This is a genomic window from Vibrio sp. Vb2960, from assembly GCF_033337665.1.
GTDB lineage: Bacteria > Pseudomonadota > Gammaproteobacteria > Enterobacterales > Vibrionaceae > Vibrio > Vibrio alginolyticus.
Map to the genome: position 1 here is coordinate 1 of NZ_JAWORD010000019.1, position 57,671 is coordinate 57,671.

At 45.4% G+C, this 57,671-nt stretch carries 53 protein-coding genes and 2 pseudogenes (1 of these 55 running past the window's edge); 32 read left to right on the forward strand and 23 right to left on the reverse strand.

Annotated elements, in window-relative coordinates; all coding sequences use genetic code 11:
- Positions 1-149 precede the first annotated feature (149 nt).
- A complete protein-coding gene (locus R7O03_RS16430) occupies positions 150-560 on the forward strand; it encodes a hypothetical protein (RefSeq protein WP_033906420.1) in 411 nt (136 codons plus the stop codon).
- Positions 561-674: 114 nt separating this feature from the next.
- Here the strand turns inward: R7O03_RS16430 and R7O03_RS16435 are convergent, their stop codons facing one another.
- Complete coding sequence (locus tag R7O03_RS16435; RefSeq protein WP_318131874.1) at positions 675-1,811, reverse strand: multidrug effflux MFS transporter; 1,137 nt, start codon at positions 1,809-1,811, stop codon at positions 675-677.
- Positions 1,812-1,911: 100 nt separating this feature from the next.
- Between R7O03_RS16435 and R7O03_RS16440 the strand changes: the two genes are divergently transcribed.
- Entirely contained in the window at positions 1,912-2,685 is a 774-nt protein-coding gene (locus R7O03_RS16440; RefSeq protein WP_137282732.1) for an AraC family transcriptional regulator, read from the forward strand.
- A gap of 90 nt (positions 2,686-2,775) precedes the next feature.
- On the opposite strand, the gene R7O03_RS16445 is transcribed toward R7O03_RS16440, so the two are convergent.
- Complete coding sequence (locus R7O03_RS16445) at positions 2,776-3,684, reverse strand: LysR family transcriptional regulator (protein ID WP_225472995.1); 909 nt, start codon at positions 3,682-3,684, stop codon at positions 2,776-2,778.
- A gap of 135 nt (positions 3,685-3,819) precedes the next feature.
- On the opposite strand from R7O03_RS16445, the gene R7O03_RS16450 reads away from it, so the two are divergent.
- The 9 genes from R7O03_RS16450 to mnhG all read left to right on the forward strand — a co-directional run bounded on the left by R7O03_RS16450 (position 3,820) and on the right by mnhG (position 11,886).
- On the forward strand, positions 3,820-4,539 hold the full coding sequence (locus R7O03_RS16450; protein WP_318131875.1) for an SDR family oxidoreductase: 720 nt from the start codon (positions 3,820-3,822) through the stop codon (positions 4,537-4,539).
- 393 nt (positions 4,540-4,932) lie between these two features.
- Complete coding sequence (locus tag R7O03_RS16455) at positions 4,933-5,868, forward strand: universal stress protein (protein ID WP_005373330.1); 936 nt, start codon at positions 4,933-4,935, stop codon at positions 5,866-5,868.
- A 109-nt stretch (positions 5,869-5,977) separates the two neighbouring features.
- Positions 5,978-6,169, forward strand: a complete 192-nt coding sequence (locus R7O03_RS16460; RefSeq protein WP_005373328.1) for a hypothetical protein — start codon at positions 5,978-5,980, stop codon at positions 6,167-6,169.
- 164 nt (positions 6,170-6,333) lie between these two features.
- On the forward strand, positions 6,334-9,003 hold the full coding sequence (mbhE, locus tag R7O03_RS16465; protein WP_318131876.1) for a hydrogen gas-evolving membrane-bound hydrogenase subunit E: 2,670 nt from the start codon (positions 6,334-6,336) through the stop codon (positions 9,001-9,003).
- Entirely contained in the window at positions 9,003-9,356 is a 354-nt protein-coding gene (locus tag R7O03_RS16470) for a Na+/H+ antiporter subunit C (RefSeq protein ID WP_017633704.1), read from the forward strand. Before mbhE ends, R7O03_RS16470 begins: the two co-directional genes overlap by 1 nt.
- Positions 9,353-10,849, forward strand: a complete 1,497-nt coding sequence (locus tag R7O03_RS16475; protein ID WP_318131877.1) for a Na+/H+ antiporter subunit D — start codon at positions 9,353-9,355, stop codon at positions 10,847-10,849. Before R7O03_RS16470 ends, R7O03_RS16475 begins: the two co-directional genes overlap by 4 nt.
- On the forward strand, positions 10,846-11,322 hold the full coding sequence (locus R7O03_RS16480; RefSeq protein ID WP_104976188.1) for a Na+/H+ antiporter subunit E: 477 nt from the start codon (positions 10,846-10,848) through the stop codon (positions 11,320-11,322). The genes R7O03_RS16475 and R7O03_RS16480 overlap by 4 nt, the downstream gene beginning before the upstream one ends.
- Entirely contained in the window at positions 11,315-11,593 is a 279-nt protein-coding gene (locus tag R7O03_RS16485; RefSeq protein ID WP_005373317.1) for a cation:proton antiporter, read from the forward strand. Before R7O03_RS16480 ends, R7O03_RS16485 begins: the two co-directional genes overlap by 8 nt.
- Complete coding sequence (gene mnhG / locus R7O03_RS16490; protein WP_005373314.1) at positions 11,593-11,886, forward strand: monovalent cation/H(+) antiporter subunit G; 294 nt, start codon at positions 11,593-11,595, stop codon at positions 11,884-11,886. The genes R7O03_RS16485 and mnhG overlap by 1 nt, the downstream gene beginning before the upstream one ends.
- A gap of 19 nt (positions 11,887-11,905) precedes the next feature.
- On the opposite strand, the gene R7O03_RS16495 is transcribed toward mnhG, so the two are convergent.
- Positions 11,906-12,613 carry a GntR family transcriptional regulator gene (locus R7O03_RS16495; RefSeq protein ID WP_054730587.1) on the reverse strand — a complete coding sequence of 236 codons (708 nt, stop codon included), beginning with the start codon at positions 12,611-12,613 and terminating at the stop codon, positions 11,906-11,908.
- Positions 12,614-12,793: 180 nt separating this feature from the next.
- Here R7O03_RS16495 and R7O03_RS16500 point away from each other — a divergent pair, with 180 nt between their 5' ends.
- Positions 12,794-14,122: a 6-phospho-alpha-glucosidase gene (locus R7O03_RS16500; RefSeq protein ID WP_213867640.1), complete on the forward strand. Its 1,329-nt coding sequence runs from the start codon at positions 12,794-12,796 to the stop codon at positions 14,120-14,122.
- Positions 14,123-14,177: 55 nt separating this feature from the next.
- Positions 14,178-15,728 (forward strand): alpha-glucoside-specific PTS transporter subunit IIBC, encoded by a 1,551-nt coding sequence (locus tag R7O03_RS16505; protein WP_318131878.1) that lies wholly within the window; start codon positions 14,178-14,180, stop codon positions 15,726-15,728.
- Positions 15,729-15,904: 176 nt separating this feature from the next.
- Here the strand turns inward: R7O03_RS16505 and R7O03_RS16510 are convergent, their stop codons facing one another.
- The 3 genes from R7O03_RS16510 to R7O03_RS16520 all read right to left on the reverse strand — a co-directional run bounded on the left by R7O03_RS16510 (position 15,905) and on the right by R7O03_RS16520 (position 19,695).
- Positions 15,905-17,932, reverse strand: a complete 2,028-nt coding sequence (locus tag R7O03_RS16510) for an acetoacetate--CoA ligase (protein ID WP_318131879.1) — start codon at positions 17,930-17,932, stop codon at positions 15,905-15,907.
- A gap of 87 nt (positions 17,933-18,019) precedes the next feature.
- The gene (locus R7O03_RS16515; protein WP_017820355.1) at positions 18,020-18,946 is read right to left on the reverse strand and encodes an electron transfer flavoprotein subunit alpha/FixB family protein; all 927 of its coding nucleotides are present in this window, start codon (positions 18,944-18,946) and stop codon (positions 18,020-18,022) included.
- Positions 18,943-19,695 (reverse strand): electron transfer flavoprotein subunit beta/FixA family protein, encoded by a 753-nt coding sequence (locus R7O03_RS16520; RefSeq protein WP_042523555.1) that lies wholly within the window; start codon positions 19,693-19,695, stop codon positions 18,943-18,945. Before R7O03_RS16520 ends, R7O03_RS16515 begins: the two co-directional genes overlap by 4 nt.
- Before the next feature lie 155 nt (positions 19,696-19,850).
- Here R7O03_RS16520 and R7O03_RS16525 point away from each other — a divergent pair, with 155 nt between their 5' ends.
- The 9 genes from R7O03_RS16525 to R7O03_RS16565 all read left to right on the forward strand — a co-directional run bounded on the left by R7O03_RS16525 (position 19,851) and on the right by R7O03_RS16565 (position 30,592).
- Complete coding sequence (locus tag R7O03_RS16525) at positions 19,851-21,488, forward strand: electron transfer flavoprotein-ubiquinone oxidoreductase (protein WP_318131880.1); 1,638 nt, start codon at positions 19,851-19,853, stop codon at positions 21,486-21,488.
- Between the two features lie 242 nt (positions 21,489-21,730).
- Complete coding sequence (locus R7O03_RS16530) at positions 21,731-22,531, forward strand: ABC transporter ATP-binding protein (protein ID WP_005373297.1); 801 nt, start codon at positions 21,731-21,733, stop codon at positions 22,529-22,531.
- Complete coding sequence (locus tag R7O03_RS16535; protein WP_005373296.1) at positions 22,531-24,483, forward strand: long-chain fatty acid--CoA ligase; 1,953 nt, start codon at positions 22,531-22,533, stop codon at positions 24,481-24,483. The genes R7O03_RS16530 and R7O03_RS16535 overlap by 1 nt, the downstream gene beginning before the upstream one ends.
- Positions 24,483-25,376 (forward strand): branched-chain amino acid ABC transporter permease, encoded by an 894-nt coding sequence (locus R7O03_RS16540; protein ID WP_318131881.1) that lies wholly within the window; start codon positions 24,483-24,485, stop codon positions 25,374-25,376. Before R7O03_RS16535 ends, R7O03_RS16540 begins: the two co-directional genes overlap by 1 nt.
- A gap of 11 nt (positions 25,377-25,387) precedes the next feature.
- Positions 25,388-26,455, forward strand: a complete 1,068-nt coding sequence (locus R7O03_RS16545) for a branched-chain amino acid ABC transporter permease (RefSeq protein ID WP_005382737.1) — start codon at positions 25,388-25,390, stop codon at positions 26,453-26,455.
- A gap of 45 nt (positions 26,456-26,500) precedes the next feature.
- A complete protein-coding gene (locus R7O03_RS16550; RefSeq protein WP_005373285.1) occupies positions 26,501-27,745 on the forward strand; it encodes an ABC transporter substrate-binding protein in 1,245 nt (414 codons plus the stop codon).
- 80 nt (positions 27,746-27,825) lie between these two features.
- Positions 27,826-28,647 carry an ABC transporter ATP-binding protein gene (locus R7O03_RS16555; protein ID WP_017633695.1) on the forward strand — a complete coding sequence of 274 codons (822 nt, stop codon included), beginning with the start codon at positions 27,826-27,828 and terminating at the stop codon, positions 28,645-28,647.
- Between the two features lie 9 nt (positions 28,648-28,656).
- Entirely contained in the window at positions 28,657-29,859 is a 1,203-nt protein-coding gene (locus tag R7O03_RS16560; RefSeq protein ID WP_258481951.1) for a phenylacetate--CoA ligase family protein, read from the forward strand.
- Between the two features lie 136 nt (positions 29,860-29,995).
- Positions 29,996-30,592: a methyltransferase domain-containing protein gene (locus R7O03_RS16565; protein WP_213907003.1), complete on the forward strand. Its 597-nt coding sequence runs from the start codon at positions 29,996-29,998 to the stop codon at positions 30,590-30,592.
- 3 nt (positions 30,593-30,595) lie between these two features.
- On the opposite strand, the gene R7O03_RS16570 is transcribed toward R7O03_RS16565, so the two are convergent.
- The 3 genes and pseudogenes from R7O03_RS16570 to R7O03_RS16580 form a co-directional block, all read right to left on the reverse strand.
- Positions 30,596-31,087: a hypothetical protein gene (locus tag R7O03_RS16570; protein WP_213903272.1), complete on the reverse strand. Its 492-nt coding sequence runs from the start codon at positions 31,085-31,087 to the stop codon at positions 30,596-30,598.
- Positions 31,088-31,189: 102 nt separating this feature from the next.
- Positions 31,190-31,809 (reverse strand): annotated as a pseudogene (locus tag R7O03_RS16575) (c-type cytochrome).
- A 76-nt stretch (positions 31,810-31,885) separates the two neighbouring features.
- A pseudogene (locus R7O03_RS16580) lies at positions 31,886-32,110 on the reverse strand (molybdopterin containing oxidoreductase); the annotation flags it as partial.
- On the opposite strand from R7O03_RS16580, the gene R7O03_RS16585 reads away from it, so the two are divergent.
- Both R7O03_RS16585 and R7O03_RS16590 read left to right on the forward strand, forming a co-directional pair.
- Positions 32,095-32,403, forward strand: coding sequence for a TPMT family class I SAM-dependent methyltransferase (locus R7O03_RS16585; protein WP_226083206.1), 309 nt, complete (start codon positions 32,095-32,097; stop codon positions 32,401-32,403). The pseudogene R7O03_RS16580 and the gene R7O03_RS16585 sit on opposite strands and share 16 nt — an antisense overlap.
- A 131-nt stretch (positions 32,404-32,534) precedes the next feature.
- Complete coding sequence (locus R7O03_RS16590; RefSeq protein WP_318131882.1) at positions 32,535-34,448, forward strand: BCCT family transporter; 1,914 nt, start codon at positions 32,535-32,537, stop codon at positions 34,446-34,448.
- A gap of 90 nt (positions 34,449-34,538) precedes the next feature.
- Here the strand turns inward: R7O03_RS16590 and R7O03_RS16595 are convergent, their stop codons facing one another.
- Genes R7O03_RS16595 through budA form a run of 3 tightly spaced genes read right to left on the reverse strand, consistent with a single transcriptional unit; the run spans position 34,539 to position 37,812 of the window.
- Positions 34,539-35,297 carry an SDR family NAD(P)-dependent oxidoreductase gene (locus tag R7O03_RS16595; protein WP_258481953.1) on the reverse strand — a complete coding sequence of 253 codons (759 nt, stop codon included), beginning with the start codon at positions 35,295-35,297 and terminating at the stop codon, positions 34,539-34,541.
- Positions 35,294-36,997, reverse strand: coding sequence for an acetolactate synthase AlsS (gene alsS, locus R7O03_RS16600; RefSeq protein WP_158173444.1), 1,704 nt, complete (start codon positions 36,995-36,997; stop codon positions 35,294-35,296). Before alsS ends, R7O03_RS16595 begins: the two co-directional genes overlap by 4 nt.
- A 29-nt stretch (positions 36,998-37,026) precedes the next feature.
- A complete protein-coding gene (gene budA / locus R7O03_RS16605) occupies positions 37,027-37,812 on the reverse strand; it encodes an acetolactate decarboxylase (RefSeq protein ID WP_053304714.1) in 786 nt (261 codons plus the stop codon).
- A gap of 97 nt (positions 37,813-37,909) precedes the next feature.
- Between budA and R7O03_RS16610 the strand changes: the two genes are divergently transcribed.
- From R7O03_RS16610 to R7O03_RS16620, 3 genes are all read left to right on the forward strand, one after another.
- Positions 37,910-38,791 (forward strand): LysR family transcriptional regulator, encoded by an 882-nt coding sequence (locus tag R7O03_RS16610; RefSeq protein WP_318131883.1) that lies wholly within the window; start codon positions 37,910-37,912, stop codon positions 38,789-38,791.
- A 129-nt stretch (positions 38,792-38,920) separates the two neighbouring features.
- A complete protein-coding gene (gene hxpB / locus R7O03_RS16615) occupies positions 38,921-39,646 on the forward strand; it encodes a hexitol phosphatase HxpB (protein ID WP_318131884.1) in 726 nt (241 codons plus the stop codon).
- A complete protein-coding gene (locus R7O03_RS16620) occupies positions 39,639-40,145 on the forward strand; it encodes a hypothetical protein (protein ID WP_020480907.1) in 507 nt (168 codons plus the stop codon). The genes hxpB and R7O03_RS16620 overlap by 8 nt, the downstream gene beginning before the upstream one ends.
- Before the next feature lie 133 nt (positions 40,146-40,278).
- Here R7O03_RS16620 and R7O03_RS16625 read toward each other — a convergent pair whose 3' ends face one another.
- The 3 genes from R7O03_RS16625 to R7O03_RS16635 are packed head-to-tail and all read right to left on the reverse strand — an operon-like array spanning position 40,279 to position 42,828.
- Entirely contained in the window at positions 40,279-40,407 is a 129-nt protein-coding gene (locus R7O03_RS16625) for a DUF2474 domain-containing protein (RefSeq protein WP_005373267.1), read from the reverse strand.
- A gap of 20 nt (positions 40,408-40,427) precedes the next feature.
- Positions 40,428-41,435 carry a cytochrome d ubiquinol oxidase subunit II gene (gene cydB, locus R7O03_RS16630; protein WP_213967146.1) on the reverse strand — a complete coding sequence of 336 codons (1,008 nt, stop codon included), beginning with the start codon at positions 41,433-41,435 and terminating at the stop codon, positions 40,428-40,430.
- A gap of 28 nt (positions 41,436-41,463) precedes the next feature.
- Positions 41,464-42,828, reverse strand: coding sequence for a cytochrome ubiquinol oxidase subunit I (locus R7O03_RS16635; RefSeq protein ID WP_213869869.1), 1,365 nt, complete (start codon positions 42,826-42,828; stop codon positions 41,464-41,466).
- 136 nt (positions 42,829-42,964) lie between these two features.
- Here R7O03_RS16635 and R7O03_RS16640 point away from each other — a divergent pair, with 136 nt between their 5' ends.
- Entirely contained in the window at positions 42,965-44,398 is a 1,434-nt protein-coding gene (locus R7O03_RS16640) for a PLP-dependent aminotransferase family protein (RefSeq protein ID WP_005373261.1), read from the forward strand.
- Positions 44,399-44,407: 9 nt separating this feature from the next.
- Here R7O03_RS16640 and R7O03_RS16645 read toward each other — a convergent pair whose 3' ends face one another.
- Positions 44,408-44,956 (reverse strand): sugar O-acetyltransferase, encoded by a 549-nt coding sequence (locus R7O03_RS16645; RefSeq protein WP_151515667.1) that lies wholly within the window; start codon positions 44,954-44,956, stop codon positions 44,408-44,410.
- A 334-nt stretch (positions 44,957-45,290) separates the two neighbouring features.
- Here R7O03_RS16645 and R7O03_RS16650 point away from each other — a divergent pair, with 334 nt between their 5' ends.
- Positions 45,291-46,157: a mechanosensitive ion channel family protein gene (locus tag R7O03_RS16650; protein ID WP_213967144.1), complete on the forward strand. Its 867-nt coding sequence runs from the start codon at positions 45,291-45,293 to the stop codon at positions 46,155-46,157.
- Between the two features lie 98 nt (positions 46,158-46,255).
- Here the strand turns inward: R7O03_RS16650 and R7O03_RS16655 are convergent, their stop codons facing one another.
- The 7 genes from R7O03_RS16655 to R7O03_RS16685 form a co-directional block, all read right to left on the reverse strand.
- The gene (locus tag R7O03_RS16655) at positions 46,256-46,576 is read right to left on the reverse strand and encodes a DUF1840 domain-containing protein (protein ID WP_005373256.1); all 321 of its coding nucleotides are present in this window, start codon (positions 46,574-46,576) and stop codon (positions 46,256-46,258) included.
- A gap of 175 nt (positions 46,577-46,751) precedes the next feature.
- Complete coding sequence (locus tag R7O03_RS16660; protein ID WP_213967143.1) at positions 46,752-47,654, reverse strand: hydroxymethylglutaryl-CoA lyase; 903 nt, start codon at positions 47,652-47,654, stop codon at positions 46,752-46,754.
- Complete coding sequence (locus tag R7O03_RS16665) at positions 47,635-49,683, reverse strand: acetyl/propionyl/methylcrotonyl-CoA carboxylase subunit alpha (protein WP_318131885.1); 2,049 nt, start codon at positions 49,681-49,683, stop codon at positions 47,635-47,637. Before R7O03_RS16665 ends, R7O03_RS16660 begins: the two co-directional genes overlap by 20 nt.
- Positions 49,676-50,458: an enoyl-CoA hydratase-related protein gene (locus R7O03_RS16670; protein WP_182015886.1), complete on the reverse strand. Its 783-nt coding sequence runs from the start codon at positions 50,456-50,458 to the stop codon at positions 49,676-49,678. Before R7O03_RS16670 ends, R7O03_RS16665 begins: the two co-directional genes overlap by 8 nt.
- A gap of 105 nt (positions 50,459-50,563) precedes the next feature.
- Positions 50,564-52,171, reverse strand: a complete 1,608-nt coding sequence (locus tag R7O03_RS16675) for a carboxyl transferase domain-containing protein (protein WP_017820338.1) — start codon at positions 52,169-52,171, stop codon at positions 50,564-50,566.
- Between the two features lie 115 nt (positions 52,172-52,286).
- Positions 52,287-53,456 carry an isovaleryl-CoA dehydrogenase gene (locus R7O03_RS16680; RefSeq protein ID WP_140204323.1) on the reverse strand — a complete coding sequence of 390 codons (1,170 nt, stop codon included), beginning with the start codon at positions 53,454-53,456 and terminating at the stop codon, positions 52,287-52,289.
- A gap of 45 nt (positions 53,457-53,501) precedes the next feature.
- Complete coding sequence (locus R7O03_RS16685) at positions 53,502-53,888, reverse strand: MerR family transcriptional regulator (RefSeq protein ID WP_005373242.1); 387 nt, start codon at positions 53,886-53,888, stop codon at positions 53,502-53,504.
- 209 nt (positions 53,889-54,097) lie between these two features.
- On the opposite strand from R7O03_RS16685, the gene R7O03_RS16690 reads away from it, so the two are divergent.
- The 3 genes from R7O03_RS16690 to R7O03_RS16700 form a co-directional block, all read left to right on the forward strand.
- Complete coding sequence (locus R7O03_RS16690) at positions 54,098-55,276, forward strand: thiolase family protein (RefSeq protein WP_318131886.1); 1,179 nt, start codon at positions 54,098-54,100, stop codon at positions 55,274-55,276.
- A gap of 70 nt (positions 55,277-55,346) precedes the next feature.
- Positions 55,347-56,840: a CoA-acylating methylmalonate-semialdehyde dehydrogenase gene (locus tag R7O03_RS16695; protein ID WP_005382664.1), complete on the forward strand. Its 1,494-nt coding sequence runs from the start codon at positions 55,347-55,349 to the stop codon at positions 56,838-56,840.
- Positions 56,841-56,933: 93 nt separating this feature from the next.
- Positions 56,934-57,671: the 5' portion of an acyl-CoA dehydrogenase family protein gene (locus R7O03_RS16700; protein WP_318131887.1), read on the forward strand. It continues 417 nt past the right edge of the window; the window shows 738 of its 1,155 coding nt (coding positions 1-738); its start codon is at positions 56,934-56,936; its stop codon lies off the right edge, out of view.

Below are 57,671 nucleotides of genomic sequence, written 5' to 3' on the forward strand. Positions count from 1 at the left end.
TGGCGCTGGACTAAACAAAGGCCCCCTTTTAGGGGGCTCACACAAAGCCACCTTCTTTAGAAGGTGGTAATTTACTTTATTTAAAATAAAGTATGGTCTCCCTCCTTTTAAAGTGGTAAGTGTTGAATAATTCAACAGTGGTTAGGTAAATGAATAAAATAACTAAACTCGCTTTGGCTTTGTCCGTATTGACATCTATTGTTGGGTGTCAACTGGTGTCAAATACGCCGATGCAATCGACAGCAACGAAGGAAATAATTGAAAAAGCAAAGGCAGAGTTTGATGGACAACGTTTTTATAAGTTGAATGAATATGATGAAGAAATCAACGTTTCAGATGACGGGGTCATTACCTTCAAGTCTTACTTACCACGCAGCGGCGGCTATGAATGGGTACCAATTGTGATACGCGATACTAGTTTTCGTGTTTCTTGCGATTATTTCAGTGAATATGTTGAAGCTGGAATGGTTGTTCAGGTTCAGTTTGTAGGTAAACGCGGGCGCATTGAAAATTACGACAAGCAACGTTGTGAAGAGTTTGGCGAGCCAACATGGCAATAAGATCTATGGATAATTAAAGCGCCGACAGGCGCTTTTTATTTACGTTTTAGTTAACCGTTAGAAAAGATGTAGACCAATCTTCGGAAGATTAGGCAAGCAATGCGTAGTATCTGGTCACAAGTTGGTATGAACTTGCCTTTTAGAAAACGCTAATAAAATCGCTAAACAGCTACATGATAATAGAACGACACCTAAGTTTTGTACTGTTCCAGCCATCGCTAATCCCGTCCCGATCATGATGTAGTACATGAGCCCAAATAAAGCGCCTGCGCTGCCAACCTGTTGTTTATAATTAACGAGTGCATCACTGAGTATGTTGGGTATCGCAATCCCATAAGACATGACGACTAACACCATTGGAGCAACAAACCAGATTGATTGGTTCAGAATCAACACACCGACTGATCCAACGCTAATCAATATTGCTGAGAACCAAAGTAGCTGGCTTTTTCGAACATTTTTGGACACTAGGGATTTGTTTAAATAACTTCCAAGCAGAGTGCCTAACCCTAGTACCATGCCACTGTATCCAAATTGTTCGGAGTTATACCCAAGTGCTGAGAAAGTAAATGCGCCAAGCTGGTAATAAGAAAATAGAGCAATGTTATACAAAGCAACCAGTAATCCTGAGCGCCAAATTCGAGTGTCTCTTACCATTTTCAAGCTAAGTTGATGCAACCGCACTGGTGTCTGTTCCTTCTGTGTTTCAGGAAGCTTAATAACGTTATAAGCGAGTAATACTAACGCGATTAAAAACAAGGCAAAAAACACATAACGGTATCCACCGAACGCTGTAAGCTGCCCACCTAATAGCATGCCAACTACCGGGCTGATTGATATGCCCATCCCCACTAAGCTGAAGACTTTACTCAGTTCTTGGCCGTCAAACGCGTCACGAAGCATGGTCTGTGTGACAACGGATCCTACCGCGATACCAAATGCGCTTAGGGCTCGCGCGGTCATGACAACAGCAAAGCTTTCGGTTTGAGTTGCGAGTAAAGATGCGCAGCCATAGATAAAGAGCCCAATAAGCATGGTGGGCCTTCTTCCCAGTTTATCTGCGAGAACTCCCCAAACTACAACGCCAATGGCAAAAGCTAGGAAGTAAATCGACAATGTTTGGGCTGCTTGTGCGTGGTTTACATCAAATGAAAGAGCGATTGAGCTCAGCGCTGGGCTATAAATAGTTTCTACAATTTGCGGAAACATCAACATAACCAGCATGAGCCATAAAGAGGGCTTAGTATTCATATTGTTACCCATCCGTTAATGAAGTTGGCGGGCAGTATAAATGAGGCTATGATTGATCTAATAACAACATAAAAACCAAATACATCAACATTCGGACAAAATGGCGCTTATTAACGAAAAAACACAATTTGATGCAGACAAAATTTCTAATTGTGTAGTGGGAATTGCTGCGGATATTGGCAAGCACGACTCAGGTATGCATATGCACAAGAAAGGGCAGTTATTGTACGCACCTCAAGGTTGTATGAGTTTTGCTCTGGAAGACTCGATTTGTATTTTGCCACCGACAAAGGCGGTTTGGATCCCACCTAATACGCCGCATCGCGCACTAATGACGAATGTGGTGGCGTACCGATCTTTGTATTTTGATTGTGAGGAGTTTGCCTGTCCGAGTAAGATCACGATGATAGAAGTGAATAATTTACTCCAAGCTCTTATTGATAAAATGTCATTTTGGGAGTGGGATAAGCCTAGCAGCGAGATGGTAAATACGACGGCGCTTTTTTGGGAGGAGTTTTATGCTGCGAAACGTTATTCGTTTCAGTTGCCTTTGCCATCGCATCGGCGCTTAACAACGTTTCGTCGAGAGTTGGTTGAACCTTCATTTCTAGCTCCTTCACTTACTACTCTTGCAAGCAAAGTTGGGGCAAGCACCAAGACGGTAACACGATTATTTAAGTCGGAAACGGGAATGAATTATCAAGATTGGCGGCAACAGTGGAGGCTTTTAAAGGCAGTTGAATTGTTATCAACGGGCATGCCAGTCAGCGCAGCTGCCGATTGGCTGGAGTTTTCGTCAGACAGTGCTTTTATTGCATTTTTCAAAAAGCAAACTGGACAAACACCTCTGACGTTTATGAAAACCAAACCTTAAGCGTCAAAATGCTCACACTCTTTCTAGAACAAACCCCAGGTTCACAGGCTCAGCCTATAAAGCATACATAGACAGGTACCAACGTGCAGATTACTTGTCTTTACTCTGCAGTTTGCGAAAGTATTGCGTGGTAAAATCAACAAAGGCTCGGATGCGTTTTGGTTGATGTCGGTCGTGATGATAAAGGAGTGAAAATTCCACACTCGGAATGCTCCAATTGGTAAACACTTCTTTTAGCTTGCCTGTCTGGAGTTCTTGTTGACAATAAAGTGCTGGCACACGGATGATGCCATTTCCCGCCAGGGCTGCTTTTATCATTACTCTGCCACTCTTACATCGTAACTGTCCACGTATCTGGTGTTCCGTTGACTGCTTTGTATTTGTGTTCTCAAATGCCCACCGTGTCACACTACCTGTCAAACAAATGTGTTTTTCTAAGTCCTTTGGATGTGAAGGATAGCCATATGTTTCTAAATAGTTAGGGCTTGCGTATGTCCCCATTTTCACATCGATCAGTTTGCGAGCGATAAAGTTGGAGTCGTCTAACTTTCCCATTCGAAAAGCGATATCGAATTCATCCGCGATTAAATCGACACGATGGCTGCTAAAATCTAAGTTAATGCTCACTTGTGGGTGTTGGATTAGAAACTGAGCAACAATATCTGCGACAACGTCTTCTCCTAAATAACCCCCCACACAGTTGATACGAATGTCACCTCTTAAGTCTTCTACATCATCAACCACTGCCATAACAGCTTGATCAATATTGTGAAGGGCAGTTTCACACTGTTTATACAGAACCTTGCCTGCTTCGGTGAGGTTCAGTGTTCGAGTTGTCCTTTGGAGCAAAGTGACACCAATCTGTTGTTCCAGATTTGTTATTTGACGTGAAACGTGTGAGCGAGAAACGCCAAGTTGCTCTGCTGCTTTCGTGAAGTTTCCTAGTTGAGCGATTAGGACGAAGGAGCGAATATCCGCAAGGTTGATGTGTGTTTGCATGATGACTTCTTCATAATTCAAAAAAGTATTGTTGCAGTATAACAACAGTGTTTCAACTAGGTCGGTATATATCAACAAACAAAGTTTTCATAAACTTACCGCCACTGATGTAAACCGTTCGATTAAGGATTCAAAATGAAAAAGTTAATTGTTATTACAGGCGCTAGTTCAGGCATTGGTGAAGCGATTGCACGTCACTTCAGTGATCAGGGCCATGCTCTTCTTTTGTTAGCAAGACGTGTAGAACGTTTGGAAGCATTAAACTTACCAAATACGCTTTGTGAAAAGGTAGATGTGACCGACAAAGCTTCTTTTGAGGCTGCAATTGAGAAAGCTGAAGCGTTGTATGGTCCGGTAGATGCACTTGTAAATAACGCAGGCGTTATGCTTCTAGGTCAGATAGATACTCAGGAAGCATCGGAGTGGAAGCGCATGTTTGATGTGAACGTAATTGGCTTACTCAATGGCATGCAGTCCGTCCTAGCACCGATGAAAGCACGTAACAGTGGTACGATCATTAACATCAGCTCTATTGCGGGCAAGAAAACATTCCCTGCTCATGCTGCTTATTGCGGTACCAAATTTGCGGTTCATGCTATTTCTGAAAACGTACGTGAAGAAGTTGCGTCATCAAATGTTCGCGTTACCACGATTGCACCTGGTGCAGTGGAAACGGAATTACTTTCACATACAACGTCTCAAGATATTAAAGATGGTTATGACGCCTGGAAGGTGGATATGGGCGGTGTGTTGGCCGCAGATGACATCGCACGCGCAGTGCTGTTTGCTTATCAGCAACCGCAAGGTGTATGTGTTCGTGAAATTGCTTTGGCACCGACAAAACAACAACCTTAACATTGAGTTACGGCGATTTTAGGTCACTAAAGCCGTAAAACTTTGCATATCGATTCGTGATTGAGATGGCATCTTTAAACTAAGTTGCGTGAAAATTTAGGTCATCCATTTAAATCCGGACACTAAGTGTGTTATTGCTTATACCCAAGTTACTCAAGGTGAGAAAAAACTTTGAGTAATTTGGGTTTTTATTTGGTCTCAACTTAAGGTAGCGGAATTTATTTAGGTCGAAGGCGATAGTTGTGAAGAAAGGAGAGTGTGACGTAAAACAAAATGAAGCAATATCCGTCTCTTAATGAGAATTGATTTCATCAACGTCACAAGCCGTTACAATTATCCGTTAGGTATTATACTTTGTGGGTGGTTAATATTCAACCAAACAAGGAGGTGTGTATGAAACGATTCGCAAACATACTTTTTGCAACACAAGGATTGCCAGGCCATAGTGACGCCCTCGAACAAGCGATGAGGATTGCATCTAGCAACAAAGTGCCTGTCTCAGGGCTAATAGCGTGTCCTGATTTCCCAACAGACATGATCCAGTATCAGCAAAGTTATGAGCAATCGCTGCAAGACTCCCTCAAACAAAGTATTCACGAATACAGACAGAAGCTGGGACTCTCTGAAGAGGATCTCGCATTTCCTCTTACTGTGAAAAGCAGTGAAAAGCCCGCTGTCTGTATTATTCAAGAAGCATTAGCTGATAACAAAGATCTCATCATCAAAGAAGCTGAACCGCTCGGTGAAGGTGCTGAGGGTTTCAAAGCTATTGATATGACTCTGTTACGAAAATGCCCTTGTCCGCTTTGGTTGCACCGACCAATTGATAAGCCAAGAGATAAGCGCCGTGTTGCTGTGGCTATCGACCCATTAACGGCAAGCGATGAACAGCACTCATTAGCCGTGCGTTTACTCGAATTATCGCGTTCGATAGCCGACACCTGCGATAGTCGTTTACACGTGATTTCTTGCTGGGAGTATTACTTAGAAAACTACCTTAATGGTAACGCTTGGATTCAAGTCGATGATGCTGAGTTGAAACATGAACTCGACAAAGCAAAAGCCGATCATAAACAAGCTCTGCAACAGCTGTTGGAGGAGTCTGGGATTACAGGTGAAATTGTGATTCACCACCTGCATGGAAAACCCGACGAAAAGATTCCAGATTACGTAGAGAGTATTGAGGTAGACGTGCTGGTAATGGGAACCTTAGCGAGAACTGGTATATCTGGCTATGTCATTGGTAATACGGCTGAAAATATTTTGCAATCGATTAACTGTAGTTTGGTCGCTCTTAAGCCCGATGGCTTTGTCTCACCGATTCAGTAATTGGGGTGTAACAAAGTTGGGTTTAAGTGATGTTTTAGGTAAAGGAGGGAGATGGATCTCTAGAACATGGAATTATCAATGTATCAATAAGTTATCAGAGGAGAGTGACATGAAAAACCTATGCCCGAAATGCCACACAGAAATGATAGAACGTTCGAATGTTTATGTTTGTCCGAGAAATGATATCGGTGACTGCACCTACGATGCATTCGAGTTAGCTGATGACGATAATCCATATACATTCAGCCAAGAACACGTAAGTAGTGACCTACGTTCTTATGCCGTAGCAGACAGCAAATAGCGGTTTGTATCGGCGTTCCTCTAAGTAGCACTCAGTGATTACTGTTTGCTACTTTTCCCTTGGTTTCATGATCGTTTTTGAAGCGCTTGGGTTAAAACAATACAGTGGAGTTTGTCATTTGCGCCGAATAGGGCGTACCTTCTTATAATAACGAATGGGCTGCGATGTTGAATAACATAACGGGTAAAGAAAACCTGCCGAAAAACCTAGATAATCAGTTGGTCTTACTGATTTTCCCTGCGCTGCCAGTTTTAATCTTCTCTTTTCTCTTCTATATCTATACTCCTGCAGGCGTGAGCTGGAATGCGGAATGGATACCAAGCCTCGATATCAACCTTAGCTTTAGATTAGATGGTCTTTCATTTCTTTTTGCGGGACTGATCAGTGGGATTGGCGCACTGATTCAAATCTACGCTTTGGCTTATTTACGAGAAAGTGATAGCCGGTTTTCCTTTCATTTGTATCTAACCCTATTCATGCTTGCCATGCTAGGGATTGTGATGAGCGATAACATTCTGTTGTTATTTGTTTTCTGGGAACTCACCACCATCACTTCTTACTTACTGATCGGGTTTAATCACGAAAATAAAACGTCTCGGAAAAACGCCTTGCAGTCGCTGATTGTTACCGGTGCTGGTGGACTAGCGTTGCTAGCTGGTCTTATCTTGCTGGGAGCAATGGCAGGGAGTTATGAGCTAAATACCATTATCGAGCAGGCAGACACTATTGCGCAGCATGAATGGTTTATCCCATCTCTAGTGCTCATACTACTCGGTGCATTTACTAAATCTGCGCAATTCCCGTTTCATTTTTGGCTACCTAACGCGATGGCAGCTCCCACTCCGGTCAGTGCGTATTTACACTCGGCAACAATGGTAAAGGCAGGCATTTACCTATTAGCACGTTTATCGCCAGTTTATGCCCACAGCGAGATCTGGTTTTATGCTTTAGTCATCACTGGGAGTATCACGGCCATTTGGTGCACATTTGTCGCATTAAAACAAACTGACTTGAAGCTGATGCTAGCCTACAGCACGAATGTTGCTTTGGGTAAATTAACATTATTACTAGGTATGGGCACAGATTTGGCCGTTAGTGCAGTATTGATGTTTATTCTCGCTCACTCTTTCTATAAAGCTGCGCTGTTTATGGTGGTGGGTAATATCGACAAAGCGACAGGAACACGAGATATTGATCAATTGTACGGTCTGAAGTCAGTGCTCGTCATCAGCATGGTTGCGGGGAGTTTGGCCGCATTGTCAAAAGCGGGGTTCCCGCCGTTGTTAGGCTTTTTGAGCAAAGAATACATGTACAAATCCGCAGTAGAGCTCAATAACTGGATCGCCTTTGTACTTTTAATCGTGAATATACTGATGGTCGCGCTAACCATTATGCTTATTGCGAGACCATTCTTTGCTCGCCGTGATGTCGTGCCGATTGAAACTAAGCCAGTTGAGACAAAAAAAGCCATGTGGATCTCGCCTTTGCTCCTGGCTCTTGGCAGTCTCCTGTTCCCGTTATTCGGTTTAAATTGGTTAGATCGCAATATTATTTTTCCGGGCTCTGCTGACATTCTGCCCACAGCAGCTCTTAAAGAGACATCACTATGGCATGGCGTGAATGTACCGTTAGTGTTAAGCGTTATTACGCTAGCGTTGGGGTATGTGGTGTACCGTGTTTATCCAGCTGTGTCTGCATTTTTTCAGCGGTTACATCTATTCGTCCCCAAAGCGGAGAATATTTTTGAACGACTATTAGATTGCATGATGACAGTGGCGAAGTGGCAAACGGCGCGGTTACAGCAAAAGAAATTGAGTCGCTATGTCCTATTATTTTTCACGGTACTTGCCGTTGCGTTACTGAGTCAGGTAGCGCTTATTCCTCTGCCTTTGGTTGGCGAACTTTCAAGTGTCACTTTCTATGAGATTGGTATTGCCTTATTGTTGATTGGTGCTGCGCTCGTATGTACGTTGTCCCACGCAAGACTTCTTGCGATTTCTGCGCTTGGTATGATTGGCTTCATGACTACGCTTGTTTTTATGATTTATAGCGCCCCGGACGTTGCGAAGACTTTACTGTTAGTGGAAACATTAATGGTGGTCTTTCTTGCATTGTTAATGCGTCATATGCCACGTCTAACCACCGTGCCCAAGCATTCAATAAAACGTAAAGTAGCGAATATTTGCATAGCAGGTGTGATAGGAGTTTCGGTTACTTTACTTTTGTTAGGAATCACGTCTCAGCCGATGGACTCTTCGGTGTCAGATTTCTTTGCAGAAAACAGTGTCCCGGGTGGACATGGGCGAAACATTGTTAACGTTATTCTGGTCGACTTTCGCGCATTTGATACATTGGGAGAAGTTGTCGTCGTTGTTATTGCTGGGATTGCGGCAGTGAGTTTGCTTAAGACAAGAGCGAAAAAGCAAAATCGTATCCAATCATTAATTTTTGCAACCACGGCACACATCGTTTCGGCACTCATGCTCGTATTTTCAGTGTATCTGTTGTTACGTGGTCATAACGAACCGGGTGGTGGCTTTATTGGTGCGTTGATTGCCGTTATTGGTTTATCACTTCTCATGTTCGCGGAATCACCGAAATACGTTCGTTCTAGGTTGTATTTCAAACCGTTTCTCATTGCGTTATCTGGCATCGCATTGAGCTTAGTTTCTGGTGCTTTGAGCTTTGCGTTTGATAAACCGTTTTTGACCGGACTGTGGTGGAAAGACGTGATACCACTAGGGACGCCATTGGTTTTTGATGTTGGTGTTTACCTTGCCGTTATAGGTGGCGTGATGGGTATGCTGCTTCGTATTAATGAGGAGCTAGAGTGATGGAAATAGTCTGGAGTGTTGTCGTTGGAGTATTTGTCGCAGCAGGTGTTTATTTAATGCTTGAAAAGCATATCTTGCGCCTTTTGTTCGGCATCATGTTACTCAGTAGTGCGGTTAACCTTGCTATTTTTACCGCTGGAAGGCTGACGCCCGGAGAGCCGCCATTGATTGGCGATAATGCTCTTTTACCACCAGATAGCGCGGCAAATCCTTTACCTCAAGCGCTTATCTTAACTGCGATAGTCATCGGTTTTGGACTACTTATTTTTGCTTTAATGCTGTTCTATCGAGCTTATAAAGACACTGGAACTGCAAACGTCGATGAAATGCAACGTTCTGAGGAGGGTCAATGAGTTCGATTTTGCTTACGTTACCGGTTGTTCTCTCGCTGAGTACGGCGTTGACTATCTTCTTCGTCCGTCACTCAACAAAAAGTGTTGAGTGGTTGAGCGGTGTAAGTGCGATTTCGAACCTTTTCGTTGCGGGCTTTCTCACAGAAAACATCATAAGTAATGGTATTCAAGCCGTTGCTTTTGGTCAGTGGAGTGCGCCATTTGGTATCGTGTTTGTCGCAGATTACCTCAGCGTTGCTATGGTGATGATAACGGCGGTGATTGGTGCGATATGTGTTTTCTACGCGATGGCGGACCTTCACCGAAAGCCCTCCTATAGCAATTACCATGCGTTAATGCACATGTTGCTTGCTGGCGTTTATGGCGCTTTCCTGACTGGAGATATTTTTAATCTGTACGTTTGGTTTGAGGTCATGCTCATTTCATCATTTGGTTTAATGGTGTTAGATGCAACGAAAACTCAAGTTGATGGTGCAGTAAAGTACGTGATGTTGAACCTGATTTCGACGCTGGTATTTTTGCTTGCTATCGGCTTGTTGTATGGCGCAACGGGCACCTTGAACCTGGCCGATCTCTACACCAAAGTAGGGGAAAATGAATTGAGCATCAACATGATGCTGTCCGCGCTGTTTTTGTTTGCCTTCTCTATTAAAGCGGCACTCTTTCCTTTATTTGCTTGGTTGCCCGCTTCTTATCACACGTTGCCAAGCGGTGTGGTGGCACTGTTTGCCGCGTTGCTTACTAAAGTCGGTGTATACGCGTTGATAAGAGTCTTCACCTTAGTATTTCCGCTCGCCGAGAGTGGTTGGCAACCGACGTTAATTTGGGTCGCAGGGCTAACCATGTTAACGGGCGTTTTAGGAGCGGCTAGCCAATTCGACATTAAGAAAATTCTTTCTTTTCATATTATTAGCCAAATAGGCTATATGATCATGGGGTTGGCTATTTACACTCCCTTAGCTTTAGCTGGTACCATTTTCTACATTGTTCATCACATCATTGTAAAAGCGAATTTGTTCTTAATAGGTGGATTCATCGAGCGCAAATATGGCTCTAGTCAACTTGAACATTTGGGTGGGGTATACAAAGCTATGCCTTGGTTGGCGTTCTTGTTTCTTGTCCCTGCGTTTTCTCTGGCCGGTTTTCCACCGCTATCGGGTTTCTGGGGAAAGCTATTGGTCATCAAATCGAGCATACAGGCTGAATACTACTGGTTAGCAGGTACCGCGTTATTGGTGGGGTTGCTTACCGTCTACTCGATGACGAAAATTTGGAGTGAGGCATTTTGGAAAAAGCCATTTAGAGAGAAGCCAGAACAGACTCTGCAGGCCAAAGTACATTGGTTGTACTGCGTTCCAATTATTGTATTGACAACGTTGACGCTAATCATTGGCTTAGTGGCGGAGCCTTTTTATCAATTTTCCGTTCAAGCTGCAGAACAACTGTTAAATCCGACTGAATACATCAGAGTGGTGTTAGGAGGAAATGCATGATCTATCTATTCCTCAATTTTTTCTTAGCGTTAGCGTGGATGATGCTTAACGGCAGCTATTCGAGTCTGAATTTTGTTGTCGGATTTACGGTCGGTTTTTTTGCTTTAAGGTTGAGTCAACCATTTGGATTGAAAACGAGCTATTTTCAACGTTTTGCATCTGCATTGAAGTTATTGATGTACTTCGCTTATGAAATGGTTATATCGGTTGCGAAAGTGGTGTGGGACGTCGTGACACCTACTCATTTGAGTCAGCCTGATATCGTTTATGTCCCTCTGGAGGTCGATTCTGATCTAGAAATCACATTACTGGCGAACATGGTTTCTTTAACACCGGGCACGCTTAGTTTGGATGTTACGGCTGATAAAAAGTATCTTATCGTTCATGCCATGTTTGCACCTGAACATGAAGAGGTTATTCGCGGAATTAAAGATGGGTTAGAGCATCGAATTTTGGAGGTGACGCGTGGATAGTTGGCTGCAAATAACGGTCACTTTTGCCTATTCTGGGCTACTACTCAGCTTTGTTATGGCTTTTGCTCGTTTAATTCTAGGACCAACGCTAGCTGATCGAGTTGTGGCGTTAGATCTGATTTCATTTATCACTATCGGATTTATTACGGTTTACACCTTAGACAGCGGTGAGGACGCTCTGTTAGATATCGCCATTACATTAGGTTTGGTTGCATTTCTCGGCACGATCGCATTTGCACGTTTGATCGTTAAAAGAAAGGAGAAAGAATAATGGACGTGTTGATTGGACTATTTTTATGCTTAGGAACATTGTTGACCTTGGTTGCAAGTCTAGGTGTCCTGAGGCTTCCTGATTTGTATACCCGAATGCATGCAGCGACCAAAGCTGGAACTGTCGGAGTGAGCTGCTTGTTATTAGCGGTCGCTTTCTCACTCCCTGAAGTTACCGTGATCTCTCGGGTTATCGGTACGATGTTGTTTATCGTTCTCACTGCGCCAGTCGCCTCCCACCTGCTCGGCAGAGCAATGCGAGAGGTCGGATATAAGATTTGGCGTAATGATTAACCATTAGCGTCGAATAGTACTACGCCCTAGTTGAAATAAACTCGAAGCTGTATTGATGAAGTCGGAAGTAATTGACGGTATATTCAAATGCACGACCATCTTCTAGGTAACCAGTGGACTCAACTTTTAGAATAGGGGAAGCTTCTGATTCATTCAGGTATGAGGCCGTCTCTGCATCTAACAAGTACGGTTTGACAGACTGACTGCTTTTCGCAATTTTCAATCCTTTGCTATTTTCAATGTACTCATATTTAGAACCATTCATTATGGCTATGCTCAAGTCTGGAAATAACATTGCTGGCATATGAGTGACTTCGTAAATTTCAGGCTCATCATTAATACATCTGAGTCTATGTATTTCATATGTATCATCATTGGGCGAGAGATTTAACTGCTTAGCAACCTGCTCATTCGGCTTTTTAAGTTCGAACTTTATTACTTGAGAGCTAGGCGTTTTCCCCTGTTTACTGACTTCCTCGATAAAACCCAGCAAATGTAAGGCATCATGTTGGGCTTTTAGATCGTTTACATAAGTTCCACTACCTCTTGTCCGACTAATTAAATTATTGTCGACCAGAATTTGTAAGCTTTTTCTGATGGTTACGCGGCTTACGGAAAACTCTTCTTGCAAATCACTCTCTTTTGGAAGCATCGATTTCGGTTGTAGTTCCCCATCTTTGATCTTTTTTTCTAATCGTTCCGCAATGTCTATGTATTTGGGTTTCATAATACCTCGCTAAGTCTTGGATCATGATAGCAAGAATGTGATCTGAGATGTAGTTAATACTTTTCCTTAGGATCTTTGTGTGATTTTTATCTCGTATCTTTGTGCTTATACTTTAAATGTATCATAAAAGTATTAATACTTATTTTATACATTTTCAGGATAAACATTTGAGGTAGCGAAATGAAACGTCAAAAATTAACGATTGTTGGTGCTGGCAGTACATACACACTTGGTATGATGAACAGCCTTATTGCCGAAAAAGATAACTTTCCACTCGCAAAAGTCGTGTTTTACGACATAGATGAGAAACGCCAAGAATCGAATGCATTAGCTACTGAAATTCTATTGCGAGAACACTATCCAGAAGTTGAAGAGTTTGTTTATACAACGGATAAATCTGTCGCATTCGCAGATTCGGACTTTTTCTTTATCCAGATCCGCACTGGCGGGTTGGCCATGCGCGAGCGCGATGAACAAATCCCGCTATCCAACTCTTGTGTTGGGCAAGAGACATGTGGCGCGGGAGGAATGGCATATGGACTTCGCTCTATCGGCGATATGATCCAGCTAGTGAACGAGATCCGACAAACGTGTCCAGATGCGTGGATTCTTAATTACACCAACCCGGCGGCAATTGTCGCTGAAGCTTTAAATCGTGAATTTCCGCATGATAAGCGAATTCTAAATATTTGTGATATGCCAGCAGCGATTATGGTCAGCTATGCGCAATTGTTAGGGTGTGAAATTTGGGACTTTGTTCCTGAATATTTTGGGCTTAATCACTATGGCTGGTTTACCAAAATTCGTAACAAACAGGGTGAAGACTTAACGGATAAAATTAAAAATATCATCCTAAAAGAAGGGATCAGTGCGGTTGATGCGGAAATAGCGGATGACCCATCGTGGCAAGCCACATTCAAAAACATGAGAACAATGCTTGCTGATAATCCAGAGTTTTTGCCGAATACGTATCTTCAATACTATTTGTACCCTGAAAAAATGGTGGCGAAAGAGGATATCAATAATACTCGCGCAAGGCAGGTAATTAACGGCCGTGAGAAACGAGTGTTCGAATTAAACGCAAGAATAATTGAAGCGGGCACCACGAAGCACGAAACACTGCATGCCGATATCCATGGTCGATACATGGTGAGAGTTGCGGCTTCGCTTGCCTACAACTTGAGCGATGTGTATCTCGTCATCGTACCGAATAATGGTGCTATTACAAATTTACAAAATGACGCCATGGTAGAAGTTCCAGCTGCGCTAACTAGTGATGGACCGAAAGCTTTTACTGTAGGAAAAATCCCAACCTTCCAAAAAGCCATGATTGAAAGCCAACTTGGTTACGAGAAATTAGTCGTGGATGCTTGGTACGAAGGAAGTCAGCGAAAGCTGATTAATGCACTCACACTTAACCGTACCGTGGTTAATGTGCCAAAAGCTAAAGAAATAACAAAACAATTACTAGAAGAAAATAAAGCCTACCTTCCTCAATTTTTTCAATAACAACTGGACGTTCGGGGCCTACTTGTAGGCTCCGTGAATGAAACAAGAGGTTTATATGAAAGACATTATTCAAAGGTTCGGGGCCGCGATGTTTGTTCCCATTCTATTATTTCCAGCAGCGGGCATGTTATTGGGTTTCTCTGTTGTGCTGTTAAATCAAGAAGTGTTTCCTTGGGCACTAGAGGGGAGTGCTTGGGTTAAAGTCTCGACGATCATTTTACAGGCATCTCTCGCTGTATTTAAAAATATGGCACTTATTTTTGCCGTTGGGTTACCTATCGCTTTAGCTAAAAAAGCATCTGGTCGCGCTGTACTTGCAACACTCGTTTCCTACATTACGTTTAACTACGTTATTGGTGGAATCCTTCAATTTTGGGGACCAGAACTGGGCGTTAACTATATGGAAGGTGAGCGAGGTTTGACTGAAGTTGGTGGCATTCTAACGCTTGATACCAACTTGCTAGGTGCCATTTTAATTGCAAGTCTCTCTGTTTGGGTTCACAACCGATTCTTTGATAAAAAGCTACCGGATTGGGCAGCTGTATTTGGCGGAACGCCATTGGTTGTGATCATTAGTTTCCCAATTATGGTCGTGATGGCAATTCTAACTTGTTTGACTTGGCCAAGTATTCAGCATGGTATTAATAATCTGCAATCATTCTTGGTTTCTGCTGGATCGTTAGGGGTATGGCTATTTACGTTTTTAGAGCGAATCATGATACCAACGGGGTTGCATCATTTCGTATATGGTCCCGTTTTTTATGGGCCAGTTGCAGTCGATGGCGGAACGGTTGCCTATTGGATTCAAAATATACAGACATTCGCCCAGAGCTCGGAAAGTTTAACGACACAATTTCCTCAGGGTGGTTTGATGTTGACGGGAATGGGTAAAGTGTTTGGTTGTACGGGTATCGCACTAGCACTCTATTCAGTTGCGAAAAAAGAAAATAAAAAGATGGTGATGGGGTTAGTGCTCGGAGCCGCAATCACAGCAATTCTTACAGGGATCACCGAACCAATAGAGTTTACATTCTTATTTATCGCACCTGCGCTGTTTGCTTTGCATGCGTTGTTATCTGCGACAATGGCAACGATCGCCTTTATGTTTGGTGTTTCCGGTAACTTTCAGACTGGCTTGATAGACTTCATTTTCCAAAACTGGTTGCCTTTGGCTGGTAACCATGCAGGAACATACGTGATTCAGATTATTATTGGTCTCATGTTTACTGGTGTTTACTTTGTTACGTTTCGCGCGCTTATTTTAAAATACAACATACTTACTCCGGGACGTGAAGGTGCAGATAGTAAGTTGTATTCCAAAGCTGACTACAAAGAAGCGAAAGCGGTCCATAACAGTAGCGCAAGTCCGTCACAAGCTAGTGCCTTTATTGAAGGTCTGGGTGGAAAAGAAAACATTGAATTGTTAACTAATTGCGCGACGCGTCTGCGTGTTAAAGTTAAAGATGTCTCTCTTGTAAAGGAGAACGCATTTTTCACACAGCACGGAGCGGTGAATATTGTTAGAAATCAAGAGAGCCTTCAAATCATCGTTGGTTTAACGGTGCCACAAGTTCGCGAAGATATGAGCCAACTGATAAAAGCTTAACCCCCAACTAATGCTCCCGCTCATATGGCTCAAAGGTGAGATAGAATTATCTCACCTTTTTTGTGTACATGAAGCATATTTCGCTCAGTTTCCACGAAAGTGGGGAGGAGTTATCGAGCGAGCTAAAATATAGTTAGGTTATACCCGTCTGTATTGTTGGAAGACTTGTTGAGTCTCTAAGTGACTGTGGCGCCTTCTATGTTGAAAAGCGTTTTAATTTCTTCCAGCACTTCTGGGTTAGCAATAGCACCAATGTTTTTTACAGCTTGTCCGTTTACCAATTGTTTCACTGCTAGCTCAACCAATTTGCCTGAGCGCGTTTTAGGAATATCACTGATAGCAAAAATTTGTCGTGGGACATGGCGCGGTGAACATTTTGTTTTCAATGTTTGGCGAATTGAATCGGTGAGTTGTTGGGTTAACTCGACGTTGTGAGCGAGTTTTACTAATAACCAGATTTCTTCAGACTGCTGGTTTAACTTGCCGACAGCGATGGAGTCTTCAACCTCGGGTAACGCGTTCACTTGTTGGTAGATTTCAGCGGTACCGATTCGTACGCCGCCTGGATTTAAGGTTGCGTCACTACGGCCATAAAAAATAAAGCCGCCATGTTCGGTTTGCATCACATCGTCGCCATGGTGCCAGATATCGGTAAACTTGCTCCAATAAGCGTTGTGATAACGTTCGCCGTTGTCGTTCCAGAAGCCAATAGGGAAGTTAGGTAGCGAGTTATTACAAGTCAGTTCGCCGCGTTTTTGCGTAATAGTATGTCCACCATCCTCTAGAACACGTGCGTCGATTCCTAGCCCTGCGCCTTGGCATTCACCTTTGTAAACTGGTGAAATAGGGTTTCCCAGTACAAAGCATCCGCAAATATCCGTGCCGCCAGCGATAGAAGCGAGATGCAAGTCCTGCTTGATGTGCTGATAGACATAACTAAATTGTTCTGGGTAAAGCACCGAACCAGTTGAGCAAAGAGTTTTGAGTGACTTCAGGTTATGTTTTAGTTTTGGAGAGCAGCTTGCCTGTTCCTGTGCTTCTAAGTATTTCGCTGAAGTACCAAACAGCGACACGCTATGTTCTTCTACTAATCGCCATAAGACGGAGTGATCAGGGTAAACCGGACTACCGTCGTAAATCACTAAGGCTGCACCACCCGCAAGAGCGGAAACATGCCAGTTCCACATCATCCAACCACATGTTGTGTAGTAGAAAACCTTGTCTTGCGATTTGATGTCGCAATGCAGTTGATGTTCTTTGAGGTGATTGAGCAAGGTACCGCCTGCGGAATGAACAATACACTTAGGTTGACCTGTTGTACCAGAAGAATACAAAATGAATAACGGGTCATTAAACAGCATTGGTTGATATTGAATTGATTGTGGAGAAAAGTGGTGAGTAATATCGGACCAAGAAACAAACTCAGAAGTGCTAGCACTCTCAGCGTTTTGTAAATATTCGATTTGGCATACACTAATAGTAGTCTCTTCGGAGGCACTGCTTAACTTACTACTAAGAGTGGTGTTCTTGTCCGTCATATCGAAAGCTTTGCCTCCGAACTGGTAGCCATCACAGCAAAAAAGAACTTTCGGTTTGACCTGACCAAAACGCTCTACGACGCTATCGATACCAAAATCAGGAGAGGTTGAAGTCCAAATGGCACCAAGACTGGTGGTGGCCAGCATGGCAATAACGGTTTCAGGAAGGTAGGGCAAATAACCCGCAACGACATCGCCTTTACCGACACCACAATTGAGTAGCCATTGTTGAATGGCGGAAACTTGTTCAAGCAACTGTTTACCGGTGAGTTGTCGGTGTTCACCGCTTTCATTGCTAAAAACAATAAACTCACGCTCTGGTGATTGCTCAGCCTGAGATAGGAGGTTCTCTGCGTAGTTCAGCGTGGCGTCAGCAAACCATACTGTGTCTCTATTTACATGATGATGATTAGAACCTGTTAGTGTCCATTTGGGACTGCCAAGGCTCTTGATTTGTGAACCCATATCTCCGATTACGTTGCAAAACTGCCAAGTATGTCGCCAAAATTCATCATTGTGCTCAATGGACCACTGGTGTAGAGACGTGTAATTGTTGATTACGGCACCTTCGGCTTTGTCTTTATTAACCTTTTCAATGAACCGTAATAAGTTGCTATTGCTGACGCGCTCAGCAGATGGTGACCAAATAGGTGCAGAATTTGGCATAGGTCCCTCTAATTTCAATTCTTTTGAATATGACCAAAAACAAAATAAAGGGGCGAACATAGCAGTGTTCGCCCCTTATCTGATCGTTTAAAGTTGTTCGGCAAGCTGAGGTAGTACCTCAAATAAATCACCAACCAATCCATAGTCGGCAACTTCAAAGATAGGAGATTCTGGATCTTTGTTGATCGCGACAATCACTTTGGATTCCTTCATTCCTGCAAGATGCTGGATGGCACCGGAAATCCCAACCGCTATATAAAGCTTAGGTGCAACGATTTTACCGGTTTGACCCACTTGTAAGTCGTTGGCAACAAACCCGGCATCAACCGCCGCGCGAGAAGCGCCAATGGCAGCACCTAGTTTATCGGCCACTTGTTCGATCAACGCGAAGTTCTCTTTGCTACCGACCCCGCGTCCACCTGACACAACCACCTCTGCCGCGCTTAATTCAGGACGTTCTGACACGGTTTTATCGACAGAAACCAATTCAACCATTGGAGCTGAGATAGTGACCTGCTGATGCTTAATATCAGCTTGGTTGTGACAAGTAACCGGCTCAAACGCAGACGCGCGCACGGTGATGACGCGAACCTTGTCGCTGGTGGTCACTTTGGCAAATGCGTTTCCTGCGTAAATAGGGCGGATAAAAGTGTTTTCATCGATAACTTGGACAATATCGGAAATTTGCCCAACGCCGAACTTCGCTGCTACTCGAGGTGCAAGGTCTTTCCCTTTTGATGATGAGCTAGCCCAGATTGCGTCAAAACCTTCAGCAATACTCACTACAATAGGTGCGATACTCTCGGCAAATTGATGCTTAAGTTGCTCATCATCGACACAAATTACGTTTGATATACCATCAACGCGACAAGCTTGCTGAGCGACTTCTTCACACTGGTGGCCCACTACGATCAAAACATTGTCTTGGCTGACTTGTTTTGCTGCATTAACCACTTTGAGTGTGTCCGCATGCAATTGGTTATTGTCATGCTCTGCTATGATTAAGTTCTTCATGAAATCACCTTCGCTTCGTTACGCAGCTTATCGAGAAGCTCTGAGACAGATTCAACCTTGATGCCACCTTTTCTTTGCGCTGGCGGTGTGATTTCTTGAATGGTTTGGCTAAATACCACTTCAACACCCAGACTGTCAGGTGTGATGGTATCTAACGGCTTGCGCTTAGCTTTCATGATATTAGGCAAAGAGGCAAAACGCGGTTCATTCAGGCGTAAGTCAGTACTGATCACCGCAGGTAAGTTCATCGCGACCGTCATCAAGCCGCCGTCCACTTCTCTCACGACCTGAACTTTTTGATCTTCAATCTTCACGTCGGAAGCGAAAGTTGCTTGAGGCCAGTCAAGTAGGGCGGCCAGCATCTGAGCCACTTGGTTGTTGTCCGTATCAATGGATTGTTTACCCGTAATCACAAGCTGTGCTTGTTCTTGCTCAACTAGAGCTTTGAGCAGCTTAGCAACAACTAATGGCTCTATTTTGTCTTCAGTATCGACATGAATAGCGCGATCGGCGCCTAATGCAAGCGCGGTACGTAGTTGCTCCTGACACTGGCTACCGCCAGCACTGACAACGATGACTTCATCTGCAATACCTTGCTCCTTTAGTCGTACGGCTTCTTCAACGGCTATTTCGCAAAATGGATTAATCGTCATCTTGACGTTATTGGTTTCAACATCGCTATGGTCCGCTTTCACGCGAACTTTAACGTAGGGATCAATGACCCTTTTGATTGGCACTAGTATTTTCACGTTAGATTCCTTTTACAGTGAAGACTATGTGTTTACAGTGAAGACGATGTGATGACGTCTTTAAAATGATGTTAATTTACCTTTACGTTTGCGTCAACTTTAAATATATTGTTGATTAACAAGTTGGCAACATGCAAAGAAAAAGGAATGCAATCATGGAAAGAGACTGCATGGAATTTGATGTTCTGATTGTAGGCGCTGGTCCCGCAGGTTTGTCTGCGGCATGCCGAATCAAACAATTAGCAGCAGAAAAAAAACAAGACCTCTCTGTTTGCGTGGTAGAAAAAGGTTCTGAAGTTGGAGCGCATATTTTATCGGGTGCGGTGTTTGAAACGCGGAGTTTGGATGAGCTTCTTCCCGACTGGGAAGAGAAAGGCGCTCCGCTCAATACCAAAGTAAACCAAGATAAAACCTACTATCTAGGCAATGACATCAATGGTCATGAACTGCCTTCTTGGGCGGTGCCTAATACGTTACATAACAAAGGTAATTACATCATAAGCTTGGGCAGTCTATGCCGATGGATGGCGTTGCAGGCTGAGAACTTGGGGGTGGAGGTCTACCCAGGTTTTACCGCCAGTCAAGCGATCATCGATGAAGATAGTCGTGTTTGTGGCGTGATCACGGGCGATATGGGATTAGATAAAAATGGTGAACAAAAAGGAAATTTCGAACCTGGTATTGAACTGCGAGCGAAGTTTACTTTATTTGCTGAAGGCGCACGGGGGCATATTGGTAAGCAGTTGATTAACCGATTTAATCTTGCTGAAGAGAAAACGCCTCAACACTACGCTATCGGTTTTAAAGAGCTGTGGGAAATCCCATCAGAGCAGCATCAGCAAGGTTTAGTAGTGCACGGATTAGGTTGGCCGTTATCAAATGAAGCTACAGGTGGCAGTTATCTCTACCATTTAGAGGGAAACCAAGTTGCCGTCGGGTTGATTGTTGACTTGAGTTATAAGAATCCGCACTTGAGTCCATTTGATGAGTTTCAACGTTTTAAACACCACCCGTTGATTGAGCAATACCTCAAAAATGGGAAGCGTATTAGCTATGGCGCGAGAGCGATTACCAAGGGCGGCTTTCATTCGCTTCCCACGCAGCAGTTTGCTGGTGGCTTGTTAATTGGCTGTGATGCAGGAACACTTAACGGCGCTAAAATCAAAGGCACACACACCGCAATAAAATCTGGAATGCTTGCCGCTGAAGCAGTATGTGAAGCCCTTGAGAGTCAGTCAGTTACTGCTGATTATCAAAAGCATTTCAAACAGTCTTGGCTGTATGAAGAGCTTTATCAAGCACGTAACTTCTCAAGTGGAATCCACCGCTTTGGATCGTGGCTGGGCGGTGGTTTAGCGCTGCTGGAACATAACGTGTTAAAAGGTAAAGCTAAGTGGCATATCCGCTGTGATAAGCCTGATCATCAGTCTCTGTTATTGGCGGAAAACAGCAATGAAATTGTCTATCCGAAGCCTGATGGCGTGTTAAGTTTCGATCGCCTCTCTTCCGTTTATCTATCCAATATCTTCCATGAGGAAGATCAACCATGCCACTTACGACTGGAGAACCAGCGGATCCCTATTGAGCAGAACCTTGAATTATATGCAGAGCCAGCACAGCGCTATTGTCCGGCTGGCGTGTATGAAATCGTACAGGGGGAGCAGCAGCCAGAGCTGCAAATAAATGCGGCCAACTGTATCCACTGTAAGACCTGCGACATCAAAGATCCAAGTCAAAATATTACCTGGACTCCGCCAGAAGGTGGTGGTGGTCCGAACTATCCAAATATGTAAGCGTTTGAGAATAATTTTTATTAACAATTTATTTACTTAAAGTTTGCGTTAGTTCAAATCTTTCTCGATGAACTCGATTGCAACTTAATCTTTCAGGCACTATTCTGATTTTAAATTGACGTTTACGTAAACTGAATACAAAGTTGATGCATAGGTGTAAAAGCGGTTACCAGTATCAAAGTTAGGTTTGATCAAATAGTGCTCAATGGAACGCACTTAAAATAACGAAAGGGAGATCAACTATGGTATCGGAATCGCCTCTGTTGCAGGTAAACGATATTTCATTGGCTTTTGGTGGGGTGAAAGCTTTAACTGACGTGAGCTTCCATGTGAATGAAAAGGAAATTTTTTCAATCATTGGCCCAAACGGTGCAGGTAAAACCTCAATGCTCAATTGCATCTCTGGTCGATACACACCAAACAAAGGCTCTGTAATCTTCGCTGGAGATGATGTAACTAAACGGACACCTAGCCAACGAGCTGAGTTAGGGTTGGGAAGAACCTTCCAAAACTTAGCGCTCTTTTCTCACATGTCGGTACTGGACAACATCATGGTTGGCCGACACCACCTACTAAAAAACAACTTCGTCACGGGGCCACTCTATTGGTTCTCTAATGCGCAGAAAGAAGAGATGGCGCACCGCAAATATGTGGAAGACGTGATCGATTTTCTAGAAATCCAGCACATCCGAAAAGCGACTGCAGGCACCCTATCTTACGGCTTACGTAAGCGTGTAGAGCTTGCTCGTGCCATTGCCTTAAAACCTAAGTTACTGCTGCTTGATGAACCAATGGCAGGTATGAACTTGGAAGAAAAGGAAGACATGGCACGTTACATCATGGATCTGAATGAAGAATTAGATATCACGATCATCATGATTGAGCACGACATGGGCGTGGTCATGGACATCTCTAATCGCGTTTTGGTTTTGGATTTCGGTAAACACATTGCTACGGGTGAGCCTGAAGAAGTGATGGCCAACCCACATGTGAAACAAGCGTACTTAGGCGAAGAGTTACCGACATTAGAGGAGAGTGCATAATGGCACAGCAACATAATGATTGGGCAGATATAACCCGCTTAGATACCTTTCCAAAAGTGTTGCAACACAATGCCAAGAACTGGCCCGAACAAGTCGCAATGCGTGAAAAGGAGTTTGGTATATGGCGAGAGTTCACTTGGAAGGATTATGAAAATCGAGTGAAGTGGATGGCACTGGCACTACGAGATTTGGGTATTGGTGAGCAAGATGTCGTTGGTTTGCTGGGTGATAACCGCCCTGAATGGGTATGGGGCGAGTTAGCGGCACATGCGATCAAAGGTTTCTCGCTGGGCATCTATCAAGATTCTATGCACGAAGAGGTGGCGTACCTTATCAACTATGCAAAAGCAAAAGTCGTGATTGCCGAAGATGAAGAGCAATGCGACAAGCTGCTTGAGCTTGGTGATGAAATTCCTAGCGTTGAATACATTATTTACTGCGATCCTCGTGGAATGCGTAAATACGATGATCCAAGATTAATTGATGTTGAACAGGTCTACAAAAAAGGTCAGCTGATTGATAAAGCGGACCCAGACAAATATCTCAATATGGTTGTTGAAACCAAAGGCAGCGATCTTTCAATTCTTTGTACTACGTCGGGTACGACTTCTAAACCAAAATTGGCTCAGCTACACAGTGGCACGTTCTTGGATCACTGTGCGGCTTACTTGCGTGCAGACCCTCGTTCCCCAGGCGACAACTACGTTTCTGTTCTGCCTTTGCCTTGGATTATGGAGCAGGTTTACGTGGTTGGTCAGGCGTTGATTTCTCGTCAAATCGTTAACTTTGTGGAAGAACAAGAAACCATGATGTCCGACTTGCGTGAAATCGGTCCAAACTTTGTACTGTTAGCGCCACGTGTGTGGGAAAACATTGTGGCAGACGTGTCTGCACGAATGATGGATTCGACACCGTTTAAGCAAAAGATGTACAAACTGGGCATGAGCTTAGCCAACAAAGCGTTAGAGCAGGGCAAACGTTCTAAACTCGCCGAATGGATTCTTTTGCGTGCTTTGCGAGACCGTTTAGGCTTTTCGAACCTGACATCTGCGGCAACCGGCGGTGCGGCGATGGGACCGGATACTTTCCGTTACTTGCAAGCGATCGGTGTACCACTCAAGCAGCTTTACGGTCAAACCGAAATGTGTGGTGCGTACACCGTCCACCAAGCCGATGACGTGGACTATGATTCGGTCGGCGTTGCGTTTGATAATGCAGAAGTGAAAGTCATCAACCCAGACAGCAATGGCGTTGGTGAAATCATCGCGAAAAGTACAGGCATGTTTACTGGCTACTTAAACAACCAAGCAGCATATGATGAAGATGTTCAAGATGGTTGGATGCACACAGGCGATGCGGGCTATTTTAAAGATTCCGGTCACTTGGTGGTGATTGATCGTCTGAAAGATATGTCGGAAACCAGCCACGGCGACCGCTACTCTCCGCAGTTCATTGAAAACAAACTCAAGTTCTCGCCGTTTATTGCAGAAGCCGTGGTGGTAGGTAAAGGTCGACCTTGGCTGTCTGCCATCATCTGTATTCGCTATGCGATCGTCGCGAAGTGGGCAGAGCAACGCGGCTTGGCATTTACCAACTACACCAACTTATCTGCTCAACCAGAAGTGTACCAAGCGATTCGTGAAGAAGTTCAAAAAGTGAACGAATCCCTACCGGATGCACAGAAGATCAGCAAATTCATTCTACTTTACAAAGAGCTGGATGCCGACGATGGCGAGTTAACTCGTACGCGTAAAGTGCGTCGTGGTGTGGTTGCAGAGAAATACGGAGACATCATCGAAACCATCTACAGCGACGATCCAAAAGTCGATGTCGATACAGTGATCACTTATCAAGATGGCACTAAAACACGCATTCAAACGTCGCTAGTTATTGAAACGCTTATTGAGCATGAGCCAACACTAGTGGATAGCGAACAACGGAGGATCGCATAGTGAATACGGATTTATTACTGCAACTCGTCATTAATGGCGTGATCGTTGGCATGTTGTATGGCGTTGTCGCCATGTGCTTTGTATTGATCTACAAATCGACCCAGGTGGTCAACTTTGCTCAGGGTGAGTTCTTGTTGATTGGCGCATGGGTATGTTGGGCGGCATTGGTACACCTACAGTTACCGTTTTTTATAGGCTTTTTACTCACGCTCGCATTCATGATGATTTTTGGTATCGCCGTGCAAACCATTGTGCTCAGACCGTTGATTGGTGAACCGATTATCTCTGTGATTATGGTGACCATTGGTCTATCGATGTTTTTCCAAGCGCTGATGAAGTGGATATTCGGTGTCTCTGCTGTGTCGTACCCGCAAGTGTTCGAAACCAACGTGGTGAATATCGGAGGTTTGAATGTTGAGTTTGCTTACATTATGAGCTTGATCTTCTCAATGCTCATCATGGGCGCGTTCTACTGGTTCTTCAAATTCAGCAAAATGGGTCTGGCAATGCGCGCAACGGCATTCAACCAGCAAGTAGCCCAGAGTCTTGGCATTTCCATCAAGAAAGTGTTCACCATCAGTTGGGCCATTTCGGCAATGGTATCTGCAACAGCAGGGATTGTTATCGGTATCGTTAACGGCGTATCTGACGCGCTATCCATTATTGGTATCAAAGTTTTCCCAGCCGTTATTTTAGGTGGCTTAGATTCGGTAGTCGGCGCAATTGTCGGTGGTATTACCATCGGGGTGCTAGAAAACTTGGCTGAGTTTTTTGATAGCCAATACCTGCAAGTGGGTAACTTATACAACATCGCACCATTCTATGTGCTGTTAATCATTCTTGCCTTCAAGCCATATGGCCTGTTTGGTACCAAAGATATTGAGCGTATTTAAGGAGAAATCACATGGCTCAACTTAGCATGCGCCCATGTGGGGATTTTCGAACCACATACAAAAGCGATACGCCAATTTTTGAAACCAAAACCATCAGAAGCCTTGCGATTGCTGGTGTCATCGCCATGCTGGCAGCACCGCTGGTCTTGGATATTTACTTCCTAAACCTGTTTATTCAGATTGCATACCTCGGTATCGCGGCATTGGGCTTAAACATTCTGGTTGGTTTTACCGGACAAATCTCGCTAGGTCACGGTGCGTTCTTTGGCTTTGGCGCCTTTGCATCGGCTTGGCTAAATAACCAGTTTAACATTCCAGTCGTGTTTGCGATTCCGCTTGCGGGTTACTTAACCATGATTGTGGGGATGCTGTTTGGTCTGCCAGCCGCTCGAATTAAAGGTTTATATCTAGCTATCGCAACGTTGGCGGCGCAGTTTATTTTAGAGGACTTCTTTGCTCGCGCAGATTGGTTCAGTGGCGGCTCATACGGTGCAAGCGCGAACCCAATTAATTTGTTTGGCTTTGAGTTTACGACTGACGAAAGCTTCTTCTACATCGCTCTGTTTGCGCTGATCTTCATGTATATGTGGGCATCAAACTTAATCCGTTCTCGTGACGGTCGCGCGTTTGTCTCAGTACGAGATCACTATTTGTCAGCAGAGATCATGGGTATCAACCTAACCAAGTATCGTCTGCTCTCATTTGGAGTGTGTGCATTCTATGCAGGCATCGGGGGGGCACTCTACGGACATTATCTAGGGTTTGTATCAGCAGAAGGCTTCACCATCATGATGTCTATCCAGTTCTTGGCAATGATCATCATTGGTGGCTTGGGTTCAGTCAAAGGCACATTGATGGGGACGATATTTATCGTATTGCTGCCTGAAGTTTTGGAGTTTGGCGTAACGGGGCTTTCAGCGTTTGGTGATACCACCGCTTTCACTGATGGTCTGGCTTACTTCAAAGAGATGGCGATTGGTTTAGTCATCATGCTGTTCCTCATTTTCGAACCTCAAGGATTATCGCATCGCTGGCAACAGATTCGAGCATATTGGAAACACTATCCGTTCTCATATTAACGTGGAATTAAGTGGAATATACCTCAATAACAAGGACAACGAGTTATGAACAAAGGACATTTAGCGACAACGTTGGTGCTGTCATCTGCACTGTTTACTACTGCAACTTGGGCAAAAGATTCTGTGTTTGTCGGGCAATTAGTCGACTTTTCTGGACCAACTGCCTATGTGAGCAAGCCTTATGGTTCTGGCGTGCGAGACGCATTGCGTTGGATTAACCAAAACGGTGGCATTAACGGTACCGAGCTCGAATTTGAAACAGTAGACATGGCGTACAAAGTACCAGTGGCGATTTCTAACTATAAACGTTGGGTTGCGCGTAAAGACATGGTTGCGCTGCAAGGTTGGGGTACGGCGGATACCGAAGCGCTTATTTCGTTTGTTACCAAAGACAAAGTGCCGGTGTTCTCTGCTTCTTACTCTGGTCACTTAACTGACCCAACCGGTAAAAACCCAAAAACCGCGAAACCAGCGCCTTATAACTTCTTTTATGGTGCGTCGTACTCGGATGCGTGCCGTGCGCTAGTTAAGTGGGCGAAAGAAGATTGGGAATCTAAGGGCAATCAAGGTGCGCCGAAATTTACGCACATTGGCGATAACCATCCATTCCCGAATGCGCCAAAAGAAGCGTGTGCAGAGTACGCCAAAGAGCTTGGTTTTGATGTGCAAAACCCAGTCGTTGTGTCACTAAAACCAGGGGACTTCAAAGCGCAATGTTTGTCGCTGAAAGAGTCAGGCACCAACTACGGTTACATTGCTAATATCGGTAGCTCGGTTATCTCACTAGTGAAGTCTTGTAACACGGTTGGGACAGAGTTCCAGTACATGGCAAACATTTGGGGCGGCGATAAGCCAGTGCTTGAAGCAGCAGGCGATGGCCTTAAAGATTACGTTTTCCCAGGTATGACAGCGTTTTGGGGAGATGATAATGAAGGCATGAAACTGGTCCGTGAGATTTCTAAGCAGTCTGAATCAGAGCCGGGCGAATTCAGAACTCACCATTACATTCGCGGTATTTGTTCTGCGTTCTATATGAAAGAAGCAATGGAGTGGGCGAAAGACAACGGTGGCATCACAGGTGAAAACATCAAGAAGGGCATGTATGTCCATGACAACTGGGTACCACAAGGCTTAGAAGGTGTTTGTGTCCCTGCGAACTGGAAACCGGAAGATCACCGAGGCACAACAACCGTGAACGTCTTTATGGGCAACAACGATGGCGGCGCAGTTGATATTAAGAAAGTATCTCAGGTGACATTGTCACGTCGTGACGATTGGCTAGGTTACTAATCTACGACTTATTAATAACAAAGCTTACTGAAAATAAGGATGGGTGAGAGAACACTCTCACCCTAGCAAGGAGTAGCTTGATGGCTGAATTAGCAACGAATATCGAACCGGCAGAAATACTGCTTTCAGTGAACAACATTGAAGTCGTCTACGACGAAGTAATACTAGTACTTCGCGGTGTGAGTTTAGAAGTTCCAAAAGGGCAGATTGTGACCTTACTGGGCGCCAACGGTGCGGGTAAATCCACAACGTTGAAAGCCATTTCTGGTTTATTGAAAACCGAAGATGGTGAAGTGACGCGCGGCGAAATCAACTTCATGGGCGAGCGTATAGACAACAAAAGCCCGGAAGAGATCGTCCGTTCGGGCATCTTCCAAGTTATGGAAGGGCGCCGAATTGTTGAAGATATGACGGTAATAGAAAATCTTCGCTTAGGCGCTTATACACGCTCTGACAACGAAGTTGAACAAGACATCGAAATGGTGTTTGACTATTTCCCGCGACTCAAAGAGCGCACTGGCCTGGCGGGCTATTTGTCTGGCGGTGAGCAACAAATGTTAGCGATTGGCCGAGCGTTAATGGCTCGACCGAAGATGATTTTGTTGGACGAACCGTCTATGGGGCTTTCTCCACTGCTAGTTAAAGAAGTATTCAGCATTATTAACAAGATCAACAAAGAGCAAGGTATTACCATGCTTTTGGTTGAACAGAATGCCAACTTCGCTCTTCAAGCGGCCGATTACGGTTACATCATGGAATCAGGCAAAATCGTACTAGATGGCAGCAAGCACGAATTGCTAAACAATGAAGACGTAAAAGAATTCTACCTTGGCGGCGGCGATGAAGATCGCAAGAGCTTTAAGAATCTGAAATCTTACAAACGTCGTAAGCGTTGGTTGTAAGGAGCAAGGATGAACGAACTATTTGATGCGAAAGAATCGTTGTCTCTACAGGCGCGAGAAGAGTCGCTGTTTCAACGTTTGCCTGCGCTGATTGAAAATTCGAAAGGCAATAGCGAACATTACGCAGCGCATTTTTCTGAGTTAGATCCTACATTGGCAAACAATCGTGAAGGGCTTGCTCAGTTCCCGATTACACGTAAGTTCAATGTACCTAATCAGCAGCAACTTAAACCGCCGTTTGGTGGCTTAAATAGCGTTGCCATTGGTCAAATGGCGCGTGTTTTTCAGTCTCCTGGGCCTTTATATGAGGCTCAAACGGATGAGGCCGATTTCTGGCGTATGGGGCGCGCGTTTCACGCTGCTGGGTTCTGTGCGGGTGATTTAGTGCATAACACGCTCTCTTACCATTTCTCTCCTGGCGGATTTATTATGGATGGTGGCGCAAGGGCTTGTGGCTGTGCGGTATTTCCGGCTGGAGTAGGCAATACCGAAGCGCAAATAGAGGCAATTAAACAGCTTCAACCTAATGGTTACACTGGCACACCTTCTTATTTGCTGACGTTGCTACAAAAGTACCAAGAGAAATACAATGAGCTGCCTAGCTTTGAGAAAGCTCTGGTCTCTGGTGAAGCGGTTACAGCAGACATGCAACAGATGTTTGAGGAAAAAGGCATTGCAGTCTTTCAAGCCTACGCAAGTGCAGAGCTTGGTTTGATTGCTTATCAAGTGTCTGGTGAACAAGGATTAGTGATTGCCGAAGATATTATTGTTGAAATCGTTGATCCTGATGGTGTTCCTGTACAACCGGGAGAAGTCGGTGAAGTCGTTGTAACCTCGCTTGATGAGAAGTTCCCGCTGATTCGCTACGCAACGGGAGATTTATCGGCATATCTAGAGACAAGTTCTGATTCTTCACGCACGAATGCACGAATTAAGGGCTGGATGGGACGAGCAGACTCCGCGGTGAAAGTAAAAGGGCTGTTTGTTTATCCGCATCAGATCCAAGAAGTCTGTCGTCGCCACGATATTAAAGGCTCCTTGAAAATTGAGCGCGATGGCTTCAACGATGCCATTACTTTCTGTTGTCATGATGTGCATGTATCAGCAGAGGACATTCAAGCAACACTCCAGTCTGTCACTAAACTGAAAGGCAATGTCCAGTTTGTACCGAACCAAGCGGAGCAGCCGTTAATCAATGATCTTCGCAGTTAACTCATTGGTGGCATAAGTGCAGTAGAAAGTGGTTGTCATAAAAAACTAACAACGTCAGACAAAAGGCTAGAAAAGGGATACCACATTGCGCTGCGTATCCCTTTATTTTTTACTACCGCAATCAGGGAGCGGGTAAATGAAACAGGCACCAATGATTAACACACAATTCTGGGATGATTTGTTTATCCGAGGCACTATGCCTTGGGATGCCCAATCGACACCTCAAGAACTCAAGGACTATCTCGACAATTCACTTCATGTAGGCCAGTCAGTGTTTATTCCTGGGTGTGGTGCCGCTTATGAACTGAGCACTTTTATTCAATATGGGCATGACGTGATCGCGATGGATTACAGCCAAGAAGCGGTAAAAATGGCGCAATCAACGTTAGGTAACTACAAAGATAAAGTCGTATTGGGTGATGTATTTAATGCCGATTTTTCTCACTCGTTTGATGTCATTTACGAGCGGGCCTTTCTCGCAGCACTACCGAGAGACATGTGGTCAGAATATTTCTCTATGGTGGATAAATTGCTGCCAAGAGACGGTTTGTTAATTGGTTATTTCGTTATAGATGATGATTACCACTCTCGCTTCCCTCCATTTTGTTTGCGAAGTGGGGAACTGGCATCTTTTCTAGAGCCCACGTTTGAACTTGTGAAGTCCTCAGTGGTGGCAAACAGTGTTGAGGTTTTTAAAGGCAGAGAGCAATGGATGGTGTGGCAGAAGTGTTAGTCGTCACTGAGACTTCTTTAGAAAGTATTCGCGGAAACTGTCTGGTTCTTTTTTAATCGCTGAAAAGTAAGTCACAAATGTATGATATTTGGTCGATGCCATGAGCCAGAGAGCGATAATAGGAAAAAGTACAAAACTAACAAAAAAAAGTTTATGTTCATCTTCAAGAAGGAATAGGCCAAGAGCGTAAACAAGGAACTGAAAGTAAATATTGATTAAGTTGATTTCTGCCGCTTTAGGTTTGCCTCTAACAATCATCATGTTTGGGATAACAAGCAGTAGAGTCATGACCCCAGCAAAAGAAAAGTTTAGAGCCAAGAAAGTATCAGTAGTTAAGTGCTCAGACGACTGGTCAATCAATATTGCCAGCAACGTTACTGCCATGCCGCCTCCCATCATAATCAAGGTAATGACTGCCACGCCAACAAGAAAAACCCAAATAGAAAGGTAATGGTTGTCAAAAAACTCTTCTGCCTTCAATCTTTTAAACCTCATCGATACATACTGTGAAATAACAGAGGTTACTTCACTCTATTCCTGTTGAGGGGATACTCACACAGAAAGAATACGTATGTAAAATATCAATAAGCGTTAGTTTTAAAGGCGGGAGTTACCCCCATAATAGGTCGAAAGGTATTTCAGAATGGCTTCGCGATTATCACCCGGCAGTTCATCCATCCCTTGCTCTTCAATCATCCAGTCTAAGGTTTCATCTCATCGTTGGCGGCTTAGTCATTGTTGTGTGACCATGTGTAACGAATGACAGGCTGAGCAGACTGCCGCGACGAGTTCCATATTCTCTCCTGGCGCTAATATCCCATCACCAGCTGATTTGACCTCCATTTCAGATGAAGCAGTATTCCAATCTGGTGGCGTGTAGGGTTTTGGGTTGCTAGCCATGCAATGATTGCGGCTCGCGCACCCGGGTCTTTTACGCCGGGAAAGACCATGTTTGTGCCCGGAGCAAACTCCGGTGGTGACGCCAAAAAAAGCATCCAGTTTTTCTGCGTCCCATTGACCTTGATGCTGTTTGATGGCTTCGCTGTAATTGAAGCCTGTAAAGCCGGCAATATCACGCTCTGCTAAGCCCCAAAGAGGCAGCCCCACAAGCACTTCCTCCATTTTTCAAACTGGTGACAAGCTTTACACACCATCGCTTGCTGTTCGCCTGCGGCTATCAACTCGTCATTGTTTGCTAAGGCTGAGTAACTTAACAGCGCGAGAAAAGTAAACGAGAGCGGGAAAACCCGCTTATTTAAGGATGTTGCTTTCACTGTTATTCCCCCTTCATGTTTAACCCTTAACAATCAGCGCGATTCGGTGGAAGGTGTTGTTGAGGTAACCTTTCGGGTTCCATGTGATAGCAAAAGGTTGGCCCACCTCTTGGTCATCAGTCGCCTTTGCCCCAACTTCGTAGTAGCCCGCTTGGGGGAATGTCACTTTGGCGTTGAACGTCTGCCAAGCGCTGTCATTGGCTGGGGCTGCGAGTTCGGCATCCATCCATGTTGCGCCAAAATCAATCCTTTCTCGCTGCACTACCGAGAGACCAGTGGCCAGATTACTTTGCTATGGTGGATAAATTGCTGACAAGAGACGGTTTGTTAATTGGTTGTTTCGTTATAGATGATGATTACCACTCTCGCTTCCCTCCATTTTGTTTGCGAAGTGGGGAGTTGGAGGGTTATCTAGAACCGACGTTTAAGCTTGTGGAATCCTCAGTGGTGGCAAACAGTGTTGAGGTTTTTAAAGGTAGGAGCGCTGGATGGTGTGGCAGAAAAGTTGCCGTATTTAAACGCTATGGCATCAAATAATGAATACAAAATCAGCGTCACATAATGCATCTTTTAAAGACAATTATTCTTGTGGTAACGATAAGTGTTGTGAATTGGCGAAGTTGCGAGAAATGTGGATCATGTCCTTTGAAAATATAAGGATATATAATATGGACAAATCATTTTCTCTCATCGATAAGCCTACCTTCTTAGGCTCACTCTTTCTTTTACTCAGCGTCGTTATACCCTTAATTTTATTTCCCACACAAGGTGCGGATTGGATAGCTTCGGCCAAATTTTTCATGACCGATAAGCTTGGTGTGTTATACCTCGCACTGGGTATCGCAGCAATGTGTTTTATGATTTACACCGTGTTCAGCGATCTTGGCCAAATCAAACTTGGTGAAGCCGACGAGCAACCAGAATTTGGTAACGCCTCATGGGCTGCAATGCTATTTTGTGGAGGTATTGGCGCAAGTATTCTGTATTGGGGATGTATCGAGTGGGCATACTACTATCAATCACCACCATTTCAGTTGGAAGCAGGCAGTGAAGAAGCCATTCGCTGGGCCGCGACTTATGGTCTGTTTCACTGGGGACCGATTGCTTGGTCAATTTACCTTATTCCTGCTCTGCCTATCGCTTACTTCTTTTATGTACGCAAACAACCTGTTTTGAAAATCTCTAGTGCGTTAATGCCTGTATTAGGAGAAAAGCGTGCAAACGGTGGTATTGGCAAGTTTATTGATGTGTTGTTTATTTTTGGTATGTTGGGTGGCGCGGCGACTACGCTTGGCTTAGCAGCGCCTCTTATCAATGGTGGTCTACATCATATCTTCGGTCTTCCAAACAATACCTTCAGCCAAGTGGCTGTATTACTTCTCTGTACTGCTATTTTTGGTTACTCCGCGTATGCAGGGCTTGAGAAGGGGATCAAATTCCTTAGTAACATTAACTTCTGGGGTGCGATGGGCTTGTTACTCTTTATACTTGCCGTTGGGCCAACCGTGTTCATGTTAGAAACGGGCTTAGATTCAATTGGTCGTATGTTGTCTAACTTCTTTGTTATGGCTACCTGGGCGGAGCCGTTTGGTGGTTATGGTGAGTTTACAGATACACACTTCCCGCAAGACTGGACTATTTTCTACTGGGCATGGTGGTTGGTCTTTGCTCCTTGTATGGGATTGTTTGTTGCGCGTATCTCGCGTGGAAGAACGATCAAACAGATGGTCGTAGGTTCTATATTTTACGGTTCTTTAGGTTGTTTCTTATTCTTCATTGTTTTAGGTAACTATGGTTTATCGTTGCAATTGACGGGTGAGCTTGATGTCATTGCAATCCTCAACGAATCAGGCGCGCCAGCGGCTATTTTTGCAACGTTAGACACATTACCGTTAGGGCCAATCGTTATTGGTGTTTTTACACTATTGTGTATCATTTTTACGGCGACTTCGTTTGACTCTATCTCGTACATTCTTGCGTCTGTGGTTCAAAATGATGTGACGGAAGAACCGATGCGCTGGAACCGTTTGTTCTGGGCGTTTACTTTGTCTTTTCTGCCAACCGTCCTAATGTTCATGGGAGGTTTATCGACATTACAAACCGCTGCGATCGTGGGAGGTTTACCGTTGTTAGTTATCTCGGTGATGTTGATGGTGTCCTTTGTCCGCGCGGCGAGCCTAGATATTAAACATCAAGCAGAATACGAAGAGCCAACCATTAACATTGAAGAACTGCCGGAAATTGACCCTTGGTCAACAGAGGGAATGGCTTTGGCGAAATTTGAGCGCTTTAAAGACTTAGCTCAACAGGCGGCTGAAGAAGAGCGCGAAGCAATGGCGGCCCTGATGAGCATGCGTAAGAGAATTCGCGCATTTGCCTTAGAACACAGCTGTGAATCTGGGTTTTCGGACCATCATTTACCAGAAGAGATGCAAACAGAGCTACAGCAACTAACCGAAGCGCTTGAGTTGGCTCAAAAGAAGAAACAAGAACTGTCTGAGCAAGCCCAAGAATCTCGAATGGAATTTAATCATGTGTTATTAGGCGGCGCGTCGGCAGGCTTAGCAACACCGCAGGCTTAAGAGCAGGCACACAAGAGCCGAGTACAAACTCGGCTCTTTTTTTGCGTGGATACCTTACAGTTAAAAATTCTGCTCAATCAGTGTTAATGCTTACACTATTTTAGGTTGACCATCTGATGCGGTGGCACCGCCGTCTACAGGTAGGTTTACGCCATTAATGAAAGATGCGTCATCACTTGCCAAGAAAGTCACGACAGACGCAATTTCTTCAGGTTCGGCTGCTCGGCCAAGCGCAATGCGCTCATTGAATTTATCGCGGATGTCCTGCGGCCAGCCGTTTGTCATGTTGGTTTTTACTAAACTTGGGCATACGGCGTTAATTCTTACCCCATCCGCACCATGGTCCAATGCCATCGCTCGGGTAAGGTTCACCACTGCACCTTTACTCGCGCAATAGAATGCGGCACCCCAGTCACCACCCAAACCGGAAACGGACGCGGTATTTACCATACAACCTTTCGTTTTTAAGAGTTCAGGTAAAGCAAATTTCGCGCAATAAACAACACCATCAATGTTTACACCAGAGATCTTCTTCCAGTCTTCCACACTACCTTCAATCACGGAACCAGGGACATGTACGCCAGCATTGTTTACTAAAATATCCAGTTTACCGAAACGGGTAACAACATCAGAAATCAGTGCTGCGACTTTTTCTGGGTCAGAAACATCCATAGAATGCGCAGACACACGCTGTTTATCAAAGCCCTCAACGGCGTTTGCCAACTGCTCTTCATTCCAATCGGCAAGAGCGACGTTTGCGCCTTCTTCATACAAACGTTTTGCGATGGCCAAACCAATACCATTGGCAGAACCAGTGACGAGTGCGACTTTATTTTTTAATCCTCTCATGCGATTTCTCCTTCGAAACTTACAAAAACGGGATCTTGATTTTTCTCTGTGCGCGGCAACATCAGTTTGTCGTTGTCGCTGTAATCTACGGGGATAGCCACCACTGCTGGTCCTTCAACGTCCATGGCTTTATTCAATGTCGGTAGCAATTCGTGTTGACTAGTCACTGCGAAGCCTTTCGCGCCAAATGATTCGGCGTACGCCTTGAAATCAATTGGTCCAAATTTCACACCAGAGCAGCGCTGATATTTGTTGATCTCTTGCATTTCTACCATGTTGTAGGCGTTATCAACCCACACAATATGGACGATATTGCAGTTCAGTCTAACCGCGGTTTCTAACTCCATGCTCGATTGCATAAAACCGCCGTCTCCCGATATCGATACCACTTTGCTACCAGGTTTTAGTAGGCTGGCACCAATGGCCCATGGTAGTGCAACGCCCATTGTTTGTTGGCCGTTAGACACCAGCATTTGGCGAGCTCGAAAACAACTTAAGTAACGAGCGATCCAGATGTGGAAGCTCCCCATATCAAGACATAGCGTGGTATCTGGTGTGATGATAGATTGCATGGCTTTAATCAGTGCCAGTGGATGAAATCCTTGCTTGTGATAGACATTGGGATAGGTTTTGATCACTTGCCGTTGCAGTGCTACCTCTTCCAGTACTGAAAGTGCCGTTGGGGAAAGGCGGGCATATTCAGAGATATAGCTGCCCATCTTGTCTAATGACTGTGCAATATTTCCGACGATTTCAACACAAGGCTGATAATTAAGTTGGTATTCTGCTGGTTCAATATCGAGGTGAATCACTGGGTTGCGGTGGCTGTTCCAAAGCTCAGGGTCATACTCTATTGGGCTAAAGCCGATGGTGAGAATTAAATCGGCGTCCCGCAGTAAAACATCGCCAGGTTGGTTATTAAACAAACCGACACGCCCAGCAAAGTGATGATAGTAATTGATGTCTACCGTGCCGGCGGCCTGGTAAGTGCCGACAACGGGTAGCTGCGTATTTTGAAGAAACCGAGCGATAGCAGCAGCGTTTTGACTGCGGCTCGCGTGAAGGCCAAGTAAAACCACACAGCGCTTTGCTTTACTGATTCGACTGACCGCTTCTTCGATTGCTGCGATGTCTGCGCAACCAGGCTGTGTGTAAGGCGAGGGGACAATAATGTCCGTTTGGGTTTGCTCGGATAAAACATCTTGGGGGAGACTCAAAAAGCAAGCCCCAGGACGACCTGACTCTGCGATACGAAATGCGTTCGCCATGATCTCGCTTGCGGCGTCCACATGCTGCACTTCAGCACTGAACTTAGTTATAGAGCGAAAAATACTGACGGTATCCATGCTCTGGTGTGTTTGTTTTTGCTGGTCAGTTCGTTTCACCGCACCACCGATAGCAATCAGCGGATCGCCTTCGGAGTTTGCTGTTGCAACCCCCGTAACTAGATTTCCACAGCCAGGGCCTGACGTAACCATTGTGACGCCTGCTTTGCCGGTTAGTCTTCCCATAACGCCCGCCATAAATGCGCCGTTAGCCTCGTGACGTACCGGAATCATTTGGATGTTAGTGTCTTCAATCGCATCGAACAGTCGATCGATTTTTGCACCGGGAATACCGAAAATGTACTTAATGCCGAGAGACTCTAGCTGTTGAGCGATCAACTGAGCTCCATTTTTATTTGAAGGTTTGGATTGCATTTGTTGTCCTTATTATTTGCCTGACTTTGTTACTTTTCCGCCTTTTCTATGGCGGTATTTATATCTTCCGGAGCCAAATTGGCGTTGAGGAAGTCTGTCGATACTGGGGTATCAATCACTAGCCGCGAGACTTTGCCAATCTGGAGGAACCCTGACGAAATGCTGTAATCCTGAATATGACCACCTCCTTGGCGGTCATCGGTAATAAAGTGTTCGTGATAGCCGGGCACATTGATGCCAGTCGTATATTTAGGACTGCGAAAGCCGGCGACCACTCCTTGCTTATGCGTGAAGCGGAACGTTGGTTGTTCTTTGACCACTTCAAGCATTGGCCGATAAGGGCGTGTTTGTTTAGGTACGGTGCGAGTACGAACTGAATCGAAAACGCCATCAATGCGCACTGCGCAAAATAGGTTATCGCTTGGAACCAGGTCGTCTATGAGGCTATGGACTTCATGACGTGACATGCGCGATGTCAGTGGCAGCTCGATATCAGGCTTAAAAAAAGTCATGACAGCAAAGGGCGTTTTTTGCGCCAGGTCTGCCGGGTTTGCGGAGCCATCCGACTTGAGTTGAAAAACTTCCTTATCAAACGCAATCAACTCACCATCCAATTCATTGAACGTACCTAAACCAAAATCCCCATGTTTCAGCAGTTCTTCTATGGTTGTCGAGCCTTCGTAAACACCAGCGATCAAAGCACTCATTAACGAAGTCTGATAAATCTCACCATCTCCGGTAACATGATGGTATTCAGAAAATTCTTTCGCTACTTCAAGCGAACAAGCACATAGAGGGTTATAAAATCCACGCATGAGTAAGACCAGTTATGCAATGAAGAGTATATTTAGATTGACTTCTACACGGTGCTAAATCCAATATAAAAAAGATTTATTTTGATATGGAAAATATATGGAATTTCGCTACCTGAAGTATTTTGTCGCGGTCGCCGAGACTCGTCACTTTACCCGAGCGGCTGAACAGCTAGGGATTGCGCAACCTCCTTTGAGTCAACAAATCAAAAAGCTAGAGCACGAGCTTGGCGTGGACTTATTTAAGCGCTTGTCTAGAGGAGTAGAACTGACCCATGCAGGGCAAGTCTTTTATACGGATGCGGTAAATATTCTTGCTGATGTGGAACGCGCTAAAGCAAAAGCCCGACAGATTGCCCGTGGTGAAAATACGCAGGTTAAAATTGGGTTCGCGACGTCAACATCAACCTGCATTAAGGTATTGGAGAGGATTGGGCGTATTCAAGAGAATGGGGTTCATTTACAGACGGCGGAACTGTCAATGCCAGAGCTTGCCACTCAGTTAAAAAGCAAACAACTTGATCTCGCAATCATGCGGCTACCCTGTTACGCCAGTGAACCTTTTGAGCACAAGGTGTTGTTTAACGACCCGTTTGTCGCAGTGATTCCGGCGGGCCACGAACTGGCAAAATATCCCTGTATCCAGATGAAACAGTTGAGAGACCATAAAATTTTACTGTTTCCACGAGAGACGGGCCCCGCATTGTTTGATGGCATGAGCACACTTTTTGCCGACGCAGGAGTAAGGCTCGCACCACAGTTCGCAGCACCGCAACTTCGTACGACGATTGCCATGGCGCAGGCCGGGTTAGGTATTGCTCTCGTTCCGCGCTCACTGGCTGAACATCTCGATGATTCCGCGACAGTCGCCGAGATTGAGGATATCCCTCTCACTAGTCGTGTTGTTGTTGCTTGGGAGGCATCTAATCTCAATAAACAAGCGTTAAAAGTAGCCACGAACATCGGTCATGTTGAGGCTTAAAGATGAGTCATCGAACTGGCTCTGATAGCCACAGGCAAATGTGATACTCTCACTCGTTATATGCAAAGCTATGCTTTGGTTGAATAGACAAATCTTACTCCACGAATAGAACTTACTGAGGATGTACCAATGATATACGCTGCGGTCTTTGATATGGACGGGTTGCTGATTGATTCAGAACCTTTGTGGAAGGAAGCGGAAAAGCTGGTGTTTTCATCAGTTGGTGTCCAAGTGACCGAAGTGCTGTCAAAGCAGACTGCAACTATGACGACAGGTGAAGTAACAAGGTTTTGGTATGAACGTAATCCTTGGCAAGAAAAGAGCCTAGAGGAAGTAGAGAATGCTGTTGTGGATAAAGTGGAGGCATTAATAATTGAAAAAGGATGCGAATTAGAGGGTGTTACAGAAACACTCAAATTGCTTAAGGAAAAAGGACTTAAGATAGGGTTGTCTACTAATTCACCTTATCAACTCATTCCCATCATTTTGAACAAACTCGGTATTGCCAGTTACTTTGACGCGATATCATCGTCAGACGATGTAGAGCAGGGTAAGCCAGAGCCAGATGTCTACCTTTCAACAATCAATAAACTAGGTGTAGATTCAAGTAACTGTATTGCCTTTGAAGACTCTTATTCGGGCATGCTTGCGGCAACACGAGCAAACATAAAAACAGTCGTGATACCTCAACCTGATAAGTTCTACCAAGAGTTTAATGAAGCCAGTCTAAAGCTGCAAAAGCTATCAGAGTTTAATGAAAGCCATTTGGCGAGTTTAATGGACTTGAATTTGAAAGAAACAATTGCACCAACACCGCATGAAAGTTTTTTAGAAGAAGGACTTGATTGTGAATAGTCGGTCGCTGAAAAAATACCTACTGCCAATGTTCTTATTGGTTTTACCTATAGAATCATTCGCAAAAGATACGACTATGTTGGACGAGCTCAATAATCGATTTGTTACATTTGAAAGGCGATTTGATGATTGTATCAACTCTGCTTCTCAAAATGATATGAGTGAAAACATTGTCGGTCAGATTCAAGCGCTTAATATTGATTTTGAAATTTCGGTTGGCTATTTATACAAACAATCACTTTATTTATGCTCTGATGATGAATTCAGTGATTTAGCAAGAATTATCATGATAATTGAAACCTCCGATAATGATGGATTGCAATTATCAAAGGCAAAAGCTAGTCAAATTAGAAAGCTACTTTTTAGCAAAGTGGATTTACGTTTAGAGTCGAAGTTTCAAAGTTTACCGCAAGATAAAAAGGAAGCATTACTGAGCATTGCGAAAAAGCTTGAACCTTTTGATCTCGTAAGCATGCATGAACGACTTCAGGCAATGTAGACTTATGAAAGAATGTTTTGAGTAGATTCTTAACGCTTGGCTTTTTCATTAAGATTGAGTATTAGGTTCAACGCCTCTAGCTCTTACACAAGATCTAGAGGCATCCATTTTTTATTGACTTAAAAGTGCCGAGCTACGATTTTAACCCGGCAGCGGTCATCATGACGCGAAATAACATAGACACTAACCCTAATGCAGCGACGCTAACGACCCAAATTCCAACCATCCAAGCCCATTGGCGGCACCAATTTTTGATTTTCATACTCACTCCTTATCAACTCGTTAATGGTACGCTTCGCCTTCTTTTACTTTTCCGGAGAAGACGTAGTAACTCCAAAAGGTGTAAGCCAGAATGATCGGGATGATGATCACTGCTCCAACGAGCATAAAGCGCTGACTGCTTGCAGGAGCCGCTGCTTCCCATATTGATATGCTAGGAGGAATGATATTTGGCCAGATACTGATGCCAAGCCCAGCGAACCCGAGAATCACGATCACTAACGCCATCACGAAAGGGCTGCGCTCTTTACGCTTTTTAACGGAGTCGGCAATCTTCAAACATACCAGCCCAGTAATGACAGGTACGGGCAGTAAGTAGAACAAATTAGGCAGAGAAAACCATCTTTCCGCAATGGCAGGGTAAGCAAGTGGAGTCCAAGCGCTCACAATGACTAATGCGGAGATCATCGCCAGTAGTGTTTTGTTAGTGAAGCGGTGCATCGTGTTTTGCAGTTCACCTTCCGTCTTCATGATGAGCCATGTGCTACCAAGCAGCGCGTACGTTGCGACTAAACCCAAACCACAAAAGATGGGAAAAGGGCTGAGCCAGTCGAGTTGGCTACCTACGAAGACGCGGTTTTCCACCGCAAAGCCTTGAATTACCGCGCCAACAACGATGCCTTGGAAAAACGTGGTTAAAATCGAGCCGATCATAAAAGAGCGGTCCCAGAACTTTAAGTGGTTTTCCAATGCCTTAAAGCGAAACTCAAACGCTACGCCACGAAAGATCAAAGCAATCAACATCAACGTCAAAGGGATGGTTAGCGCTTCAATAATCACCGCGTAAGCCATCGGAAAAGCGCCAAATAGAGATGCGCCTCCAAGCACAATCCAAGTTTCGTTACCGTCCCAAACTGGCGCGACACTGTTGACCATGACGTCTTTTTGTTTTTCATCCTTGATGAAGGGCATCAGTATTCCAATACCCAAATCGAAGCCATCCATGATGATGTACATCAAAGTGGCAAAAACGATGATCGCGAACCAAATCACGGATAAATCAAAATGCATATTCTCTACCTTAACTTTGTGACAAATTCTAGATGCGGCCTGAAACGGTCGTCATGTCGTGCTCATCGTGTTCGATTGCATCGGGGCCTTTCTTGATTTGGTGGATCATGTAGTAATACCCAAAACCAAACACCAAGCTGTACACAACAAGGAAACACAGCAGGCTGATGCTCATTTGTAGGTCTCCGTGTGCAGAAACCGCGTCACGCGTTTTTTGTACGCCATACACGACCCAAGGTTGCCGACCAACCTCTGTCGTAAACCAGCCAGCGAGTATTGCGATAAGACCAGATGGCCCCATAAATAATGAAAATTTGAGGAACCAACGCGAGGTATAAAGCGTGTTCTTTTTTCGTAACCACATGCTGTAGAAGCTTTGAAAAATCATCAGAAGTCCTAGCCCGACCATGATTCGAAATGACCAAAAGACGATAGGTGAGTTCGGTCGTTCCTCTTTCGGGAAGTCTTTCAGCGCCGGGATTGGCTCAGTTAAACTGTGGCGTAGGATCAAACTTCCTAGAACAGGAACTTCTAAGGCATAGTCTGTGCGTTCTTGTTCCATGTTTGGCATGCCGAACAAAATCAATGGGGTTGGTTTGCCATCGCTGTTATCCCAATGTCCTTCGATGGCGGCGATTTTGGCGGGCTGGTATTCTAAGGTGTTTAGCCCGTGCACATCGCCAATCACGGCTTGGAGTGGCGCAAGGAACACTAAGATCCCGAGCGACATCGAAAACATGGTTTTTACAGCAGTCGTTTGATTGCCTCTCAATAAATGCCAAGCGGCTGACGCGCCTACAAAGAGTGCCGAACTGACGAAAGCCGCGACGCTCATGTGCGCCAAACGATAAGGAAATGAAGGATTGAAAACGATAGCAAACCAGTCGGTTGGCACCACGCGTCCGTCGACAATTTCATAGCCTTGTGGCGTTTGCATCCAACTGTTGGAGGCGAGAATCCAGAAGGTCGAAATGATCGTGCCTAACGCCACCATTGAGGTTGCAAAAAAGTGCAGCTTTTCGCCGACGCGACGCCAACCAAACAGCATCACGCCAAGAAATCCAGCTTCGAGAAAGAAAGCCGTTAACACTTCATAAGTCAGTAATGGGCCTGTGATAGAACCAGCGAAGTCGGAGAAACCACTCCAGTTGGTGCCGAATTGATAGGCCATGACAAGACCAGATACAACACCCATTCCAAAGTTAACCGCAAAAATTTTCGACCAGAAGTGATAGAGCTTTTGGTAATCGGGATTACGTGTTTTTAGCCATAAGCCTTCCAGCACGGCGAGATAGGTGGCCAAACCTATGGTGATAGCGGGGAAAATAATATGAAAGGATACCGTAAAGGCGAACTGTATCCGTGCAAGCATAAATGCGTCGAGGCCAAACATTAAACTTCCTTTGATCTTTTAAGTTTTATGAGAGAGCTATTTTAAAAGGAGCGGAATGAGGGAAGTAGGTACAGACAGTGACTATAAACCTATAACAGATTAAATATTGAAGTGTTATTATTTTGAATTCGGCTTTATGGAAGGGGATTTGCGTTTGGCGAAGTATCAAGAGTTAGTGGAACAGCTTAAAAGGCAGATAAAATCGGGGATATGGCATCCGGGTGACAAGCTGCCTTCGCTGCGTCGCCAATCTGAACACTCGGGTTTGAGCTTGATGACGGTGTTGCACGCGTATCAAATTCTGGAATCTCAAGGCTGGGTCACGTCACAGCCGCGATCTGGTTATCGAGTCGCGCCCAATATTAAGAGCTCAAATGAACCCCAAGCGCCAGCCGCGGTTTCGTGGACTGAGCAGGTAGACATCAATGAGTTTATCTTTGATGTTCTGCAGGCGAGTAAAAATCCATCCATGATCAATTTTGGCTTTGCCTATCCAGACCCAAGTTTGTACCCACGATATCACGTGAATCGGGCGATGAGCGCAGCCGCTCGCAATATGCCGATTTCCACCACCTTTGATAACTTACCGCCGGGAAACGAGCAATTACGCACCATCATCGCGAAGCGTTATGCTGCGAAAGGCATTGAAATTTCACCCGATGAAATTGTCATTACGGCAGGCGCGCTGGAGGCGTTAACGCTCAGTTTGCAAGCCTGCACAAGACCGGGAGATTGGGTGGTTGTGGAGTCGCCTGCATTTTATGGTGCATTGCAATCCTTAGAGCGGTTAGGTTTGAAAGCGCTCTCAGTAAGAACAGACCCAGTCACGGGCATTGACCTAGACTCATTGGAACGAGCGCTGCAAACACACGATGTGAAAGCGTGCTGGCTGATGTCGAACTTCCAGAATCCTCTGGGTTTTACGCTTTCTAACGAGAAAAAACAAAAGCTGATTGAACTGACACAGCGATATAACGTGCCAGTGATTGAAGATGATGTGTACAGCGAACTGCATGCCGAGAATGACTCGGTTTACCCACTAAGAATGTTTGATGACACGGGCAATACCATGTTGTGCTCCTCGTTTTCAAAGTCGTTAATCGCAGGGCTACGTATTGGTTGGGTTGCGGCGGGAAAGCGGGCGCTAGAGGTACAAAAGTTACAGTTAATGAGTACATTAGCGACGAGTGCACCAGTGCAAATGACATTGGTGCACTATTTAACAAGCCGCAATTATGAATCGCATTTGAAGCAGTTACGGAAAAAGCTGTTTGAACGTAAAAGTAAGATGACGGTTCTGCTTAGTGAGCTGTTACCTGAAGCAGTCAAAGTGTTAAGCCAAAGCGGTGGGTACTTTATTTGGTTAGAGCTCCCCAAGCATATTGATGCCTTGCCGATATATCGAGAAGCACTAAAAGGTAATATCAGCATCGCACCGGGAAAGATGTTCAGCCTGACAGAACAATACGATCACTGTATTCGTCTTAACGCTTCTTTTGAGCTCAATGACAAATATGTTCATGCTCTCAATCTGCTCGCTAATATTATTCGCGATCATTTGGCGAAATAGCGACTTTCTTCAGTTTTTTGGTTTAATGGAGCGCGCCGGATTTCCAACAACTCGATCGCCCGGCGCAACGTCTTTGGTTACGACAGAGCCAGCGCCGACGACAGCCTCATCACCAATGGTCACGCCTGGCAGTATGATAGCGCCCCCACCAATCCAAACGTTATTGCCGATTTTTACCGGTTTGGCGATCTCATCTCCAGCTAAGCGTCTTTGCGTATCGAGTGAATGAGCGGCTGTGTAAATTTGCACTCTAGGCCCAATCATGACGTTCGCGCCAACCTCAACCTGTCCATTGTCCAGAATAATGGCATCCCAGTTGATGTAGGTGTTTTCTCCGATGGACAAGTGACAACCGTAGGTAAGTTGAAGCGGTGGCTCTATACAGGCGCTGTTTTCTAATTGGACGCCCATTTCTGCCAATAGTTGTCTACGTATATCTGGGTTTGGCTCGTGGTTAAATTGGAAGACAAGCTGCGCGGTTTTGGCGCGCATTAGCTTTAGTTCTTCATCCAGACAATTATAGGTTTCTCCAGAGCGCATCCGAGTCAGTTCTGACATAACAATCATTCCATCAATGTTATTTGCAATAAGGTGCATAATAAGTGAGAGTGATTCGAAGTGAAAATTTGATGCTTAAAAATCAGAAAGTTATCACTGATTTGTCTTGCGTATCCAGTTGGTTGATTGGCTCGTTTAGTTCATAAAGACGTACTCCCTAAATGGCTTAATCGGTTGAAGCCAAAGTGGGAAACCACTCGAAGCGTTTTACGTAGATTACAATATAGTTAATAAGAAGAACTTAATTGAGCCGCTTGCGCTATCGATTGGGATAAAAATATAAGACTTATGCGCTCTGGCTTGCTGGCAACGATGAATCAAGAGTGAGCACTTTATGTTCGAACGGGTCATTTCATTTTTAGAAACAACACTGTTTACCTTTAACGAACAACCTATCACGTTGTGGGCGATATTGATGGTGCCGACATGGGTGATTGTCGCTTTATGGTTATCGAAAATTTTGATCAAAACCGTTACGTCAAGAATGTCTTCATCGGGGAAAGACCCAAACGTGATTCATTTGGTTAAACGGATATTATTTGTCATCGCTCTCGCCATTATTTTTATGACCACACTTTCGATGATCAATGTGCCAATTACCGCGTTTGCCTTTCTGTCTGGTGCCATCGCTATCGGCTTCGGTTTTGGTGCGCAAAACATCATTAACAACTTCATAAGTGGCTGGATTTTGATTGGTGAAAAGCCAATCCGAATTGGGGACTTTTTAGAGGTTGAGGGCGCCAAAGGCACTGTCGAGCAAATAAATACACGTTCAACGCGAATCAGGCGAACCGATGGTGTTCATATGCTCATACCCAACAGTCAGTTGATTGAGAACGTGGTGATCAACTGGACGTTATGCGACAGATTAGTTCGTGGCTCGGTCGTCGTCGGTGTCGCGTATGGGAGCGATGTCAAACAGGTTGCAGCCTTAATGGCGGAAGTGACTTCGCAGCAAGCGCAAGTTCTGAGTTCGCCAGCGCCAGATGTGTTTTTTCAAGACTTTGGTGACAATGCTTTGATCTTCGAATCTTATTTTTGGATTAACTCAACGGTTGAGGGCGGGATTCGATCGGTCGCAAGTGCCATACGTTTTGAAATCTATGAAGCTTTCGAAAAGCACGGTATTGAAATCGCGTTTCCACAACAAGATGTGCACATTGATGGGGAAATCAAGTTGTCTAGGGAGAGAAACGGATAGGGCGATAAGCGGTGTTGGTGCCCTTATCTTGGCTTCGAGTAGTGATTGCGAGGCGGTCACAACACGGATTAACCTCGCTAGAAACCAGTTTGAAGGCGTTATTGGTTGTCCCACATGACTTCGCATTCTTCTTTGATTGCTGATTTTAGCAACTCAATCAGTGGAAACGCTCTGCGTCCTAGGCTTACCGCGGGCTCTGCTTGTTCTTCCTCTTCGTCTACATCAGTAGGGAGGTTTTCTTCAGCTGCATTTTTCGCCGATAGAGCAGAAGTTAATCTTGATAGCGCGTCAGGAACATCTTGAGCGGAAATTGATCCCGGCACAGTGCCGCTGTGACCCATCATTTTGAGCATATCTAATGCAATATCACCAAACATTGTGACGTTTGAGTGGCTTCGACAACGAAATGTTATGAGCATTTACCTGATCCTGTTTTATATGTTCGCTTTGAAACTAAATTGTAGCTGAAATCAGGCACTAATTAATGTGATGAAGACCGTTGAGCGTTAAGGTTTTTATGAGTAACAATAAAAAACGGGCACGTACGTCTGCATGCCCGTTTAAATACATTATTTGATTATGATGGTTGATGATTTACAAGCTATACGGATCGCCTAGAGCCAATGCGACCCTAGAAGCTGGAGGTTTTCCTAACGCACGGCAAATTTGCCAACCCGCTTCATTGATGACGCTAAGGTCAACGCCCGTTTCAATCCCAAGTTGCTCACACAGATAAAGTACATCTTCCGTTGCAACATTGCCACTGGCACCTTTCGCGTAAGGGCAGCCGCCCAAACCAGCAACCGCGCTATCAATGGTGTTGATGCCCATTAACAAGGCTTGGTAAATATTGGCTAAAGCTTGTCCATAGGTGTCATGAAAATGTACCGCGAGCGCGTCTTTTGGCAGTAGCGTTAACAACGAATCCAGCATGGCGATAACGCGATTAGGCGTTGCTTTACCGACAGTATCACCGAGCGAAATCTCATAACATCCCATATCAAACAACGTATTGGCGACCTTGGTAGTTTGCTCTGGCTTGATTACACCCTCATATGGACACACCATGGTACAAGACAAGTACCCGCGTACAGGAATGTTATGCTGGTTCGCCAATTCGATAACGGGTTTAAATCGAGCGAGACTTTCGGTAATGCTGCAGTTGATGTTCTTCTGGCTGAACGTTTCTGAAGCGGAGCCAAATACCGCAATTTGCTTTACACCGCTTTCCAGCGCACGTTCTACCCCTGCGAGATTTGGTGTGAGCGCGCTATAAACCACGTCAGGCTTTTTTGAAATACCAGCAAACACCTGATCGGAATCGGCCATTTGAGGCACCCACCTTGGAGAGACGAAAGATCCCGCCTCAATATGCTTTAAGCCACTGCTGCTTAGTTGGTTAATCAAACGGATTTTATCAACCAGCGTCACTGACGTTTCATTTTGCAGACCATCACGAGCGCCGACTTCGACGATATTAACCTTCGCTGGTAGCATATTCGCGCTCCTTATCTTCACTGACGTTATCCGATATCAAAGACAAATTCAGCAGGATGGAACCGTGCTGTACTTGGTCCCCGTGCTGATAAAACAATTCGTCGACTTTTGCTGCTACCGGAGCCGTGATGGTGTATTCCATTTTCATTGCTTCGAGTACCAAAAGCGGATCGCCCGCCGCCACTTCGTCACCTTTAGCCACCATAACTGCTGAAATTATGCCGTTGAGTGGTGCGGTTGGACTGAGTTCATCGTCTACATCTTTTGCAGAGTGAAAGTCAGGTTGATGAGCGAACGTGCGCTGCTGACCAAGATAAAACAGTGTTGTCTTTTGTTCGTTGCTAAGTGCATTAAGGGTGTAACGCACATTATCAATATCGACGATAAATTGGTTGTCACTTTCAAGCAGGATGACCTGATGCAGATCCTCGCCGCATCGGACAGTGAAGTGAGATCCTGTATCTTGCGATGATTGTTGCAAACGTACTTGATGGTTGGCATTGGCATCCGTGAAGTTAAATCGGTAAACGTTGTCAACCGACAGTCTAAAACCTCGTTTGGTTGGCGCGGGTAACGTTAAGCTGTCTGATTTTGAAATCAGATCATTCCAGCGAGCAACCGCCGCCAATGTAAGCCAGATTGAATCCGACACGTCTTGCTGCTCATTTATGCCTTGTTGATGTGTGACGAGGAAACCTGTATCAAGCTCAACCTCTGCAAAGGCTGGCTGCGAAATAATGCTGTGCAGATAACCAATGTTTGTCGTTACGCCACGTACGTGATATTGAGTTAACGCCTGCTTAAGCTGCTTTAGAGCGATATCACGAGTTTGCCCCCAGACGATCAGCTTGCTGATCATTGGATCGTAATATTCGCTGATGCTATCGCCTTGGGTAACACCGCTATCAACTCGTACGTACGCTAGGCGCACATTACTATCTGATACGGGTTCTTTTAAGTAGTCAATGCGGCCAGTCGACGGCATAAAGTCATTGTCTGTATCTTCTGCGTAAATTCGCAGCTCAATTGAATGACCGTTGTGGGTGATTTCAGATTGCGAAATAGGTAAATGCTCGCCAGCTGCGACTTTGAATTGCCACTCCACCAAATCAACGCCGGTGATCAATTCAGTGACAGGGTGTTCAACTTGCAGACGGGTATTCATCTCCATGAAGTAGAATTGACCTCGGCTATCGAGTAAAAACTCTACCGTGCCCGCGCCAACATAGTCGATCGCTTGAGCGGCCTGAACCGCAGCTTCACCCATTTGTTTACGCAGTTCATCACTAAGACCGGGAGCTGGTGCTTCTTCGACTACTTTTTGGTGACGACGTTGAATGGAGCAATCGCGATCAGAAAGATAGACACAGTTGCCATGTTGGTCTGCAAATACCTGAACTTCAACGTGGCGAGGCTGCAATATACATTTTTCGATTAGAAGCTGCTTATCGCCAAAGCTTGAAAGTGCTTCACGCTGCGCACCGTCGATGGCCAGAGGCATTTCGGCTGCGCTATTGACCACTCGCATGCCTTTACCGCCGCCACCTTGTGTTGCTTTAAGCATCACTGGGTAACCGATTTTTTCCGCTTCCGCTAATAAGTGCTCTACGCTGTTGTCTGTGCCGTGATAGCCGGGAACCAAGGGCACGTTCGCCTCAGACATGATGGCTTTGGCTTGCGACTTCGAACCCATTGCTTCAATTGCGCTGGTGGAAGGGCCAATAAAAACAATGCCATTTTCGCTGCACGCTTTCGCCAGTTTCGGGTTCTCGGAAAGAAAACCATACCCAGGGTGGATAGCATCGGCTTGCCATTTTTTCGCAGCGCCGATAATCGCATCGATATCGAGATACGATTCACTCGCCGGAGCGGGGCCAATGAATTCAGCGAAATCCGCTTGTTTAACATGTAAGCTGCTGCGATCCGCTTCGGAATAGACGGCAACCGTCTCTATAGCCATGCTTTTTGCGGTTTTAATGATTCGGCAGGCAATTTCACCGCGGTTTGCGATCAGTATTCTTTTAAACATGATTCCTCCAATTGGCGGCGCGCTTTTCAAAAAATGCACTCAGTCCTTCTTGTCCTTCTGCGGACACGCGGGCGGTTGCAATAGCTTGGCTGGTGTATTCAATTAATGAATGCTCGATAGGTTGATTGTCACAACGTAAGCAGAGCGTTTTTGCTGCCTGCATGGCTTGTGGACCGTTGTTAAGCAGGTGATCAATGGTGCGATTGACGGCTTCACGTGGTTGAGCGTCTATCTGATGAAGAATACTCATCGATAGTGCGGTTTCGGCATCAATCAGTTCCGCGGTTAAAAAGTAGCGTCGGCTTTGTCGTTGTCCAATCGCTCGGATTACGTAAGGTCCGATGGTGGCGGGTAACAAACCGAGCTTCACTTCACTCAAACAGAAGCGGCTTTCAGGTGTACCAATAGCGATATCGCAGCAGCAGATAAGCCCAAGTGCGCCGCCAAATGCAGCGCCATGCACCATAGCAATGGTTGGTTTGCTAAAGGTATCCAGCGTATGCAAAAGTTTTGCTAGTTGCTGTGCATCTTGCAGGTTTTCACTTTCGGTTTTGGCGGCCATTGACTGCATCCAGCCAAGATCCGCACCCGCAGAAAAGTGTTTACCTTGCGCCGTTAGTACCAATGCACGTAGAGAGTCGTCTCTATCAAGTTTTTCCAAGATTTCGATAAGTGAAGCAATTAATTCATCATTAAACGCGTTGTGTTTCTCTGGTCGATTGAGGCTCAACCAGGCAACGCCATTGCTGTCTTTTTCGAGCAGTAGTCCGGTCATGTGACTTCCTTTGTCTGACATTTCAGTCTGTATTCCAATGCTCGCTAACCGTTACTTGTATAAACATCGGTATTCGCGAGGAGTTAAGGTTTGCCTTGCATCCGACTACATACGGAAGATGCCAAATTTGCTGTCTGGTATCGACGCATTAAGCGCAGCAGACAGACCAATGCCGACAACATCACGGGTTTTCGCAGGGTCAATAATGCCGTCGTCCCACAAACGAGCACTGGCGTAGTATGCATGGCTTTGAGTCTGATATTGCTCCGCAATTGGACGTTTGAACGCTTCTTCTTCCTCTACGCTCCAGCTTTCACCTTTGCGAGTTTTGATATCGCGGGTCACTTGCGCCATCACGCCAGCCGCTTGCTCTCCACCCATGACGGAGATGCGTGCGTTTGGCCACATCCACATCATGGTTGGATCATAAGCGCGGCCACACATGCCGTAGTTCCCTGCGCCATACGATCCACCAATCACTACGGTAAACTTCGGCACGTCTGCACACGCAACAGCAGTTACCATTTTCGCACCATGTTTGGCGATGCCTTCGGCTTCGTACTTCTGACCGACCATAAAGCCCGTTATATTCTGCAAGAAAAGCAGAGGAATTTTGCGTTGTGCGCACAGCTCAATAAAATGCGCGCCTTTTTGTGCTGATTCCGAAAATAGAATGCCGTTGTTAGCGACAATGCCAATCGGCATACCGTGAATATGGGCAAAGCCACAGACCAAGGTTTCGCCGAACAAGGCTTTAAATTCATCGAACTGGGAATCATCAACAATTCGGGCAATGACCTCTTTAACATCAAACGGCTTTTTAAGATCAGTACCGACGATACCGTACAGCTCTTGGGCAGGAAAACGTGGATCCTGTGGCGTTTTTTGCTTGAGTTGAACGGGTTTTAAGTGGTTGATTTGAGATACGGCTTGTCTTGCCAGTTCTAATGCGTGGTGATCGTTTTCTGCATAATAATCGGCCACGCCAGAAGTGCGACAGTGAACGTCTGCGCCACCAAGATCTTCCGCGCTGACTTCTTCACCAGTCGCTGCTTTTACAAGAGGTGGACCTGCCAAGAAAATCGTGCCTTGTTCTTTGACTATGATGGATACGTCACACATGGCAGGAACATAAGCGCCGCCAGCGGTACATAGCCCCATGACCACCGCAATTTGTGGAATGCCTTTGGCCGACATACGGGCTTGGTTGTAGAAAATACGGCCAAAATGGTCTTTATCTGGGAATACCTCATCTTGGCGGGGTAGGTTAGCGCCGCCAGAGTCGACTAAGTAAACACACGGCAGTTGGCATTTTTCTGCAATTTCTTGTGCTCTTAAGTGCTTTTTCACGGTGAGTGGGTAGTAACTGCCGCCTTTTACCGTCACGTCGTTCGCGACGATCATGCACTCAGTGCCGTCAATCACACCCACACCTGCAACCACTCCAGCACATGGAACGTAATCTGGATACACATCCCAGCCAGCAAATTGACCAATTTCTAGAAAGGACGAACCAGGGTCGAGTAGGGCAAGAATGCGCTCACGTACCGGAAGTTTGCCTTTCTTCTGCTGATGCTCGCGGGCTTTCTCACCGCCACCATCTTCTATTTGGGCAGTCACGGTATAAAGTTGATCTACAAGTGACGCCATAGAGCGGTAGTTTTCCTGATACTGCTCTGAATGGGTATTAATATTGGTCGTCAAACAAGCCATAAATAGCCGATCTCCATTCGGTAGACGGGTGACACCACCCGCCTTTATCTATGTTGAATAAGATTTAGATTGAATAAGGAAGTTGTTTCGAGTTCGAACCGCCTAGGTATGATGATTAGGCGCTTTCGTTAAACAATTCGCGACCAATAAGCATGCGGCGAATTTCTGACGTGCCCGCACCGATTTCATACAGCTTGGCATCTCGCAACAAACGGCCCGTATCAAACTCGTTGATGTAGCCGTTACCGCCAAGTAGTTGAATCGCATCCAGTGCCATCTTGGTTGCCAGCTCTGCGCTGTAGAGGATCGCGCCAGCAGAATCTTTACGTGTGGTTTCACCGCGATCACAAGCGGCAGCGACGGCGTAAACATACGCTTTAGCGGCATTCATTTGTGTGTACATATCCGCGATTTTTGCTTGAACTAGCTGGAATTCACCGATGGATTTACCGAACTGTTTTCGGTCGTGAATGTAAGGCACAACGATATCCATACACGCCTGCATGATGCCAAGTGGGCCACCCGCAAGCACCACGCGTTCGTAGTCGAGACCGCTCATCAATACTTTCACGCCTTGGTTTTCTTCGCCGAGAATATTTTCCGCAGGGACTTCGCAGTTTTGGAAGACCAACTCACACGTATTCGAGCCGCGCATACCCAACTTGTCGAGTTTTTGTGCTTGAGTGAATCCAGGAAAGTCGCGTTCTACAATAAATGCCGTGATGCCTTTGGAGTGCTGGTTTGGGTCTGTTTTGGCGTAGACAACATAGGTGTGTGCATCCGGACCGTTAGTGATCCACATTTTGTTGCCATTTAGCAGGAAGATATCACCTTTACGTTCGGCTTTAAGCTGCATAGATACTACATCGGAACCTGCGCCAGGCTCACTCATCGCTAGTGCGCCAATATGTTCGCCAGAGATGAGCTTTGGTAGGTATTTCTCTTTTTGTGCTTGTGTGCCGTTGCGGTGGATTTGGTTGACACAAAGATTGGAGTGAGCGCCGTAACTTAATGCGACCGAGGCGGAAGCTCGGCTGATCTCTTCCATAGCGACAACGTGGGCGAGATAGCCCATGCCTGCACCACCAAACTCTTCGCTGGTGGTCACGCCTAAAAGACCCATGTCACCCAGTTTGGACCAAAGATGGTTTGGAAAGTCGTTAGATTGGTCGATAGATTGCGCTAGCGGCGCAATTTCTCTTGCAGCAAAACTATTGATTTGCTCGCGAAGCAAATCGGTATTTTCGTCATAAACAAAGTTCAGGGAAGAGTAGGTAGATTTCATTGCGTGTCCTTGCCTTTACGTCACCTACATCCCAGAGTTGAGGTGTTAGGTGACTTTTTCGCCTTTCATGGATCTCAGTGTGTTTTGGCATCGCAACTGTGCCGCATTTAACTCCATCATTACCGCTTGAATGTCGTTTGCTTGCTGCTGCAATGCTGCCTTCTTCTCTTCGATCAACCGAATCATATAGTTCAACTGCTCAGTACTTTGATCGGTATCGTAGAGTTCAAATAACTCTTTGATATCTGCAAGAGAAAAGCCCAATCGCTTACCTCGCAAAATCAGTTTGAGTCGAATTCGATCACGACCATTGTAGATTCGAGTGTTGCCTTTACGTTCTGGAGTTAGGAGACCTAAATCTTCGTAGAAGCGAATACTTCGGGTAGTAATGTCGAACTCTTTCGCGAGCTCGCTGATCTTAAATGTGTTCATTCCTTAACCTTACGACTTTCGTATAACATTCATACGAATATACAATTCGTTAACGTTAAAGTAAACAAACAACATCCACTCTTGAGCCTTGATATCACTCGCATTTACTCGAAATAAAAGAATCACTCGAACAAACAACAACCTCAAACTTGACGTTAACGTAAATGTTAGTATAGTTATGACGTAAACGTCAACAAAAGGTTAATGGAATGAAAAATGAAACATGGATTGTTGCCGCCAAGCGAACGCCTATCGGCTCTTTTCAAGGTGCATTAGCTTCAACCGATGTCACGGAACTAGGTGCGAAAGCCATCCAAGGGGCACTAGCCGAAAGCCAACTCGATGTGCAAAAAATAGACGAAGTGTTGATGGGATGCGTTTTACCCGCCGGCGTGGGGCAAGCGCCAGCAAGACAAGCAAGTCTTAAAGCAGAAATGCCACAATCGATTGGTTGTACGACACTGAACAAAGTCTGTGGCTCGGGTATGAAAACCGTGATGCTGGCCCATGATCTTATTCAATCTGGTAATGCGCATGCGGTTATCGCTGGTGGTATGGAAAACATGTCGTCTTCTCCTTATCTATTAAAGAAAGCGCGTGATGGTTTCCGTTTAGGTCACGAGCAAGTGCTTGATCACATGTTTTATGACGGTTTGCAGGATGCTTACCAAGGCGAATTGATGGGTGTCTTTGCCGAACAAACCGCGCAAAAGTACCAATTCAGCCGTGAAAGTATGGATGCATGGGCGCAGCAGTCGGTTACTCGTGCGCAGCAAGCGATTGAGCAAGGTTTGTTCAAAGAAGAGATCGTGCCTGTTAACGTAAAAAGTCGACGCGACGAAACCTTGGTGGTAGACGATGAGCAACCGAGCAAACTCGACGTCACTAAAATTCCTACCTTACGCCCTGCGTTTGCCAAAGATGGCGGCGTAACCGCAGCAAACTCTAGTTCCATTTCGGATGGTGCGTCGGCAATGATCTTAGTCGATAGTGAGTTTGGTCGTCAGGAAAACCTTCAGCCTCTAGCCAAAATTGTCGCGTACAGCACGCATGCAAGACAGCCTGATGAGTTCACCATCGCACCAGTCTTCGCGATTGAATCGCTGCTGGAAAAAACGGGCTGGGACAAATCAGACGTGGACCTTTGGGAAATCAATGAAGCTTTTGCTGTCGTGACTCAATACGCGGTGAAAGCTCTCGAACTGGACGAGAGCAAAGTGAACCCTCGCGGAGGGGCTTGTGCGCTGGGGCATCCAATAGGCGCAAGTGGCAATCGAATCCTTGTCACTTTGATTCATGCGCTAAAACAAACTGGTGGTAAGCGTGGCGTTGCATCGCTTTGTATTGGCGGCGGCGAAGCTACCGCTATCGCGATTGAAATCTGCTAAATCACTCTCAACAAAGTTTCACTTACATAACAGTAGTCAGTAACAAGCTGAAAAATACAAGGATGTCATCATGACAGAACAAGTAAAGCAGTATATCGGTGGTGAATTTGCCATCTCCGATTCAAAACAATGGCTAGATGTAACCAACCCGGCAACCAACGAAGTGATTGCACAAGTACCTTGTGCCACGGAATCGGAAATGAATGCGGCGATTGCCAGCGCAACAGAAACGTTCAAACGCTGGAAAGAAGTTGCAGCGCCGGAGCGTGCTAGATTGATGTTGCGTTACCAACATTTGCTAAAAGAGCAACACGATGAGTTGGCGATACTGCTTTCAAGTGAGACAGGCAAAACCCTCGCGGATGCAAAGGGTGACATTTGGCGTGGGATTGAAGTCGTAGAACAAGCGGCGAACATTTGTAGCTCAATGATGGGCGAAACGGTTGAGAATGTCGCAACCAATATTGATGGTTACTCTTACATTCAACCGCTCGGTGTTTGTGCTGGCATCACACCGTTTAACTTCCCTGCGATGATCCCATTGTGGATGTTCCCGATGGCGATCGCTTGTGGCAACACCTTTATTTTGAAGCCGTCAGAGCAAGTGCCACTAACGGCAATGAAACTGGCGGAGCTGTTTGAACAAGCTGGCGCACCAAAAGGCGTATTGCAAGTTGTTCACGGGACCAAAGAGCAAGTCGACCGCATTCTGACTGATCCAGTTGTTCGTGCGATCTCTTTTGTTGGCTCTGTGCCCGTTGGTGAGTACATCTACAAAACAGGTACAGACAACCTGAAACGCGTGCAGTCATTTGCAGGTGCTAAGAACCACATGGTCATCATGCCGGATGCAAACAAACAGCAAGTCATCAATAACCTAGTTGGCGCGTCAGTTGGTGCTGCAGGCCAGCGCTGTATGGCGATTTCGGTTGCCGTATTTGTCGGCGAAACCAAAGAATGGATCCCAGAGCTTAAAGAGGCGTTAGCTCAGGTTCAGCCTGGCGCGTGGGATGATGAAACCGCCGGTTATGGTCCACTGATTAGCCCTCAAGCGAAGCAGCGAGTGGTGAATCTGATTAATGAAGGCAAAGCGTCAGGCGCGAATTGTGTTCTGGACGGGACAGATTGCCAAGTACCTGGCTTCCCGAACGGTAACTGGGTGGGGCCAACACTGTTTACCAACGTGACCACAGACATGTCGATTTATCAGGAAGAAATTTTCGGGCCTGTACTGTTAACTATGGAAGTGGATGACCTAGATGAAGCGATTGAACTGATCAATGCAAACCGCTTTGGTAATGGTACGTCTATTTTCACGGCGAACGGCGCTGCCGCGAGAAAGTATCAACACAATATCGAAGTAGGTAACGTAGGCATCAACGTACCGATTCCGGTGCCATTGCCGTTCTTCTCGTTTACTGGGTGGAAAGGCAGCTTCTACGGCGACCTGCATGCTTACGGTAAACAAGCGGTTCGCTTCTACACCGAGACGAAAACTGTCACCGCGCGTTGGTTTGAAGATGACATTCCAAGCGGTCCAAACATGACCATTCAACTTAGCTAATTACTGGATTAGCGACACCTCTAGCCAAGCGCCACCGTTTAAGTGGGCTTGGCTCGGATACAAATGCAACGAATTAGACCTTAGGACTTCAAGATGGATTTTGAATTAAACGAAGATCAACTCGCGTTTGCCGAAGTAGCAAAGCAGTTTGCAGAACAAATGTTAGCGCCTCATGCGGCCGAGTGGGATGAAAACCATCATTTCCCTAAAGACGTACTGCGTCAAGCAGGTGAACTTGGTTTTCTGAGCATCTATACGCCGCCAGAGCATGGTGGCTTAGGGTTATCTCGTTTGGATGCGGCGATCATTTTCGAGCAGTTGGCTATGGGTTGTACCGCGACTACTGCGTTTATGACCATTCACAACATGGCGACGTGGATGATCACTAGCTTTGCCAAAGCCGAAGTGGCGCAGCAATTTAGCGCGGATCTAATTTCGGGTGAAAAGCTCGCTTCCTACTGTTTAACCGAACCTAATGCCGGCTCTGACGCCGCTTCTCTAACGACTAGCGCAGTGCGTGATGGCGATGAGTTTGTCCTCAATGGCGCAAAAGTGTTTATCTCTGGCGCGGGTGATACAGATGTATTGGTCGTGATGGCGCGTTCGTGTGGTGAAGGAGCGGGTGGCGTTTCTGCATTCGTTGTTCCTGCTGATTGCGAAGGCATTAGCTACGGTAAAAAAGAAGCCAAAATGGGTTGGAACTGCCAGCCAACTCGCATGATTACCTTCGAAAATGTCCGCATTCCGGCTGACTATCTGTTGGGTGAAGAGGGAGAGGGCTTTAAGTTCGCCATGCTTGGCCTTGATGGTGGTCGAATCAATATCGCTACT

What these genes read in the sequence shown, in the direction of transcription:
- R7O03_RS16455 (WP_005373330.1), top strand. Translation starts at nt 4,933, where the DNA reads ATGAAACGATTCGCAAACATACTTTTTGCAACACAAGGATTGCCAGGC.
- R7O03_RS16495 (WP_054730587.1), bottom strand. Translation starts at nt 12,613, where the DNA reads ATGAAACCCAAATACATAGACATTGCGGAACGATTAGAAAAAAAGATC.
- R7O03_RS16560 (WP_258481951.1), top strand. Translation starts at nt 28,657, where the DNA reads ATGAACGAACTATTTGATGCGAAAGAATCGTTGTCTCTACAGGCGCGA.
- R7O03_RS16470 (WP_017633704.1), top strand. Translation starts at nt 9,003, where the DNA reads ATGGAAATAGTCTGGAGTGTTGTCGTTGGAGTATTTGTCGCAGCAGGT.
- R7O03_RS16515 (WP_017820355.1), bottom strand. Translation starts at nt 18,946, where the DNA reads ATGAAGAACTTAATCATAGCAGAGCATGACAATAACCAATTGCATGCG.
- R7O03_RS16505 (WP_318131878.1), top strand. Translation starts at nt 14,178, where the DNA reads ATGAAAGACATTATTCAAAGGTTCGGGGCCGCGATGTTTGTTCCCATT.
- alsS (WP_158173444.1), bottom strand. Translation starts at nt 36,997, where the DNA reads ATGCAATCCAAACCTTCAAATAAAAATGGAGCTCAGTTGATCGCTCAA.
- R7O03_RS16685 (WP_005373242.1), bottom strand. Translation starts at nt 53,888, where the DNA reads ATGAACACATTTAAGATCAGCGAGCTCGCGAAAGAGTTCGACATTACT.
- R7O03_RS16435 (WP_318131874.1), bottom strand. Translation starts at nt 1,811, where the DNA reads ATGAATACTAAGCCCTCTTTATGGCTCATGCTGGTTATGTTGATGTTT.
- R7O03_RS16530 (WP_005373297.1), top strand. Translation starts at nt 21,731, where the DNA reads ATGGTATCGGAATCGCCTCTGTTGCAGGTAAACGATATTTCATTGGCT.
- R7O03_RS16565 (WP_213907003.1), top strand. Translation starts at nt 29,996, where the DNA reads ATGAAACAGGCACCAATGATTAACACACAATTCTGGGATGATTTGTTT.
- cydB (WP_213967146.1), bottom strand. Translation starts at nt 41,435, where the DNA reads ATGCATTTTGATTTATCCGTGATTTGGTTCGCGATCATCGTTTTTGCC.
- R7O03_RS16525 (WP_318131880.1), top strand. Translation starts at nt 19,851, where the DNA reads ATGGAAAGAGACTGCATGGAATTTGATGTTCTGATTGTAGGCGCTGGT.
- budA (WP_053304714.1), bottom strand. Translation starts at nt 37,812, where the DNA reads ATGCGTGGATTTTATAACCCTCTATGTGCTTGTTCGCTTGAAGTAGCG.
- R7O03_RS16590 (WP_318131882.1), top strand. Translation starts at nt 32,535, where the DNA reads ATGGACAAATCATTTTCTCTCATCGATAAGCCTACCTTCTTAGGCTCA.
- R7O03_RS16670 (WP_182015886.1), bottom strand. Translation starts at nt 50,458, where the DNA reads ATGACCGGACTACTGCTCGAAAAAGACAGCAATGGCGTTGCCTGGTTG.
- R7O03_RS16480 (WP_104976188.1), top strand. Translation starts at nt 10,846, where the DNA reads ATGATCTATCTATTCCTCAATTTTTTCTTAGCGTTAGCGTGGATGATG.
- R7O03_RS16655 (WP_005373256.1), bottom strand. Translation starts at nt 46,576, where the DNA reads ATGCTCATAACATTTCGTTGTCGAAGCCACTCAAACGTCACAATGTTT.
- R7O03_RS16460 (WP_005373328.1), top strand. Translation starts at nt 5,978, where the DNA reads ATGAAAAACCTATGCCCGAAATGCCACACAGAAATGATAGAACGTTCG.
- R7O03_RS16430 (WP_033906420.1), top strand. Translation starts at nt 150, where the DNA reads ATGAATAAAATAACTAAACTCGCTTTGGCTTTGTCCGTATTGACATCT.
- R7O03_RS16690 (WP_318131886.1), top strand. Translation starts at nt 54,098, where the DNA reads ATGAAAAATGAAACATGGATTGTTGCCGCCAAGCGAACGCCTATCGGC.
- R7O03_RS16550 (WP_005373285.1), top strand. Translation starts at nt 26,501, where the DNA reads ATGAACAAAGGACATTTAGCGACAACGTTGGTGCTGTCATCTGCACTG.
- R7O03_RS16475 (WP_318131877.1), top strand. Translation starts at nt 9,353, where the DNA reads ATGAGTTCGATTTTGCTTACGTTACCGGTTGTTCTCTCGCTGAGTACG.
- R7O03_RS16660 (WP_213967143.1), bottom strand. Translation starts at nt 47,654, where the DNA reads ATGCTACCAGCGAAGGTTAATATCGTCGAAGTCGGCGCTCGTGATGGT.
- R7O03_RS16645 (WP_151515667.1), bottom strand. Translation starts at nt 44,956, where the DNA reads ATGTCAGAACTGACTCGGATGCGCTCTGGAGAAACCTATAATTGTCTG.
- R7O03_RS16610 (WP_318131883.1), top strand. Translation starts at nt 37,910, where the DNA reads ATGGAATTTCGCTACCTGAAGTATTTTGTCGCGGTCGCCGAGACTCGT.
- R7O03_RS16510 (WP_318131879.1), bottom strand. Translation starts at nt 17,932, where the DNA reads ATGCCAAATTCTGCACCTATTTGGTCACCATCTGCTGAGCGCGTCAGC.
- R7O03_RS16585 (WP_226083206.1), top strand. Translation starts at nt 32,095, where the DNA reads ATGTTGCGCCAAAATCAATCCTTTCTCGCTGCACTACCGAGAGACCAG.
- R7O03_RS16665 (WP_318131885.1), bottom strand. Translation starts at nt 49,683, where the DNA reads ATGTTTAAAAGAATACTGATCGCAAACCGCGGTGAAATTGCCTGCCGA.
- hxpB (WP_318131884.1), top strand. Translation starts at nt 38,921, where the DNA reads ATGATATACGCTGCGGTCTTTGATATGGACGGGTTGCTGATTGATTCA.
- R7O03_RS16640 (WP_005373261.1), top strand. Translation starts at nt 42,965, where the DNA reads ATGGAAGGGGATTTGCGTTTGGCGAAGTATCAAGAGTTAGTGGAACAG.
- R7O03_RS16625 (WP_005373267.1), bottom strand. Translation starts at nt 40,407, where the DNA reads ATGAAAATCAAAAATTGGTGCCGCCAATGGGCTTGGATGGTTGGAATT.
- R7O03_RS16635 (WP_213869869.1), bottom strand. Translation starts at nt 42,828, where the DNA reads ATGTTTGGCCTCGACGCATTTATGCTTGCACGGATACAGTTCGCCTTT.
- R7O03_RS16595 (WP_258481953.1), bottom strand. Translation starts at nt 35,297, where the DNA reads ATGAGAGGATTAAAAAATAAAGTCGCACTCGTCACTGGTTCTGCCAAT.
- R7O03_RS16545 (WP_005382737.1), top strand. Translation starts at nt 25,388, where the DNA reads ATGGCTCAACTTAGCATGCGCCCATGTGGGGATTTTCGAACCACATAC.
- mbhE (WP_318131876.1), top strand. Translation starts at nt 6,334, where the DNA reads ATGTTGAATAACATAACGGGTAAAGAAAACCTGCCGAAAAACCTAGAT.
- R7O03_RS16535 (WP_005373296.1), top strand. Translation starts at nt 22,531, where the DNA reads ATGGCACAGCAACATAATGATTGGGCAGATATAACCCGCTTAGATACC.
- mnhG (WP_005373314.1), top strand. Translation starts at nt 11,593, where the DNA reads ATGGACGTGTTGATTGGACTATTTTTATGCTTAGGAACATTGTTGACC.
- R7O03_RS16450 (WP_318131875.1), top strand. Translation starts at nt 3,820, where the DNA reads ATGAAAAAGTTAATTGTTATTACAGGCGCTAGTTCAGGCATTGGTGAA.
- R7O03_RS16440 (WP_137282732.1), top strand. Translation starts at nt 1,912, where the DNA reads ATGGCGCTTATTAACGAAAAAACACAATTTGATGCAGACAAAATTTCT.
- R7O03_RS16570 (WP_213903272.1), bottom strand. Translation starts at nt 31,087, where the DNA reads ATGAGGTTTAAAAGATTGAAGGCAGAAGAGTTTTTTGACAACCATTAC.
- R7O03_RS16555 (WP_017633695.1), top strand. Translation starts at nt 27,826, where the DNA reads ATGGCTGAATTAGCAACGAATATCGAACCGGCAGAAATACTGCTTTCA.
- R7O03_RS16675 (WP_017820338.1), bottom strand. Translation starts at nt 52,171, where the DNA reads ATGGCTTGTTTGACGACCAATATTAATACCCATTCAGAGCAGTATCAG.
- R7O03_RS16650 (WP_213967144.1), top strand. Translation starts at nt 45,291, where the DNA reads ATGTTCGAACGGGTCATTTCATTTTTAGAAACAACACTGTTTACCTTT.
- R7O03_RS16500 (WP_213867640.1), top strand. Translation starts at nt 12,794, where the DNA reads ATGAAACGTCAAAAATTAACGATTGTTGGTGCTGGCAGTACATACACA.
- R7O03_RS16680 (WP_140204323.1), bottom strand. Translation starts at nt 53,456, where the DNA reads ATGAAATCTACCTACTCTTCCCTGAACTTTGTTTATGACGAAAATACC.
- R7O03_RS16445 (WP_225472995.1), bottom strand. Translation starts at nt 3,684, where the DNA reads ATGCAAACACACATCAACCTTGCGGATATTCGCTCCTTCGTCCTAATC.
- R7O03_RS16695 (WP_005382664.1), top strand. Translation starts at nt 55,347, where the DNA reads ATGACAGAACAAGTAAAGCAGTATATCGGTGGTGAATTTGCCATCTCC.